The organism is Streptomyces sp. NPDC048825, assembly GCF_043198355.1.
In the GTDB taxonomy this organism is placed as follows: domain Bacteria; phylum Actinomycetota; class Actinomycetes; order Streptomycetales; family Streptomycetaceae; genus Streptomyces; species Streptomyces xiangluensis.
The window spans coordinates 170,843-228,513 of record NZ_JBICUR010000016.1 but is presented as its reverse complement, the minus strand read 5'-3'; the positions used below and the strand labels follow the sequence as shown (position 1 = coordinate 228,513).

At 69.3% G+C, this 57,671-nt stretch carries 46 protein-coding genes, 1 pseudogene and 1 riboswitch (2 of these 48 running past the window's edge); of the genes and pseudogenes, 18 read left to right on the top strand and 29 right to left on the bottom strand.

Features of this window, described 5'->3' with window-relative positions; translation table 11 throughout:
* From ACGFNK_RS33530 to ACGFNK_RS33510, 5 genes are all read left to right on the top strand, one after another.
* Positions 1–593, top strand: the 3' portion of a protein-coding gene (locus ACGFNK_RS33530; protein ID WP_393421922.1) for a class I SAM-dependent methyltransferase. It extends 196 nt beyond the left edge of the window; only the last 593 of its 789 coding nucleotides appear in the window; the start codon falls outside the window, past its left edge; it ends in the stop codon at positions 591–593.
* Between the two features lie 117 nt (positions 594–710).
* The gene (locus ACGFNK_RS33525) at positions 711–1,196 is read left to right on the top strand and encodes a hypothetical protein (RefSeq protein ID WP_393421920.1); all 486 of its coding nucleotides are present in this window, start codon (positions 711–713) and stop codon (positions 1,194–1,196) included.
* 188 nt (positions 1,197–1,384) lie between these two features.
* Positions 1,385–2,104, top strand: coding sequence for a Crp/Fnr family transcriptional regulator (locus ACGFNK_RS33520; RefSeq protein WP_393421918.1), 720 nt, complete (start codon positions 1,385–1,387; stop codon positions 2,102–2,104).
* A gap of 88 nt (positions 2,105–2,192) precedes the next feature.
* Positions 2,193–2,783 carry a redoxin family protein gene (locus ACGFNK_RS33515; protein WP_393421916.1) on the top strand — a complete coding sequence of 197 codons (591 nt, stop codon included), beginning with the start codon at positions 2,193–2,195 and terminating at the stop codon, positions 2,781–2,783.
* Between the two features lie 7 nt (positions 2,784–2,790).
* The gene (locus tag ACGFNK_RS33510) at positions 2,791–3,654 is read left to right on the top strand and encodes a cytochrome c biogenesis CcdA family protein (protein WP_393421914.1); all 864 of its coding nucleotides are present in this window, start codon (positions 2,791–2,793) and stop codon (positions 3,652–3,654) included.
* 244 nt (positions 3,655–3,898) lie between these two features.
* On the opposite strand, the gene ACGFNK_RS33505 is transcribed toward ACGFNK_RS33510, so the two are convergent.
* The 7 genes from ACGFNK_RS33505 to ACGFNK_RS33475 all read right to left on the bottom strand — a co-directional run bounded on the left by ACGFNK_RS33505 (position 3,899) and on the right by ACGFNK_RS33475 (position 13,508).
* Complete coding sequence (locus ACGFNK_RS33505) at positions 3,899–4,420, bottom strand: hypothetical protein (protein ID WP_393421912.1); 522 nt, start codon at positions 4,418–4,420, stop codon at positions 3,899–3,901.
* A 96-nt stretch (positions 4,421–4,516) separates the two neighbouring features.
* Positions 4,517–5,230 carry a hypothetical protein gene (locus ACGFNK_RS33500; protein ID WP_393421910.1) on the bottom strand — a complete coding sequence of 238 codons (714 nt, stop codon included), beginning with the start codon at positions 5,228–5,230 and terminating at the stop codon, positions 4,517–4,519.
* A 126-nt stretch (positions 5,231–5,356) separates the two neighbouring features.
* Positions 5,357–7,342, bottom strand: coding sequence for a beta-galactosidase (locus tag ACGFNK_RS33495; RefSeq protein WP_393421908.1), 1,986 nt, complete (start codon positions 7,340–7,342; stop codon positions 5,357–5,359).
* Positions 7,342–9,567: a 1,4-beta-glucanase gene (locus ACGFNK_RS33490; RefSeq protein ID WP_393421906.1), complete on the bottom strand. Its 2,226-nt coding sequence runs from the start codon at positions 9,565–9,567 to the stop codon at positions 7,342–7,344. The genes ACGFNK_RS33495 and ACGFNK_RS33490 overlap by 1 nt, the downstream gene beginning before the upstream one ends.
* Before the next feature lie 227 nt (positions 9,568–9,794).
* A complete protein-coding gene (locus ACGFNK_RS33485) occupies positions 9,795–10,748 on the bottom strand; it encodes a carbohydrate ABC transporter permease (protein ID WP_393421904.1) in 954 nt (317 codons plus the stop codon).
* Positions 10,745–11,806 carry an ABC transporter permease gene (locus ACGFNK_RS33480; RefSeq protein WP_393421902.1) on the bottom strand — a complete coding sequence of 354 codons (1,062 nt, stop codon included), beginning with the start codon at positions 11,804–11,806 and terminating at the stop codon, positions 10,745–10,747. The genes ACGFNK_RS33485 and ACGFNK_RS33480 overlap by 4 nt, the downstream gene beginning before the upstream one ends.
* A gap of 25 nt (positions 11,807–11,831) precedes the next feature.
* Positions 11,832–13,508, bottom strand: coding sequence for an extracellular solute-binding protein (locus ACGFNK_RS33475; protein WP_393421900.1), 1,677 nt, complete (start codon positions 13,506–13,508; stop codon positions 11,832–11,834).
* Between the two features lie 364 nt (positions 13,509–13,872).
* Between ACGFNK_RS33475 and ACGFNK_RS33470 the strand changes: the two genes are divergently transcribed.
* Complete coding sequence (locus ACGFNK_RS33470; protein WP_393421898.1) at positions 13,873–16,731, top strand: glycoside hydrolase family 3 C-terminal domain-containing protein; 2,859 nt, start codon at positions 13,873–13,875, stop codon at positions 16,729–16,731.
* A gap of 204 nt (positions 16,732–16,935) precedes the next feature.
* On the opposite strand, the gene ACGFNK_RS33465 is transcribed toward ACGFNK_RS33470, so the two are convergent.
* From ACGFNK_RS33465 to ACGFNK_RS33455, 3 genes are all read right to left on the bottom strand, one after another.
* On the bottom strand, positions 16,936–18,399 hold the full coding sequence (locus tag ACGFNK_RS33465; RefSeq protein ID WP_393421896.1) for an aldehyde dehydrogenase family protein: 1,464 nt from the start codon (positions 18,397–18,399) through the stop codon (positions 16,936–16,938).
* 463 nt (positions 18,400–18,862) lie between these two features.
* Positions 18,863–20,548: a PucR family transcriptional regulator gene (locus tag ACGFNK_RS33460; protein ID WP_393421894.1), complete on the bottom strand. Its 1,686-nt coding sequence runs from the start codon at positions 20,546–20,548 to the stop codon at positions 18,863–18,865.
* A 168-nt stretch (positions 20,549–20,716) separates the two neighbouring features.
* Complete coding sequence (locus tag ACGFNK_RS33455) at positions 20,717–22,828, bottom strand: ATP-binding protein (RefSeq protein ID WP_393421892.1); 2,112 nt, start codon at positions 22,826–22,828, stop codon at positions 20,717–20,719.
* 287 nt (positions 22,829–23,115) lie between these two features.
* Between ACGFNK_RS33455 and gabT the strand changes: the two genes are divergently transcribed.
* Both gabT and ACGFNK_RS33445 read left to right on the top strand, forming a co-directional pair.
* Complete coding sequence (gene gabT / locus ACGFNK_RS33450; protein ID WP_393421890.1) at positions 23,116–24,465, top strand: 4-aminobutyrate--2-oxoglutarate transaminase; 1,350 nt, start codon at positions 23,116–23,118, stop codon at positions 24,463–24,465.
* A gap of 376 nt (positions 24,466–24,841) precedes the next feature.
* Positions 24,842–25,447 carry a phosphatase PAP2 family protein gene (locus ACGFNK_RS33445; protein WP_393421888.1) on the top strand — a complete coding sequence of 202 codons (606 nt, stop codon included), beginning with the start codon at positions 24,842–24,844 and terminating at the stop codon, positions 25,445–25,447.
* A gap of 11 nt (positions 25,448–25,458) precedes the next feature.
* On the opposite strand, the gene ACGFNK_RS33440 is transcribed toward ACGFNK_RS33445, so the two are convergent.
* The 6 genes from ACGFNK_RS33440 to ACGFNK_RS33415 form a co-directional block, all read right to left on the bottom strand.
* On the bottom strand, positions 25,459–26,862 hold the full coding sequence (locus tag ACGFNK_RS33440) for an NAD(P)/FAD-dependent oxidoreductase (RefSeq protein ID WP_393421886.1): 1,404 nt from the start codon (positions 26,860–26,862) through the stop codon (positions 25,459–25,461).
* Positions 26,859–27,659, bottom strand: a complete 801-nt coding sequence (locus ACGFNK_RS33435; RefSeq protein WP_393421884.1) for an ABC transporter permease — start codon at positions 27,657–27,659, stop codon at positions 26,859–26,861. The genes ACGFNK_RS33440 and ACGFNK_RS33435 overlap by 4 nt, the downstream gene beginning before the upstream one ends.
* Complete coding sequence (locus ACGFNK_RS33430) at positions 27,660–28,586, bottom strand: ABC transporter permease (protein WP_393421882.1); 927 nt, start codon at positions 28,584–28,586, stop codon at positions 27,660–27,662.
* Positions 28,583–29,746: an ABC transporter ATP-binding protein gene (locus ACGFNK_RS33425; RefSeq protein ID WP_386342073.1), complete on the bottom strand. Its 1,164-nt coding sequence runs from the start codon at positions 29,744–29,746 to the stop codon at positions 28,583–28,585. Before ACGFNK_RS33425 ends, ACGFNK_RS33430 begins: the two co-directional genes overlap by 4 nt.
* Positions 29,747–29,751: 5 nt before the next feature.
* Positions 29,752–30,945, bottom strand: coding sequence for a spermidine/putrescine ABC transporter substrate-binding protein (locus tag ACGFNK_RS33420; RefSeq protein ID WP_393421880.1), 1,194 nt, complete (start codon positions 30,943–30,945; stop codon positions 29,752–29,754).
* 362 nt (positions 30,946–31,307) lie between these two features.
* Positions 31,308–31,964: a DUF4190 domain-containing protein gene (locus ACGFNK_RS33415; protein WP_393421878.1), complete on the bottom strand. Its 657-nt coding sequence runs from the start codon at positions 31,962–31,964 to the stop codon at positions 31,308–31,310.
* A 345-nt stretch (positions 31,965–32,309) separates the two neighbouring features.
* Here ACGFNK_RS33415 and ACGFNK_RS33410 point away from each other — a divergent pair.
* Positions 32,310–33,499, top strand: a pseudogene (locus tag ACGFNK_RS33410) (adenosine deaminase).
* A gap of 18 nt (positions 33,500–33,517) precedes the next feature.
* Positions 33,518–34,216: a glycerophosphodiester phosphodiesterase gene (locus tag ACGFNK_RS33405; protein ID WP_393421876.1), complete on the top strand. Its 699-nt coding sequence runs from the start codon at positions 33,518–33,520 to the stop codon at positions 34,214–34,216.
* Here ACGFNK_RS33405 and ACGFNK_RS33400 read toward each other — a convergent pair.
* The gene (locus tag ACGFNK_RS33400; protein ID WP_393421874.1) at positions 34,213–35,859 is read right to left on the bottom strand and encodes an RNA polymerase sigma factor; all 1,647 of its coding nucleotides are present in this window, start codon (positions 35,857–35,859) and stop codon (positions 34,213–34,215) included. The two genes, ACGFNK_RS33405 and ACGFNK_RS33400, sit on opposite strands and share 4 nt — an antisense overlap.
* Before the next feature lie 23 nt (positions 35,860–35,882).
* Positions 35,883–37,166 carry an alginate lyase family protein gene (locus tag ACGFNK_RS33395; protein ID WP_393421872.1) on the bottom strand — a complete coding sequence of 428 codons (1,284 nt, stop codon included), beginning with the start codon at positions 37,164–37,166 and terminating at the stop codon, positions 35,883–35,885.
* Positions 37,167–37,442: 276 nt separating this feature from the next.
* Between ACGFNK_RS33395 and ACGFNK_RS33390 the strand changes: the two genes are divergently transcribed.
* Complete coding sequence (locus ACGFNK_RS33390; RefSeq protein ID WP_393421870.1) at positions 37,443–38,591, top strand: serine hydrolase domain-containing protein; 1,149 nt, start codon at positions 37,443–37,445, stop codon at positions 38,589–38,591.
* Between the two features lie 67 nt (positions 38,592–38,658).
* On the opposite strand, the gene ACGFNK_RS33385 is transcribed toward ACGFNK_RS33390, so the two are convergent.
* Entirely contained in the window at positions 38,659–40,095 is a 1,437-nt protein-coding gene (locus ACGFNK_RS33385; RefSeq protein WP_388683505.1) for a gamma-aminobutyraldehyde dehydrogenase, read from the bottom strand.
* Positions 40,096–40,258: 163 nt separating this feature from the next.
* Between ACGFNK_RS33385 and ACGFNK_RS33380 the strand changes: the two genes are divergently transcribed.
* From ACGFNK_RS33380 to ACGFNK_RS33355, 6 genes are all read left to right on the top strand, one after another.
* Positions 40,259–40,780 (top strand): Lrp/AsnC family transcriptional regulator, encoded by a 522-nt coding sequence (locus ACGFNK_RS33380; protein WP_393421868.1) that lies wholly within the window; start codon positions 40,259–40,261, stop codon positions 40,778–40,780.
* Positions 40,765–42,144 (top strand): aspartate aminotransferase family protein, encoded by a 1,380-nt coding sequence (locus ACGFNK_RS33375; protein WP_393421866.1) that lies wholly within the window; start codon positions 40,765–40,767, stop codon positions 42,142–42,144. Before ACGFNK_RS33380 ends, ACGFNK_RS33375 begins: the two co-directional genes overlap by 16 nt.
* A 257-nt stretch (positions 42,145–42,401) precedes the next feature.
* Positions 42,402–43,145 carry an ABC transporter ATP-binding protein gene (locus tag ACGFNK_RS33370; protein ID WP_393421863.1) on the top strand — a complete coding sequence of 248 codons (744 nt, stop codon included), beginning with the start codon at positions 42,402–42,404 and terminating at the stop codon, positions 43,143–43,145.
* The gene (locus ACGFNK_RS33365; RefSeq protein WP_393421860.1) at positions 43,127–44,377 is read left to right on the top strand and encodes a hypothetical protein; all 1,251 of its coding nucleotides are present in this window, start codon (positions 43,127–43,129) and stop codon (positions 44,375–44,377) included. The genes ACGFNK_RS33370 and ACGFNK_RS33365 overlap by 19 nt, the downstream gene beginning before the upstream one ends.
* Positions 44,378–44,480: 103 nt before the next feature.
* Positions 44,481–44,888 carry a VOC family protein gene (locus ACGFNK_RS33360; RefSeq protein ID WP_393421857.1) on the top strand — a complete coding sequence of 136 codons (408 nt, stop codon included), beginning with the start codon at positions 44,481–44,483 and terminating at the stop codon, positions 44,886–44,888.
* 48 nt (positions 44,889–44,936) lie between these two features.
* Positions 44,937–46,070 (top strand): LOG family protein, encoded by a 1,134-nt coding sequence (locus ACGFNK_RS33355; RefSeq protein WP_393421854.1) that lies wholly within the window; start codon positions 44,937–44,939, stop codon positions 46,068–46,070.
* Positions 46,071–46,102: 32 nt separating this feature from the next.
* Here the strand turns inward: ACGFNK_RS33355 and ACGFNK_RS33350 are convergent, their stop codons facing one another.
* The 10 genes from ACGFNK_RS33350 to rpsB all read right to left on the bottom strand — a co-directional run bounded on the left by ACGFNK_RS33350 (position 46,103) and on the right by rpsB (position 57,141).
* A complete protein-coding gene (locus ACGFNK_RS33350) occupies positions 46,103–46,906 on the bottom strand; it encodes a maleylpyruvate isomerase family mycothiol-dependent enzyme (RefSeq protein WP_393421851.1) in 804 nt (267 codons plus the stop codon).
* Between the two features lie 10 nt (positions 46,907–46,916).
* The gene (locus tag ACGFNK_RS33345; RefSeq protein ID WP_393421961.1) at positions 46,917–47,960 is read right to left on the bottom strand and encodes an ABC transporter ATP-binding protein; all 1,044 of its coding nucleotides are present in this window, start codon (positions 47,958–47,960) and stop codon (positions 46,917–46,919) included.
* Between the two features lie 44 nt (positions 47,961–48,004).
* Positions 48,005–49,687 (bottom strand): ABC transporter permease, encoded by a 1,683-nt coding sequence (locus tag ACGFNK_RS33340; protein ID WP_393421849.1) that lies wholly within the window; start codon positions 49,685–49,687, stop codon positions 48,005–48,007.
* The gene (locus tag ACGFNK_RS33335) at positions 49,663–50,748 is read right to left on the bottom strand and encodes a thiamine ABC transporter substrate binding subunit (protein ID WP_393421847.1); all 1,086 of its coding nucleotides are present in this window, start codon (positions 50,746–50,748) and stop codon (positions 49,663–49,665) included. Before ACGFNK_RS33335 ends, ACGFNK_RS33340 begins: the two co-directional genes overlap by 25 nt.
* A 93-nt stretch (positions 50,749–50,841) precedes the next feature.
* A riboswitch (TPP riboswitch) is annotated at positions 50,842–50,946 on the bottom strand.
* A 97-nt stretch (positions 50,947–51,043) separates the two neighbouring features.
* Positions 51,044–52,150, bottom strand: a complete 1,107-nt coding sequence (rlmN, locus tag ACGFNK_RS33330) for a 23S rRNA (adenine(2503)-C(2))-methyltransferase RlmN (protein WP_386346515.1) — start codon at positions 52,148–52,150, stop codon at positions 51,044–51,046.
* A 226-nt stretch (positions 52,151–52,376) separates the two neighbouring features.
* Positions 52,377–53,381: a phosphatidate cytidylyltransferase gene (locus ACGFNK_RS33325; RefSeq protein WP_393421844.1), complete on the bottom strand. Its 1,005-nt coding sequence runs from the start codon at positions 53,379–53,381 to the stop codon at positions 52,377–52,379.
* Positions 53,382–53,509: 128 nt separating this feature from the next.
* Positions 53,510–54,067: a ribosome recycling factor gene (gene frr, locus ACGFNK_RS33320; protein WP_033321128.1), complete on the bottom strand. Its 558-nt coding sequence runs from the start codon at positions 54,065–54,067 to the stop codon at positions 53,510–53,512.
* Positions 54,068–54,222: 155 nt separating this feature from the next.
* On the bottom strand, positions 54,223–54,993 hold the full coding sequence (gene pyrH / locus ACGFNK_RS33315; RefSeq protein WP_328768351.1) for a UMP kinase: 771 nt from the start codon (positions 54,991–54,993) through the stop codon (positions 54,223–54,225).
* Between the two features lie 188 nt (positions 54,994–55,181).
* Entirely contained in the window at positions 55,182–56,018 is an 837-nt protein-coding gene (gene tsf, locus ACGFNK_RS33310; protein ID WP_393421840.1) for a translation elongation factor Ts, read from the bottom strand.
* Between the two features lie 190 nt (positions 56,019–56,208).
* The gene (gene rpsB, locus ACGFNK_RS33305) at positions 56,209–57,141 is read right to left on the bottom strand and encodes a 30S ribosomal protein S2 (protein WP_393421839.1); all 933 of its coding nucleotides are present in this window, start codon (positions 57,139–57,141) and stop codon (positions 56,209–56,211) included.
* 279 nt (positions 57,142–57,420) lie between these two features.
* On the opposite strand from rpsB, the gene ACGFNK_RS33300 reads away from it, so the two are divergent.
* A protein-coding gene (locus ACGFNK_RS33300; RefSeq protein WP_393421836.1) for a M23 family metallopeptidase crosses the window boundary here: on the top strand, positions 57,421–57,671 show its start. Its footprint extends 421 nt past the window's final position; 251 of the gene's 672 nt are visible here — the first part of the coding sequence; the start codon lies at positions 57,421–57,423; the stop codon falls past the right edge of the window.

Genomic DNA, 57,671 nt, shown 5'->3' with positions numbered 1-57,671 from the left:
GCGCCTACGGGGTGCAGGCGGACGGCGTCGACTACGCGCCGGCCAACACGGCCCTCGCGCAAGGTGCCGCCGAGGCCGCCGCCCTGGCCGACCGGGCCGTTTTCACCACCGGCGACGCCGAGCACCTGCCCTACGACGACGGGGTCTTCGACGCCGTGGTGTGCGAGTGCGCCCTGTGCACCTTCCCCGACAAGGCCCGGGCCGCCGCCGAGTTCGCCCGCGTCCTTCGGCCCGGCGGACGCCTCGGCCTCACCGACGTCACCGCCGATCCCGACCGGCTCCCGCCCGAACTGCGCGGGCTCAGTGCCCGCATCGCCTGTGTGGCCGACGCCCGCCCCCTGGACGAATACGCCGAGATTCTTGCCGCGGCCGGGCTGCGCACCCAGGTCACCGAGCGGCACGACGAGGCGATGCTCCGCATGATCGACCAGATCCAGGCGCGGCTGGACCTGCTGCGCATCACCGCTCCTGCCCGCCTCGCCGACGCCGGCGTCGACCTGGACGCGGCCCCGGCCCTCCTGGACGCGGCCCGCGCCGCCGTCGCGGAAGGCGTGCTCGGCTACGCCCTGCTGACCGCAGTGAAGTGGCCCTGAGGTCCCAGCGATCTGCCCCCGGGTACGTAAGCGCCCTCACATACCTGCATGTGTCCTGCGGCCTAGCGTCGGCGACGAGAGCGGAGAAGACACCCCGCGCAAAGGAGGACGATCACCATGGCAACCACCGTGCAGGCATCCCCGAAGACCGTAGCGATCCCGGTCCATGCCGTCTGGGGCGCCGCGGCCGGACTGGTCGGCGGCATCGGGATGGGCATCTGGATGTCGGTGTCCCGGCCGATGATGGACACCGCCATGATCACCATGGTCGCCGGTCTCCTCGGCTCCACCAACGCCTTCGCCGGATGGCTGATCCACCTTGCGATCGCGCTGTTCGCCGGCATCACCTTCGGCGCACTGCTCGGCCCCTTCGCCCAGCGCATCGCCCCCGCCGTCGTCCTCGGCCTGGCCTACGGCGCGGTGTGGTGGAGCGTCGGCGCATTGTGGATCATGCCCGCCAACATGGGCATGCCCGTCTTCGAATGGAACGACGTCACCTCCTCCAGCCTCGGCGCCCACCTCGTGTTCGGGCTGCTCGCCGGAGGGACCTTCGCCTGCATCGCCCAGGCGATGGGCAAGCGCACCGACCAGGCCCGAGGATGAGCCCTGCAACGCCCGCGTCAACACCCGGCCCCGGCACTCCATGGCCGGGGGCCGCGCCACGCCGGATATCCATCGACGCTGACGCGTTGCCCTACTGTCTGGCCGAGGGCGCCGCTGCGCTGGCCAGCCCGGCGTGGGGCGCCGCACCCCCGCCGTGGGCCCCGGGACGACGCGAGGAGACGCACACCATGGCCGACGCCGCAGCAGGCGACGAGGAAGCTGAGCGGACCTGGTGCCTGGCCGAGGTCGACATCTTCTGCGACCTTTCCGAGCAGGAGATGGAAGCCATCGCCCATGCGGCGCCGATGAAGACGTACCACGCGGGCGAGATCCTCTACTCGCCCACCCAGCCGTCCGAGGTGCTGTTCATCCTCAAAAAGGGCCGAGTCCGCGTCTTCCGGGTCTCCGCCGACGGCCGGGCCCTGACCACCGCGATCATCGCCCCGGGCACCATCTTCGGCGAAATGGTCCTGCTCGGACAGCACATGTACGACAACTACGCCGAAGCCCTCGACGACACCGTCGTGTGCGTGATGAGCCGCTCGGACGTCAACCGGCTGCTACTGACTGACGCCCGCATCGCCGCGCGGATCACTGCGATCCTGGGCCGGCGCCTGGCCGACCTCGAACAGCGCCTGTCCGACAGCGTGTTCAAAACCGTCGCCCAACGCATCGCCACCACACTGACCACCCTGACCAGCGCCCAGCCCCCGGCGGGCCCGCTGCGGCCGGTCGGACGTCACCCGCAGATCGCCCTCACTCACGAACAGCTCGCTGCCCTCGCCGGCACCTCCCGCGAGACCTGCACCAAGGTGCTGCGCGACTACGCCGACCACGGCCTGCTCCGCCTGGCCCGCGGGCGTATCACCGTCCTCGACCCCGAACGGCTCAAGGACGCCGCGGGCTGAAGTCACCAATCCGTAAGGCTCCGGCCTGCTGCCCGCACGAGCCGCCACGACTAGCCTCGCCATCGGTCCCGACCCACAGGAGTCCTCCTTGCGCGCCCGCACCCTCCTCCCGGCTGCCCTCGCTGCAGCCCTCCTCGCTCTGACCGGATGCGGATCGAGCGAAGGTTCCGCGTCCGTCGGCGACGCGGGTGACTCCCCGTCGAAGGCGTCGTCCCCCGCCAAGTCGCCCGGCGGCTCCGACGAGGGCGGTGGTGGGGCGGAGGGCAGGAAGGTACCCGAGGCGTTGACCTTCACCGCCACCACGGTGGATGGCAATCCGTTCGACGCGAAGACGCTCGCGGGCAAGCCCACGGTGCTGTGGTTCTGGGCACCGTGGTGCCCCACGTGCAAGGGACAGGCCGCCGAGACCGCGAAGGTCGCCGCCGACTACCAGGGCAAGGCGAACGTCGTCGGCGTAGCGGGTCTGGACAAGAACGCCGCAATGCGCGCCTTCGTCTCCGACACGGGCACCGGCTCCTTCTCGCACCTGTCCGACGAGACGGGCCGGGTGTGGAAGCGGTTCGGGATCACCCAGCAGAGCTACTACGTGCTCCTCGACCGGACCGGAAAGACCGTCTACGAGGGTGTGCTCCCCGGCGGCAAGGGGCTGGCGGACAAGGTCGCCGCCCTCACCGGCTGAACCCGCCATGGCCGACCTTCCTCTCGCCCTCGCGCTCGGCGCCGGGATGCTCGCCGCCGTCAACCCGTGCGGCTTCGCCCTGCTGCCCGCCTACCTCTCCCTGCTCGTCCTGGGCGACGACAGCCCGAGCCGCACCGTCGCCGTCGGCCGGGCACTCACCGCCACCGCGGCGATGACGGCTGGCTTCGCCGCCTTCTTCGGCGTCTTCGGACTCGTCGTCCAGCCCGCCGCCGGCCAGGTCCAGCAGCACCTGCCCTGGTTCACCATCGCCTTCGGCCTGCTCATCACCACTGCCGGAGCATGGCTCCTCGCCGGCCGCCAACTGCCCACCCTCGCCCCGAAACTCCGCCGCGCCCCCACCGTCACGCGCTCTGTGCCCTCGATGGCCCTGTTCGGCATGGCGTACGCCACCGCCTCCCTCGGCTGCACCATCGCCCCGTTCCTCGCCATCGTCGTCTCCGCCTTCCGCAGCGGCTCCACCGCAGAGGGCGTTGCTCTGTTCGCGGTCTACGCCGCCGGGATGGGCCTGATCGTCGGCGCCGCCTCACTGACCGTCGCCCTCACCCGCACCACCGCCGTCCCCCGGCTGCGCCGCCTCGGCGCGATCGCCCCCCGGCTCGGCGGCGGCCTGCTCCTCCTGGTCGGCGCGTATGTCGCCTACTACGGCTGGTACGAGATCCGCGTCCAGCGCGACCCTGCCACCACCGACCCTGTCATCGACGCGGCGGCCGGCATCCAGCGAGCCGTTGCCGACGCCCTGGACACCGCCGGTCCAACCGTGATCGCCGTGTCCTTTGGGATTCTGCTCCTCGCGGCACTGCTGGTCCGGCGCTGCAGGCGCACACGCCCGCGCACCGGCTTCCAAGCGTGATCAGGGACCTTCCGACACACACCGCTCGACAGACGACTTGACTCGGGAATCACCCAGCATCGCGATCCCGCATGGTCGCCGTACGGGTCTCGCCAGGCTCGGTGGGCCGGATCCCGCCGTGGCCGGCGTGGCAGCTTCACCGTGCCCTCGGGGTGGGCGGCGCTGAGGCCACCGGCGGTTGCCGGTGGCCGATTGACCGGCTGAGCGGGCCGGGTCCGCATCCCGGCGGAGCCGGCCCGTGCCGTCAATGCCGACGATCGAGTGGGCGGTGTCGACTGCTGTCCATCGGTTGATGAGCAGGTGAGGGTTGCCGGTCACCGGCCACCGGCGGTGGCGCTCGCGGACCCAGTCGGAAGCGCAGCGGTAGTGAATTCGTCCAGGTAGACGATGTGCCGCTGTCCACGGCGCCTACCACGAACCGCTCGCGGGACAGGTCAAGGTCCGTGAGCAGCAGACGGCGGAGGTCGGTGCCGTTGAGCACATGGACGCAGACCAGCACCATCACGAAGCGCTGGAGGGCGCCCTGCGCGTGGCTGAGGACACCCGCCAGCCTGTCCGAGGGCACGGAGGGAGGGTTCCTGTTGATCCCGGCGAAGACGAGGCCACGGGCGGGATCCCGGAAGATCACCCGCTCCTGCCGCAGTGCCCGGAAGACGTTCCGCAGGACGATGTGGATCGATCGGGCGGGCGTCCCCTTGCGGCTGGCGATCGCCGTCTTCACGTCGTCGCGGCCGCTCTCGCGGAGGCTCTCGACACCGTCCTTCACCCATCCCTCAAGGAGAGGTCGACCGGGCCTGACGGCACGGGTCGGCTCCGCCGGGAAGCAGAGCCGGCCCGCTCGGCCGGTCAGTCGGCCGCTGGGTCAACTGCTGCTGACAGTCAGGTTGTTGGTGCGGAAGTCCAGACCGCCGGACGACGAGGTGATCTCGAAGCCGAACTGGACGTCACCGATGGTCTCGTTGCCCATCCAGCCCTTGGTGTCCTTGATCCACTTCAGGATCGGCAGGATCTGCACGGTGCCGGAATTGGAGTCCGAGGTGCGCAGGAACGAGAAGACCTCGTTGGCGCCGTTGTTGCCCTTGTAGACGGTCCAGGTGTGGCCGCCGAGGGTGACGTTGCCCTGCGAGGTGCCCAGCGGGCCAACGGCTCCGTTGTAGTTCACCCAGAGCATGATCTCGTAGTCGTAGTCGGTGTCCCAGATGTCGTACGAGGAGTTGTACGCGCCCGAGGAGGGGACCGTGACGTTGTAGCTGCTGCTGAGCGAACCGAGCGAGGTGATCGACTTGTTGATCACCTTCTTGGAGTTGGGGTAGGACTTGATGCCGCCGGTGTTGGGGTGGTTGGCCCAGGCACCCCAGTTGGTGCCGGAGTTGGCCCAGACGCACTGGCTGCCGGCGCCGGAGCCCCAGATGTTGTTGTAGAGGGTGTAGCCGTTGAGGCTGGTATTGCCCCACTGGTCGCAGGAGTTCCAGACGGCGGCCGAGGCCGGCGCGGAGGCGAGGCCGATGGTGGCGCCGAGTGCGAGTGCGGGGGCGATGAGGGCCTTGGCGACCCTCTTGCGTGTGCGTGTTGCCATGGCTGTCCCTTCCATGGGTGGGGGAAATGCTGTGGAACTACCGCGGCTCCAGGAGGAGGCCACGGTCTTCTCCCGCGCGCGGGGAGAACGGTCGCGCGCTCGGGAGGAAGTCCTGGGATCGGGTGTTCACGGCGCGAGCACCGCCGCTCCGTAGCGCGCCAACTCCACGCAGCCGGTGACCTGTTCGCCGGTGAGGACGTCCCGGTGCGTGCCCGGCAGCTCCACGGTGACCGTCTCGCGCCCGTGGTTTAACACGAAGAGCAGCTCGCCCCGGCGGACGGCCTCGACCTGCGCGGGGAGGCCGTCAAGGGGCGGCCGGACCCCCGTACCGGCCGCCACATCCGCCAACAGGTCGCGCAGCGCGGGCGGTTCGGGCAGCGTGGAGAGGTACCAGGTGCGCCCCTTGCGCAGCAGCGCGGGCAAGCCGTCCAACTCACCGCCCTTGTACGGGACGACAAGATCGACGTCGCTCGCCGCCTCGAGTTCCTCGGACCACAACGTCCCGCGGAAACCGTCACATTCGACGCTCTCGCCCGCATCGAGCGGCCACCACTCGTGCAGCGTGCGGATCCCGAAGAGCTCCCGCAGCCGCGCGTCCATGCCGCCCGACCGCACCCGGTCGTCCTCGTCCGCGACACCGGTCAGGAATCCGCAGACGAGGGTGCCCCCGGCTCGTACGTACGACAGGAGATTGTCGATCGCGCCGTCCGTGAGCAGGTACAACTGCGGGACGACAACGAGCTTGTACGGGGACAGGTCGTGCTCGGGATGGGCGAAGTCGGTGGTGAGGTGGGCCTCCCACAGGGCGCGATGCCAGGCGCGTACGATCTGCGGATAGTCGACCTCGGAGGACAGGCGGCCGTCCTGTGCGCCCGCCCACCAGGCGTTCCACTCGTGCAGGATCGCGACGTCGGACTCTATGTGGCTGTCAGTCACTTCGGGTCCGAGGGCGGCGAGTTCGGCTCCGAGCCGCTTGACCTCCTGATACGTACGGCCCTCCTCCCCTGCGTGGCTGACCATCCCCGAGTGGAACTTCTCCGCGCCCTGCCGGGACTGCCGCCACTGGAAGTAGCAGACGGCGTCGGCGCCGCGGGCGACGGCCTGGAGGGACCAGAGGCGGTTGAGGCCGCGCGGCTTGGGGTGGTTGACGCCCCGCCAGTTGACGGGACCGGCAGCCTGCTCCATGAGCATCCACGGGCGGCCGCGGGCCTGGGAGCGCGTCAGGTCCTGGATGAGGGCGCCGTTCTGGGCGCCGAAGGGGTCGCGCGGGTCCGGGTACATGTCGACGGAGACGAGGTCCTCCTCCTCGGCCCACCTCCAGGCGTCCTGCCCCACCCACATCGGCATGAAGTTGGTGGTCACCGGGATGTGCGGGGTGTGCCGGCGGACGATGTCGCGCTCGGCGACGTAGCACTCCAGGAGCATGTCGGAGGTGTAGCGCTTGAAGTCCAGTACCTGTGTGGGGTTCTTGAGGTAGTGGGCGTGGCGGGGCGGGAGGACCTCGTCCCAGTCGCCGTAGCCCTGGCTCCAGAAGGCCGTTCCCCAGGCGGTGTTGAGTGCGTCGAGCGTGCCGTACTTGTCCTTGAGCCAGCGGCGGAAGGTGGCGGCGGCCTCGTCGCCCCAGTCGTAGGTGCAGTACTCGTTGTTGATGTGCCACATCGTGAGGGCGGGGTGGCTGCCGTAACGGGCAGCCAGGTCCTCGGTGATGGCGGCGGCGTAGCGGCGATAGGTGGCGCTGGAGTGCGAGAAGTGCTGGCGGCCGCCCCACCATTCGGTGCGGCCGTCCTCGTCGTGGGGCAGGGTGTCGGGGTGCAGACGGCCCATCCAGGGTGGGGGTGACGAGGTGGGGGTCGCGAGGACGACGCCGATGCCGTTGTCGTGCATGAGGTCCATCAGCCGGTCGAGCCAGCCGAACTCCCTTGCCCCGGGCCGGGGTTCGAGCTTCGCCCAGGAGAAGACGCCGAGGGTGACGGAGTTGACTCCGGCCGCCTTCATGAGGCGTACGTCCTCGTGCCAGGTCTCCTCGGGCCACTGCTCGGGGTTGTAGTCGCCGCCGAAGAGGATGCGGCCGCGGGTGGCGTCGGCGAGGCTCGGCCCCTGTTGCGGGGACATCAGGCCGGGTCCCCGTACTGGATGCCGCGCCCGTTGGTGGCGACATAGACGCGGCCGTGGACGCGCGGGTCGCCGGTGATCGTCTCGCCGGTCCAGCCCCACTGGTGGGCGTCGTCGTTGATACGGACCCAGCTCCTGGCCCCGTCGTCGGAGCGGAGGACGCCGGTGACGGCCCCCGTCCCGGTCGCGCCGACCTGGTAGATCGCGGGGTATCCGGCGCCGGCGGCGGCCTTGCCGAAGCCGAGGCAGTGGGAGGACCGGCAGCTCGTGACCTTCGAGAAGGCGGCACCTCCGTCGGTGGACCGGAAGAGACCGTTCTCCTTCGCGGAAATCCACAGGTCACCGGAGCGACCCGGGGCCGCCACCACCTTGAACTGGCTGTCGCCGGAGGGCAGTCCAGTCTCATGGGCCGTGAAGGAACGGCCACTGTCAGTGCTGGCGTATAGCGTTCCTGTGTCGGTGTCGTATGCGTAGAAGAGCGTCGGGTCGGCCGGGTCGGCGACCGGCGTGGCGCCCTTCGGGAAGGAGGAGACCTCGGACCAGGTCGCGCCGTTGTCGGTGGAGCGGTGGGCTGCGTACTTCGTGCCGTCCCAGTGCACGAAGGACCACAGCAGCGTACTGCCGTCGGCGCTGGTGGCGATCGGCCCCGGTGCGCTCTTGGCGATGTCCGGCTGGGCCTTGAAGGGCGCCCACGTCCGGCCGCCGTCGTTCGAGTACGCGCCGTTGCCGTTGTCGCCCCAGCCCGCCCGGACGACGTACGACGGCTTGGCCGCGGCCTGCGCGAGTCCCGTCGCCGACCCGAACACGGGGTTCGCCGCCATGCCGCGCGACGGAGACGCCGTGAGCCGCTCGTGGTACATCACGCCGATGTCCCCGAGCCCGCTCAGCAGGTGTGCCTCCCCGACCGGGGGCGAGATCAGCTGGCGCACGGACGTCTCCTCCAGGCCGCGGATCTGCGGCGCCCAGCGCTTGAGGTCGCGGGTGCCGTAGAGGGTCGCGCCGGTCCCGTACACGATGTGCTTCGAGTCGTACGGGTCCAGGGCGAGCGCCTGGATCCACCAGCCGAACTTCGGCTTGTCACCGCCCCAGTTGAGGAAGGGAGTCTCGGATACGTCGAACACGGCAGCGTCCTTGAGGGATGTCCAGGTACGGCCGCCGTCGGTGGAGCGGAACAGTGTGTCGATGGCCGCCCAGCGGTTGTTGGTGGACACGACGACGGTGCCCGGGCGGCGGGCGTCGACGGCGACTCCGCCGTAGGCGAAGTTGTCCGCCGAGCCGTCTTCCGTGGTGCCGCCGGGCTTCACGGGGGTCACCTCGGTCCACTTGCCGGTGGCGGTGCGCAGCTTGTGCACGCTGCCGTCGGACTGCCCGTTGGGGCCGGGAGCATCGGCGTACGTCACGTACAGCTCGCGCGTGTGCCTGTCGTACGCGGCCCGGATCGGGACCTTGGCAAACGCGCCGGACGGCTGCCCGGGCACGGCCTCCCACGTCGTGCCGTCGGCGGTGCGGTACAGGTTCGCCGTGCCGGACGTGCCGTCACCGTCACCCCAGCCGGCGTAGACGGAACGCCCGGCCGCGACGAGGAAGGTGACTCCCTGTCCGGAGGCGTTCGCCTTCGCCGGGAAGTCGGTCACGGCTGCCCAAGTGGCGCCCCGGTCGGTCGACTTGAGCAGGCCGTCGTGCCGGGTGCCCAGCCACAGGGTGTCGCTGTCGCGCGGGTCGACGAGGAGGCGTTCACCGGTACCGCGCCCGTCCTCGTTGGCACCGAGCTTCACGGTCAGATCGGTACGGGACCAGGTGGCGCCGCGGTCGTCGGAGCGCAGGACGGCGCCGTTGCCGGCCCAGGGCTGGGCATAGGTACCGAGGGCGAGGTACACCCGGTTGGGGCGCGCGGGGTCGACCGCCATCGCCTCCACGCCGAGGAGGTTCCAGTCGTCCCAGCCGAGGTGATCGGTGAGCGGCGTCCAGCGGGCGGCCCGGTCGTCCCAGCGGTAGGCGCCGCCGATGTCCGTACGGGCGTAGGCGAGGCCGCGTACGGAGGGGTGGAAGAGCACACCGGTGATGAAGCCGGTGCCACCGATGACGACGTTGCGCCAGCGGTAGGGGGGCGCGTCAGCCGGCGATTGGGCGGGAGCTGCCTGTGCCAGGGGGCCGACGGCGGAGAGCGCGGCGGCAGCGGCAGTCCCGGCGAGGACGACGCGTCTGCTCGGGCGGGGCGTGCGCATGACATACCTCGTTCTTGGGGGTGTGAAGGGCGTGGGGCGCCCTGTTCAAAGTCGGGGTTCGGGGAGCGCCCCTTCAGGGGCGCGTGGCTGTGACATTTGCGGCTCCGCCGCGTGGGCGCGACCAGCCACGAACGGCCCGCAGTTCACAACGGACTCGGCAGCCCCCGGCTCGCCCCGCGGATCGGCGCGGCGGGTTCAGGAGCCGGAGGAAAGCGGGCTGACCGGAGTCAGCCTTTGACCGCGCCGGTCAGCATGCCCTTCTTGAAGTGCCGCTGGACGAAGGGCGAAAGCACAGCCACCGGAATGAGAGCCAGCACCATCACAGCCATCTGAAGAGCAAGAGCGGACAGCTCACCGGTGTTGACCTGGGCCGAAAGCCCAACCGGCCGTTCCTGCTTCTGGACCAGCTGGATCATGACGTTCTGCAGCGGCATCATGTCCTGGTCGGTCAGATAGATCGACGCGTTGAACCAGGCGCTCCAGTAGCCCACCGCGTAGAAGAGCGCGATCACCGCGAGGACCGCGCGCGACAGCGGCATCACGATCTTCCACAGGATGCGCCAGTCGCCGGCCCCGTCGATCCGGGCGCTGTCGATCAGTTCCTGGGAGATGCCCATGAAGAACGCCCGCAGGACAAGGATGTTGAAGACGCTCACAGCGCTGGGGAGGATCAGCGCCAGGTAGGTGTCGGTCAGTCCGAGCCCCTGCACCAGCAAGTACGTCGGGATCAGGCCCGCGCCGAAGAACATGGTGGCCAGCAGCGTCATCAGGATCCACCGGTGACCGAGCGAGCCGCTGCGTGAGAGACCGTAGGCGCACAGCACCGACACGGCCATGCTGAACAGCGTGCCGACCAGGGTCACTCCGACGCTGACCAGTGCGGCACGCTGGACCTGTCCGCCGCTGAGGAGCTCCTGGTAGGCGACGAAGGTGATGCCCTTGGGGATCACCACCAGACCGCCGGCCTCGTCGATGGTCTTCTTCGTCTGGAGGCTGGTGACGATGACGATCCACAGCGGGAAGAGGATCACCAGGCAGGCGAGGCTCAGGACGAGACCCTTGCCCGCCACCCCGGCCTTGGACGGCTCCTCCTCCCAGACCGGGCGGGGCGGTGCCGCCCAGGTGCTCGGCTTCTTCGCCACCGGCTTCTCGTCGGCGGGCTTGTCGAGGACAGCGCTCACTTCTTGTACACCCCCTGCTCACCCATGAGATGGGCGACCTTGTTGGCAGTCAGCACCAGTGCCAGGCCGACGAAGCCCTTGATGAGGCCTGCGGCGGCGGCATAGCTGAAGTCCTGGTTGCGGATGCCGTTCCACCACACATAGGTGTCGAGCACATCGGAGGCGGCGACGCCCACCGCCTGCCGTTGGAGCAGCAGTTGCTCGAAGCCGACGGTGAGGGCGTCGCCGACGCGCAGTACCAGAAGCAGAGCGATCACCGGGCGCAGGGCGGGCAGCGTGATGTGCCACATGCGCCGCCAGCGTCCGGCCCCGTCCATGGCGGCAGCCTCGTACAGGTCGTTGGAGACGGAGGACAGCGCGGCGAGGAAGACGATGATGCCCCAGCCCGCGTCCTTCCAGACCATCTCGAGCGTGACCAGGTACTTGAAGGTCTCCGGGTTGGTCATCAGGTCGAAGCCCTCGTAGCCGTGCTGGCGGAGGGTCTGCGCGATGATGCCCGCGCCGCCGAAGATCTGCATGAAGACGGTGACGACGAGGACCCAGGAGAAGAAGTGCGGCAGGTACATGATCGCCTGGGCGAGAGCCCGTACCCGGGGCCTGACCACGCTGTTGATGAGGAGCGCGAGCAGGATCGGGATCGGGAAGAACAGGATCAGTTGCAGGAAGAACAGCACGAACGTGTTCTGCACCGCGTGCCAGAAGGCCGAGTCCGCGAAGATCCGCTCGAACTGCTCGAAGCCGATCCAGGGGCTTTGGAAGATGGCGACGAAGCCATTCTCGCTGATGTACGGGTCGTAGTCCTGGAAGGCGACCACGTTGCCGAGGATCGGTACGTAGTTGAAGACCAGGAGCAGCAGCACCGCCGGCAAGGTCATCAGGATCAGCGTGCGGTCGCGCTTGAACCGGAGCCGGACGCTCAGCTTCCCGCGGCGCTTGCCCTCCCGTGACGGGAAGCGGGACCGGGACCGGGAGCGGCGTCCGACGCCGTCGGACGTCGGCGGATCCTCCGCGGGGGTCTTTGCCTCGGCTCTGGACCGGGGCACCGTGCTGTGGGACACGGCCTTCTCCTCGCCTCAGCCCGGGTCAGTTCGCCGACCCGTTGTCGTCGAGCAGCTTCTTGTACCAGTCGCGCAGGTCGTCGCCGCCCTTGTTCTTCCAGTCGGCGACCGCCTGCTGTACATCGCTGATCTTCTTGCGGCCGCGCACCACGTCGTCCTCGAGCTGCTCGAAGTCGTCGGCGAGGTTGGCCCAGCGGTTGGGCTCGGTGACGGTCAGGCCGAAGAAGGAGGACTTCTTGGTGAAGGCGCCCATCCGCTGCTGCCACTCGACGATGCCCTTGGTGACCTCGGGGAAGTCGGGGTAGGCGACGTACGGGGCGGGGTTGCCGGTGTAGTCGTAGGCGCCGTTGATCTCGTTGACGCCCTGGGTCGTCTTGACCGGCAGGCCGTCCTTCATGTCGTAGTCCGTGCCCTCGACGCCGTAGGCGGTGAGCATGAACTCCTTGGTGCCGTAGGGCGCCGCGCAGAAGTTGCAGAGGGCCAGGAAGTCCTTGATCTGCGCCTCGGTCGCCTTCTTGCTGACGAAGGTGAAGATGTTGGCGGGCTGGCCCGCCCACAGCGTCGGGTCGCCGCCGTCCGGACCGAAGAAGTCGAACGCGCCCATCTCGAAGTCCGAGTTCTGGGTGGCCTGTTCGGCGGTCTTGCCCCACCAGTCGGAGATGTTGTTGTTGTAGACCAGCACCTCGCCGGCGGTGAAGCGGTTTCCCGAGTTGCCGCCGTCCTTGCCGCTGACCGCGTCCGGGTGGACCACCTTGGCCGCGTAGAGCTTGCGCGTCCACTCCAGGGCTTCGAGGTACTCCTCGGTCTCGACGCGGTTGATCAGCTTGCCGCCGTCCATGTTCCACCACAGCGCCTTGTCGCTGCCCGACAGGCATCCGAAGATGTGGAACGCCGACCACTTCATGTCGTCGCAGGCCCACAGCTTCGACTTCGCGTCGGTCGCTTCCTTGGCCCAGGACAGGAACTCGTCGGGGCTGGTGGGGACGCTGTAGCCCTTCTCCTTGAACAGGTCCCTGCGGTACATGGGCGCGATGTCGGTGACGTTCGGGGCGGGGAACGGGATCGCCCGCAGCTGACCGCCGAAGATGCCGCGCTGCCAGGCCTCGGTGGGGACGGCCGCGAGGTTCGGGTAGTCCTTGACCTTGTCGCCGGACAGGTACGGGCCGAGGTCCGCGAACTTGGCGTTGATGGCGCTGGGTATCCGGCCCATCAGGTTCCAGCCCGGCACGGTGACCACGTCGGGGATGTTGCTGCCGGCCAGGACCGCGCCGAGCTTCTGGTCGTAGGTGACGCCGTCCTGGTTCTGCCAGGTGACCTCGACGCCGATGGCCTCGTTCATGGCCTTGTAGTACGGGTTGCCGTTCTTCGGCGGGGTGCCGAAGAACGGCGACAAGATCGTGAGTTTGCCGCCGCTGCCCATCTTCTTGGCCACCGACGTCTTCAGCTCGGCCGTGGGGATCGCCTTGGTGAAACCCGCCGCCGAGCCGTTCTTCGCCGGGATGTCGGGGGCCACCACATTCGACGCCACGTACGCCGGGAGGATCTTCGCGGCGTCCTTCCCCGACGTGGTGCCGTCCTTGCGGCCCTCCTGCGAGCCGCCGCAGGCGGACAGCAGCGGCATGCCTCCGGCCACCGCGGCAGCGGCGACCGCCGTGGAGGCGAGGAAGCTTCTCCGGCTGGGGACGGAGGTGTTCGGCGTCATTGCGTCAACCCTTCATGGCGCACACCAGGACACCCGGCGGTAGGGCCGTCGGCTGTGGTGTCTTGAGTGGAACTGGCTGAGCTGAAGCGGACCTCGGAGGAATGTGACCGCAGGTGCGGCCTGTTCGACGAGTCGAAGCGCTTCGATGTTGCTGCGAGGTTAAGTGAACGCCCGAGGGTGCACAAGAGTCGTTCCCAACATTCCTCCGCGGTGCAAAGGACTGAACCTGTCTGGTCTGGGCCTTGAAACGCCAAAGAGGATGCGGAGATGTTGCCTCGGGATGTCTTGACACCCACCCTCCTGTCGAATGAGCATCGAAGCGCTTCGAAAGCTCTCCATCTCTCCTCCACAAAGGGATGCCCGCGTGACCGCACAAACGCCGCCTTTCCGCGACTCGCAGCTGCCGTTCGCGAAGCGCGTCGACGATCTCCTGTCGCGGCTCACCGTGGCCGAACGCATCGCGCTGCTGCACCAGTTCGCGCCCGCGGTGGAGCGGCTCGGCATCGCCGCGTTCCGCACCGGCCAGGAGGCGCTGCACGGCGTGGCCTGGATGGGCCCGGCGACCGTGTTCCCGCAGGCGGTGGGCCTCGGCGCGACCTGGAACGAGGAGCTCGTACGCCGCGTCGGCGAGGCCGTCTCCACCGAGGCCCGCGCGATGCGCGCCCGCGACGACCGCGTGGGCCTCAACGTCTGGGCGCCCACGGTCAACCTCCTGCGCCACCCCCTCTGGGGCCGCAACGAGGAGGGCTACTCCGAGGACCCGAAACTGACCTCGGCGATCGCGGCGGCGTACACCCGCGGCCTGCGCGGCGACCACCCGGCGTACTGGCGCACCGCTCCCGTCCTCAAGCACTGGCTCGCACACAACAACGAGACGAAGCGCGACATCACGTCGTCGTCCGTCCGCCCCCGCGTCCTGCTCGAGTACGACCTGCGTGCCTTCCGCGCGAGTGTCGAGGCGGGCACGGTGGCCGGCGTGATGCCCGCGTACAACCTGGTCAACGGCCGCCCCAACCACGTGTCGCCGTATCTGCGCGAGCACCTGCGCACCTGGACGGACCAGGAACTCCTGGTCTGTTCGGACGCGGGCGCGCCCTCCAACCTGGTCGACTCCGAGCACTACTTCGACACGCACGAGGAGGCGACGGCCGCCGCCCTGCGCGCCGGCGTGGACAGCTTCACGGACCACGGCACGGACAGCTCGAAGATCACCGAACGCGTCCAGGGTGCCCTGGACCAGGGCTTGTTGACCGAGGCGGACATCGACGCGGCGGTCCGCCGACAGCTCGCGGTCCGCTTCCGGCTCGGCGAGTTCGACCCGCATCTGGACCCGTACGCGGACACCAAGCACTTCGACACTCCCGCCCACCGCGTTCTCGCCCAGGAGGCCGCGGAACAGGCGATCGTCCTCCTCAAGAACGACGACCTGCTGCCCCTCGCCGAAGGCACCCGCATCGCCGTGGTCGGCCTCCTCGCCGACGAGTGCAAGCTCGACTGGTACAGCGGCACACTCATCCACCGCTCCACACCCCTGGAGGGCCTGTACGAGCGCTTCGGCGCCGAGCACGTCGACTTCGCCGAGGGCGTGGACCGGGTCCGTCTGAAGACCTCGGCCGGTACGTACCTGAGCGTGCCCCCGGCCGACGACGTGACCGACGAAGCCCGCGGCGCCGAGGGCGCGCTGGACCCGGCCCTCCTCGCGGGCCGAACCGACCTGCCCCCGTTGACCACCGACGTCACCGGTACGGACCTCGCGCTGATCGACTGGGGCGAGGGCGTCCTCACCCTCCGCGCACCCGACGGCCGCTACCTCTCCGTAGCCGACGACGGCTGCGTACGCGCGTCGGCGGACCAGCCCGGCGGCTGGGTCGTCCAGGAGACATTCCGCCTGGAACCCAGTGATTCCCACGCGAACGGGCACCTCCTGAAGCACGTAGGAACGGGTCGGTACGTCTCTGTCACCGCCGATGGCGCAAAGGTTGCCGCCGAGGACCCGCGGGACGCCGAGATCTTCGAGCTGATCGTCACGGAGCGTGGCGAGGACGCGGTGACCCGGGCCGCCGCGACCGCGGACGTGGTGGTCGTGGTCGCGGGCAACGACCCGCACATCAACGGCCGCGAGACGGAGGACCGCACGACCCTCCACCTCCCCCAGCACCAAGAGCGCCTGCTGCGGGCAGCCCGTGCCGCGAACCCGAACACGGCCCTGGCCCTCGTCTCCGCCTACCCGTACGCGGTGGATCCCGAGGACATCCCCGCCCTGCTGTGGACGGCCCACGGCGGCCAGGCGGCCGGCACCGCTCTGGCCCGTGTCCTGGCGGGCGACGTCTCCCCGGCCGGCCGCCTCCCGCAGACCTGGTACGCCTCCGACACGGACCTCCCCGGCCTCCTCGACTACGACGTGATCGGCAGCCGCCAGACGTACCTCTACTTCGAGGGCACCCCGCTCTTCCCGTTCGGGCATGGCCTGTCGTATGCGTCCTTCGCCTACGACGGACTCCGAGTCGAGCTGGGCGAAAGTGAATTGAAGGTCTCGTTCACTGTCACCAACACAAGTGGGGTGGCAGCCGACGAAGTCGCCCAGCTCTACACGCGCGCCGTGAACCCCTCGGTCCCGCGCCCCCGCCGCGAACTGGCGGCACACCGCCGGTTCCACCTGCCCCCCGGCGCCTCCACCGAGCTCTCCTTCGAACTCCCCCTGACCGCTTTCGAGTTCTGGGATGTGGCACACGGCGAGTGGCGGCTGGAGCCGGGAGCGTACGAGGTGCTCGTGGGCGCATCCAGCGAGGACTTCCGGCTGCGCCGGACGATCGAACTGGACGGCACCCCCACCCTCCCTCGCCCGATCCTGGAACTCGGCCTGGACGCCGCCGACTTCGACGAGCAGCGGGGTGCCGAGATCGTCGACCGTACGAAGGTCTCGGGCGACGCGGTGACACCGGCGGCCGCGGGTGAAGGTGAGGGTGAGGCCGAACTGGTCTTCCGGGCCTGCGACTTCGGCGGCGGTACGACCTTGGTCTCCGTCGAGGCCGCGGGCGAGGGCTCGGTCGAACTGGCACTGGCGGGTGACCAGGTGCTCGCGCGGCTGGACATTCCGGCGACGACAGGTCCGTACGACTACACGACCGTGACCGGACCGGTGACGCACGTGGCCGAGGTCCACGACCTGCACATCAGACTGCGCGGCCGGATTCGGCTCGCGCGTGTCGGCTTCTCCGGTTGAGGGTCCGGACCAGGCCGACGCATGGGGAGGGCCCGGCACCGGAAGGCATCGGTGCCGGGCCCCTTCATCCCGGGATACGACTCGAGACTACATGAAAACGATTGTCAGAAGCTAGGGCGGCTGAGTTGTTCCTGAGACTGAGGCCTGGGCTGGCACTGAGGCCTGGCTAGAGGCTGAGGCCTGGGTTAGAGGTTGAGTCCTGGCCTAGAGGCTGAGCCCGGTCAGCACGATGACCCGTTCGTAGGTGTAGTCGTCCATCGCGAACTTCACGCCCTCGCGCCCGACTCCGGACTGCTTCACTCCGCCGTACGGCATCTGGTCGGCGCGATACGAGGGGACGTCTCCGATGATCACGCCGCCGACCTCCAGCGCACGGTGCGCGCGGAAGGCGGTCTGCAGGTCGTGGGTGAACACCCCTGCCTGGAGGCCGTACTTGGAATCGTTGACGGCGGCGAAGGCGGCGGCCTCCCCCTCCACCTTCTGGAGGGTAAGGACGGGCCCGAAGACCTCCTCGCAGTACAGGGTGACGTCGGCCGGCACCTCGGCGAGAACCGTCGGCGCGTACGAGGCCCCGTCGCGTTTGCCTCCGGTCAGCAGCCTGGCCCCCGCCTCGACCGCTTCGTCGACCCACGCCTCCACGCGCTTGGCGGCATCCTCGCTGACCAGCGGGCCGACGTCGGTCGCGTCGTCGGCGGGGTCTCCGGTCACCTGGGCCTCGACGGCGGCGACGATACGCGGCACCAACCGGTCGTAGACAGAGGCGTCGGCGATCACTCGCTGGACGGAGATGCAGGACTGGCCGCCCTGGTAGTTGGAGAAGGTGGCGATACGGGTTGCCGCCCAGTCCAGGTCCTCGTCACGGGCGTAGTCGGCCAGGACTACGGCCGCGCCGTTTCCGCCCAGTTCCAGGGTGCAGTGCTTGCGCGGCACCGAGTCCATGATCGAGTAGCCGACCTTCTCGGAGCCGGTGAACGAGATGACGGGCAGGCGCTCGTCCTGTACGAGGGCGGGCATGCGGTCGTTGGCGACGGGGAGGACGCTCCACGCTCCGGCGGGGAGTTCGCTGCCGGCTTCGCTTTCGGCTTCGGCGAGCAGTTCGCCGATCATCAGACCTGAGAGCGGGGTCGCGGGGGCTGGCTTCAGGATGATCGGGACGCCGGCGGCGATGGCTGGGGCGATCTTGTGGGCACAGAGGTTGAGGGGGAAGTTGAAGGGTGCGATGCCGAGGACGGCGCCTTTGGGGAAGCGGCGTGTGATGGCGAGCCGTCCTTGTCCGCCGGGATCGCTGTCGAGGCGCTGGGCCTCTCCGCCGTTGAAACGGCGCGCCTCCTCGGCCGCGAGCCGGAACACGGAGACGGCTCGGCCGACTTCTCCGCGGGCCCACTTGAGCGGCTTTCCGTTCTCGGCGGAGATGAGGCGGGCGATCTCCTCGGTTCGCTCTCGGAGGCGGCGGGAGACGTGGTCGAGGACGGCGGCGCGGATGTGGGCCGGGGTGGCGGCGAACTCGTCGCGGGCGCCGTGCGCGGCGGCGACGGCTTCGTCGACCTGTGCGTCGCTCGGCACGCTCACGGTGCCGACGACGTGGCCGTCCCAGGGGGACGTGACCTCGAACGTGGTGTCACCTGTGGCCTGGCGGCCGGCGAGCCAGAAGGCGTGCGTGTCTTTCATGGGGGTCCGGCCCTTCGGATTGGCGTGGTGTTGGACGTGGTCCACGGTAGGCCTGCCGGCCGGGGGCGGGGGCTTGTCCGGGTTGTACCACTCGCCGCACTTGGTGCTCCAGTTTGGCGAGTGCGGGTTGTGTGTGGTTGCTCGCGCCCCGCGGCGGAGCCGCTGATGTCACAGCCCCGCGCCCCTGGGTGCGTGGGTGGGTCGGGGTGTCCCCTCCCGCCGGTAGGAGGCGCTGCGGGTAGTTGGGGGTGCGGGCTTCTTCTGGGGCGCGGGGAGTCGCAGGCTTTTTGTCTTTAGGGGCGCGGGGAACTGCGCGACAAGCCACCACGCACCCGCAGCCGCGACACGACCTGTCACCCCCACCCCCTGGCGGGGGGGCCTGGGGCGCAGCCCCGGTTTCGGAAAGGGGCGGGCCTGGGGAAGAAAACCCTCCCACCCGAGCCCCCGCCCACCCGCACCCCAACTAACCGCCGGACGCGGACGTCTTCAGAGCCAGCCAAAGCTCCATCCGCGTATCCGGATCGTCCAGTGACCGCCCCAGGATCTCCTCCACCCGCCGCATCCGGTACCGCAACGTATGCCGATGCACCCCAAGATCCGCCGCAGCCGCATCCCACTGCCCGTGCCGCGACAACCAGGCCCGCAGGGAGGCCACCAAGTCCCCCCGCCCCGTCGCATCATGCTCATGCAGCGCACGCAACAAGCCGTCCGCAAACGCCCGCACGGCGTCATCCGCGAGCAACGGCACCACAGACCCGGCGGCCAGTTCCTCGTGCTCGACCAGCACCCGCCCCCGCCTCCGGGCAACGGACAGCGCCTGTTCGGCCTGCTTATAGGCAGCCGCGGCGGCAATGGGTCCGGCAGGAGCCGACAGTCCGACCACCAGCTCGTCCTCGTCCACGCCCTGCTCCACCGCACCCCGATCGGCCATCAGCGCCTCCGCGTACTGGGCGCAGGACGCAACCACCGCACCCCCGTCCGCGGCCAGGACCACCAGCCGCTCCCCATCGGGCACGACCAGCACGGCCTCCCCCGACCGAGCAGCCGCGGCCTCGACAACCTCCGCGAACCCACCCACCGGGTCGCCCCCGGCTTCGGCTGCCATCGCATCAGCTCCCGGAGCCGAGGGAGAAGTTGAAGCCGACGTCGAGAGCAGGCCCCCGCCCACGCCCCGGCCCCGCGTACCCGGCGCAGCCCCGGACTCCGCCAGGATCACGCGATACGGAGCATCGAGCAGTTCCCCGTACAGATCTCCGGCGGCGGCCCGCGCATGGTCCGGCTGCCCCGCCAGCAGCATGCGCAGCACGGCCGCCCCGATCCGCTGCTCCGCGGCATACAACGACCGCGACCGCTCCGTCGTGAGCGTCAGCAGAGCGATCGCGGAATGCACGGCGTACCTCTCGGCCGTACCCAGTGCCGAGGCGGTGCCCACGGCCAGCGCCCCCAGAGGCCGCCGCCCCGTCCCCAACGAGTGCAGCTCGACGCGGTCCTCGTCCTCGCCGTCCTCGGAGGACCCTCCGACGACGGAACTGGCGGGCACGGGCCGCTCCCACAGCCGTTCCACGTCGGCGGTGAGCAGAGCCGCCCGCCGCTCCGCCCAGTCGGGTGCCGTCGCGACGACGGCACCGGTCGCGTCGTACAGGGCGGCCCAGCCGTCGATCTGTGAGGCGAGCGCTGCCAGCAGGCCCTCGGGTCCTTGGCTCAATGCCCGCTTGGTCAGCTCGCGTTGGGCGGCGAAGCCGGCGGTCACGGCGCGGTACTGATCGGCGGCGATCGCGGCGGAGACGGCTTTGCTGATGGCGAGGAAGGGGGTACGCCGGGGGACTTCGAGGAGGGGCAGACTCTCGCTCTCCGCGGCGTCGACCAGCGCCTTCGGAACCTCCTCGTAGTGGACCCCGACAGCGAACCCGAGCCCCGCGACTCCCGCCCCCGCGAGCCGCTTCACATAGCGCCGCATGGCTTCGGGGTCCTCCGCGTCCAGCTGGAGCGCGGTGATCAGGAGCAGCTCTCCGCCCTCCATGTACGGGACGGGGTCGGCGAGTTCGCTGGCGTGGGCCCAGCGGACGGGCCGTTCCAGGTGTTCCTCGCCCGCGCGCACGGTGAGTTTGAGCGCCGAGTGCTGGACGAGCGAGGCGAGCGTCGGGGGCATGGGACCTTCAGGTCTTCCTGGCCAGGCCTTCACCGGAGCGGCGGAAGTGCAGTGAGTGGCGGAGGGTGTGATCTTTTGGCCGTCACGTATGAACGACCTGTGCCGATTCTGCCTCACTGTACGGTGACCGCGTCACCTTATGTCCAGATGTCCTGCCACCTGTCGGACTCAGCCGCGAAGATCCACCAGCAAGGGCGGCGCATGCTCCCCGCGCACACTCGTGAGCGACAGCACCGCATGCCCCGGCGGAACGGCATGCGCCAGCTCGGACGCGGACCACCGCTCACGTTCGACCTGGCGGACGGTGACTGCCCGGGCGGTGGGCGCACGTCCCGTGATCACTCGGCGCAGCGCGTGGGCCGTCTTGCCGAGCGGGGTCTCGGCGATGATCTGCCGGTCGGTGACGTCCGTCGCCTCGGTCCACTCCTTGCCCCACACCTCGGCGAAGTCCTGCCCGTCCCAGGGCGTGAGCCCGGACAACGCCACCCGGCAGCCGATCGCCCCGAGCAACGGCGACCTGAGCGGCCGCGGCGCATCGTCGAGCGTACGCAGGGTCATGACCACCCCGGCGTTGGCGGACCGCAGCCGCTGCACTCCTCGTACCGCCTCGGGGGTGATGACCCCCGTCGCGTCGTCCAGCACCAGACACGCGAACAACGACCGGTCCTCGCGCACCGCCACACTCGCCGTGAACTGCGCGAGCACCAGCCGGGCCAGGATCCGCGAGGCGTCGGCGTGCCCGCGTTCGGGCAGATCGATGCGCACCCGCACCGGGTGGTCCAGGGCGCGCAGGGAGAAGGGCTGGGACTGACCGGACGTATCGAAGAACCCGGCGAAGGCGGGCCGGTCCAGCAGCGCCACTCGATCGGCCAGCGCTCCGCCGACATCGCCCGGATGCCCCAACTGCCGCTCTCGTGCGTCGAGTTCGCGCAGCAGCGACTCCTGTCCGGCCTCTGTGAGCGCCTTGCGCAGCGCGCCGAGCGGGCCGGGCGCGCCATCGAGAAGCTGCCGCAGTTCGGGCACGGAAGGGAAGCGCCCGTGGACGGCGCGATACGGCCCGAGCAGCTGGGCGAGCACGGTGGTGGACCGGCGGCTGTCTCCGCCGGGGTGCGGATCGGTGAGGTCGCCGACCAGTGCCTCGGCGAGGACGGCCGCCGCCTCGTCGGGGTCGGTGGTGCCGCCGTACAGGTCGAGGTCGTAGACGGACTCGGGGTTTCCGACCCGTACGACGACGTCGTACGCATCCACCGGCCCGAGCCCCGCGCCCGCGGCCCCGACCACGACGACGGCGGCCCGCCCGGCGAGCGCGTGCAGGCACAGCGACTCGGCGAGCGGCCGGACGACACCGTCGGTCTTGCCGGATCCGGCGGGGCCGACGGCGAGCAGGGAGGTGCCGAGGAGTTCCGGACCGAGGCCGAGTCCGGTGCCGCGGTAGGCGTACGGATTGCGCGCGTCGTCGGCGGTCGTACCGAGCCGGACCTGCCCGGTGACGAGGTCGTGCTGGGCGAGTCGCCCAGGAAGATCCCGCTTGCCGGAAGGATGCAGACAGGCGGCGGCGCCGTCCTTGAGCACGGCGCCGGTGAAGGTGGCGAGACTGTGCCGCCCGCTGCGTACGCCCTGCCAGGCGCGGGTGATGCGCGCTTGGTCGACGTCGCGCATCAGCCCGGAGCGGGCCTCGGCGGCGAGCCGTTCGGCGGCGTCGGTGGCTCCGGCGTCGCGGAGCCCGGGCCACTCGGCGGGGTCCCGCTGCGGTGGCGGCGCGACGGGCCGCTCCCGCTGCCGTCGCAGGCGCGAGGTCACGAACCGGCGCCATACCTCGCCCCACCGACCGAGACGCCCGACGCTGACCATGATCATCAGGGCCACGACGGTGTACCAGGTATAGCTGAGAACCACGCGACTGTACGAGCCAGGCCCTGCCCAGGAGTCGGGAATCATCGCGTAGAGAGGCACCAGCCACCAGCCGCCCAGGTAGCCGTTCCACAGCAGCGACCAGATCAGCCATCCCACGAGAAAGGCGATCAACGCGCCGCTGAGCAACTGCCGGTTGGAGACGGCCTCCGGCTCCTCGTCCGGCCGCGGCCGGTGCCCGAACCGCCACACCCCCGGCGCCGCCTCTGGCCGGGGCGCCCGCAGCCAGGCCAGAAAGGCTGAGCCGTCCGGCATCGGCGGCGCGCCCGGCGCCTGCGCGGGCCGTGGCGGTACCTGAGGCGGCCCCGCCGGGCGCGGCACACGATCGGCGTGTGTGCCCCGTGCGTCCTGCGTGCCGTCGCTGTCCATCGCCCTTGTCCCCTGACCAGCCGTTCGATCCACCATCAGCGAGCCAATCTAATGCCCCCGCAGGGGGAGTTCACCGCTTACCGGGCCGGGCCGGGGCTTGACTCCTCGTCCACCGCCATGTCCACCACGGACAACCCGACAGGCCAACAGCGCCCACATGGAGCATGCCCACTCCCCACCCCCGGCCCTAGCCTGCGAGGAAAGAAGGAGAAAGAAGCGGACTGTCCGAAAAGACCCCGCCGCACAGCCCTCGCCAGACCCCGCCGCAAGACCCCAGGGAGCCCCCCATGAGCGCACTTCCGCAGGAGCGCCGCGTGATCACCGCCATCCCCGGCCCGAAGTCGCAGGAGTTGCAGGCCCGCCGTACCGCCGCGGTCGCGGCCGGTGTGGGGTCCGTGCTGCCCGTGTTCGCCGCGCGCGCGGACGGCGGGATCATCGAGGACGTCGACGGGAACCGGCTGATCGACTTCGGCTCCGGAATCGCCGTGACCGGCGTCGGTGCGAGCGCCGAGGCCGTTGTACGCCGGGCATCCGCGCAGCTCGCCGACTTCACCCACACCTGTTTCATGGTCACGCCGTACGAGGGCTATGTGGCCGTCGCCGAGGCACTGGCCGAGCTGACCCCCGGCGACCACGCCAAGAAGTCGGCCCTCTTCAACTCGGGCGCCGAGGCCGTCGAGAACGCCGTGAAGATCGCCCGCGCCTACACCAAGCGCCAGGCCGTCGTCGTCTTCGACCACGGCTATCACGGGCGTACGAATCTGACGATGGCGCTGACTTCGAAGAACATGCCGTACAAGCAGGGCTTCGGCCCCTTCGCTCCGGAGATCTACCGCATGCCGATGGCGTACGGCTACCGCTGGCCGACTGGCCCCGAGAACTGCGGCCCCGAGGCCGCCGCGCAGGCCATCGACCAGATCAGCAAGCAGGTGGGCGCTCAGAACGTGGCCGCGATCGTCATCGAGCCGCTCCTCGGCGAGGGCGGCTTCATCGAGCCGGCGAAGGGCTTCCTGCCGGCGCTCAGCAGGTTCGCGCGGGACAACGGAATCGTCTTCGTCGCGGACGAAATCCAGTCAGGGTTCTGCCGCACCGGTCAGTGGTTCGCCTGTGAGGACGAGGGCATCGTCCCCGACCTGATCACCACGGCGAAGGGCATCGCGGGCGGTCTGCCGCTGGCCGCCGTCACGGGCCGCGCCGAGATCATGGACGCCGCGCACGTGGGCGGCCTGGGCGGCACCTACGGCGGCAACCCCGTCGCCTGCGCGGGCGCCCTCGGCTCGATCGAGACGATGAAGGAGCTCGACCTGAGCGCCATGGCGCGGCACATCGAGACGGTCATGAAGGCGCGTCTGGGTGCCATGCAGGAGAAGTACGACATCATCGGCGACATCCGCGGACGCGGCGCCATGCTGGCCATCGAGCTCGTCAAGACTGATTCTCCTGAAAGCGTGGCCGCCAAGGAGCCGAACCCGGAGGCCACCGCCGCGCTCGCCAAGGCCTGCCACCAGGAGGGCCTGCTGGTCCTGACCTGCGGGACCTACGGCAACGTGCTGCGCTTCCTGCCGCCCATGGTCATCGGCGAGGATCTGCTGAACGAGGGTCTCGACATCCTGGAGCAGGCATTCGCCCGCATCTGACCCGCATCTGAGCAGGAGTTCTCCCATCCGGTTCCGCTGTGAGGCGGCAAGAAGCACGGCATGTGAAGAACGTGTGCGAGGTGCATGGCGGGAGGCGAATCGGCCTGTCGGACTCCGATTCCCTGTCGTAAGTTCTACCCAGATGAGAGATACACCCCGCCCACAGGGGACTGTGGGCGATACAGGGTCGGGGCCTCCCCAGCTTCGCCCTGGTCGTGCCCTCGCGCACACTACTGGAGCTTCCGGCTCCGGAGGGTCTCCTCACCGATCGGACAGTCGCTCGCCCCAAACCCCCCGGGGCGTGCGACGACCCGGTCTTTACGGCCGCCTCGGAACTACCCCCCCTGTTCCGGGGCGGCCGACCTTTTCTCTGGCGGTGCTGGCCCCTCTGGCCCTGCTCTTCGCGTTCCTCACCTGGCAGGTCGCCGTCGACAGCCCGCTGCGCCGCGCCGACGAGCGCCTCGGGCGGGCGATCGCGGACGGCCCGCCGCCGGACGGCTTCGCCGAACTCCTCGCGGATCTCGGCAATTTCGCGGTAGCGGTCCCGGTCCTGGTCGTGACGCTCGCGTACGTGGCCTGGCGCGCGCATGGCGCCGGTACGCCCCGCTGGTGGCTGCCGGCGCTCGCGGCCCTGGTCACCATGGCAGCCGTACCCGCGCTGGTCGTCCCGCTGAAGGAGGCCGTGGGGCGCACAGGTCCGCCCGGCGGGGCGGGCGACGGCTACTACCCCTCGGGCCACACGGCGACGGCCGCCGTCGCCTACGGAGCGGCTGTCCTGCTTCTGCTGCCCTGGCTGCGCGGCTCGTACGTCCGTCGTGAACTCGCCATCGGCTGCCTGGTATTGGTCGTCGCGGTCGGATTCGGTCTGGTCCGGCGCGGCTACCACTGGCCGCTGGATGTGGTGGCGAGTCTGGTTCTGAGCGCGATGCTCCTGATCGCACTCAGGGGGTTCCTGAACTCCCGCAGCTTTCGGCGCCGCTAGAAGCCCATGCCTCAGCTGTCGAAGCCGAGGCCCAGTCTGTCCAGCGTCTTCAGCCACAGATTGCGCCGGCCGCCGTGCGCGTCCGCCCGTGCCAGCGACCACTTGGTGAGGGCGATGCCGGTCCAGGCGAAGGGCTCCGGCGGGAAGGGGAGCGGCTTCTCGCGGACCATGGCCAGGGATGTACGTTCCGTGCGCTCCCCCGCCAGCAGGTCGAGCATCACGTCCGCGCCGAAGCGGGTCGCCCCGACGCCGAGTCCCGTGTAGCCCGCCGCGTACGCGACCCGCCCCTGATGTGCCGTACCGAAGAAGGCGGAGAAGCGGGAGCAGGTGTCGATCGCGCCGCCCCACGCGTGGGTGAAGCGGACGCCCTCCAGCTGAGGGAAACAGGCGAAGAAGTGCCTGGCCAGCTTGGAGTACGTCTCCGGGCGGTCGTCGTACTCGGCGCGGACCCGGCCGCCGTACGGATAGACCGCGTCGTAGCCGCCCCACAGGACACGGTTGTCGGCCGACAGCCGGAAGTAGTGGAACTGGTTGGCGCTGTCGCCGAGGCCCTGGCGGTTCTTCCAGCTGAGGGAGGCGCGTTGGGTGTCGGTGAGCGGCTCGGTCATCAGGGCGTAGTCGTAGACCGGGACGGTGTACGAGCGGACGCGTCGGACCAGGTTGGGGAAGACGTTCGTGCCGAGGGCGACGTGGCGGGCGCGGACGATGCCGTACGGAGTGCGTACGGCCATACCTGCGCCGTGTGCCTTCAGGGCGAGCGCGGGAGTGTGCTCGTACACGCGGACGCCCAGCTCGACGCAGGCGCGTTTGAGGCCCCAGGCGAGTCTGGCGGGGTTCAGGAGCGCTACGCCGTGGCGGTCGTGGAGGCCGGCGAGGAATGTCGGTGAGTCGACTTGTTGCCGTACGGCGTCGGCGTCCAGGTACTCGATGCCGTCCTCGAGTCCGTGGCGCTCCAACTCCCCGTACCAGTCACGGAGTTCGGCGGCCTGGTATGGCTCAGTGGCGACATCGATCTCGCCGCTGCGCTCGAAGTCGCAGTCGAGGGAGTAGCGGGCGACGGTGGCCTCGATCGCGTCGAGGTTGCGCGCTCCCAGCTCCTGGAGGGTGTGGATCTCATCCGGCCAGCGGCCGAGGCCGTTGGCCAGTCCGTGCGTGAGCGAGGCGGCGCAGAAGCCGCCGTTGCGTCCGGAGGCGGCCCAGCCCGCCTCGCGGGCTTCGACGAGCACGACGTCCCGCTGCGGGTCGCGTTCCTTGGCGAGCAGCGCGGTCCACATTCCGCTGTAGCCGCCGCCGACGACGAGTAGATCGCAGGTCTCGGCGGTGGTGAGGGCGGGCTCAGGGTGTGGCTTTCGGGGGTCGTCCAGCCAGTAGGAGACCGGCTGGGCTTCAGAGAGTGACTTTGTCCAAGGGGTCATGCCTTTTGCCTGTTCCGGCGACCGCTGATGACCATTCCGGCCAGCACGATCAGTACGGCGACGATGAACATGCCCGTACCGATGACATTGATCTGGACCGGTGTGCCGCGTTGCGCCGAGCCCCACACGAACATGGGGAAGGTGACGGTCGCGCCGGCGTTGAAATTGGTGATGATGAAATCGTCGAAGGAGAGCGCGAAGGCGAGCAGCGCGCCCGCGACGATGCCGGGGGCCGCGATGGGCAGGGTGACCCGGAGGAAGGTCTGGAGCGGCCCGGCGTACAGGTCGCGCGCGGCTTCCTCCAGCTTCGGGTCCATCGACATGACGCGCGCCTTGACGGCTGTCACTACGAAGCTGAGGCAGAACATGATGTGGGCGATCAGGACTGTCCAGAAACCCAGCTGAGCCCCCATGTTGAGGAAAAGGGTCAGCAGGGAGGCGGCCATCACTACCTCGGGCATCGCCATGGGAAGGAAGATCAGCGAGTTCACGGCGCCGCGCGCACGGAAGCGGTAACGGACCAGCGCGAAGGCGATCAGCGTGCCGAGCACTGTGGCGCCGAGCGTCGCCCAGGCCGCGATCTGCAGGCTGAGCGCGAGCGAACCGCACAGATCGGCGACCCCGCACGGATCGGTCCACGCCTCCGTGGAGAACTGCTGCCACTCGTAATTGAAGCGGCCCTTCGGGTTGTTGAAGGAGAAGACCGTGACGACGGCGTTCGGCAGGAGCAGATATCCGAGCGTCAACAGGCCCGCGATGACGACGAGATGGCGCTTGAGCCAGCCTACGAGGGACATTTAGACCAGATCCTCCGTCCCCGACTTGCGGATGTAGAGCGTGACGATGACGAGGATCGCGGCCATGAGGATGAACGAAAGAGCCGCGGCCGTCGGATAGTCGAGAACACGCAGGAACTGGCCCTGGATCACGTTTCCGACCATGCGGGTGTCCGTGGAGCCGAGCAGATCGGCATTGACGTAATCACCGCTGGCGGGGATGAACGTGAGGAGCGTGCCGGAGACGACACCCGGCATGGACAGCGGGAAGGTCACCTTGCGGAAGGTCGTGAACGGCTTGGCGTACAGGTCGTTCGCCGCCTCGTGGAGGCGTCCGTCGATGCGCTCGAGCGAGGTGTAGAGCGGCAGGATCATGAACGGCAGGAAGTTGTACGTGAGTCCGCAGACCACCGCGAGCGGCGTGGCAAGGACGCGGTCACCGGCCGTGATGCCGAGCCAGCTCGTGACATCGAGCAGGTGCAGCGAGTTGAGGGCGCCGACGACCGGGCCGCCGTCCGCGAGGATCGTCTTCCAGGCGAGCGTACGGATCAGGAAGCTGGTGAAGAACGGCGCGATGACCAGGATCAGGATGAGATTGCGCCAGCGGCCCGCGCGGAACGCGATCAGATACGCGAGCGGGTAGCCGAGCAGCAGACACAGGACGGTGGCGGTGCCGGCGTAGAGCACCGAGCGCAGGAACTGCGGCCAGTAGTCGGACACCGCGTCCCAGTAGGTCGCGAAGTGCCAGGTGACCTTGTAGCCCTCCTCCAGGGAGCCCGTCTGCACGGACGTGGAGGCCTGGTAGACCATCGGCAGTGCGAAGAAGAGCAGCAGCCAGAGGATGCCGGGCAGGAGCAGCCAGTACGGGGTGAGGCGGCCTCTTCTGCGCGGGGGCTTCTTCTGAGGGGCTGGGGCGAGAGGCGGTGGCGCCTCGGTGAGGGTCGTCATGCCGAGGCCTCTTCCGAGACCGTCTCCACGCCCGCGACACCCGCGTCGATGGATTGCGTCGCGTCGAGGCCGAAGGTGTGCGCCGGGCTCCAGTGCAGGACGACGTCGGTGCCGGGGACGAGCCGGGCGTCGCGGTCGATGTTCTGGGCGTAGACCTCGAACTCGGGGCAGACGGGGCTGTCGATGACGTACTGCGTGGAGACGCCGATGAAACTGGTGTCGGCGATCGTCCCGGTGATGCGGTTGCGGCCATCGGGGATCGAGCCCGCGTCGTCGGCGTGCGTGAGGGAGATCTTCTCGGGGCGGATGCCGACGAGGACCTTGCCGCCTGTCGTGGTGGGCGCCGAACAGCGCGCGGCCGGCAGGGACAGCTTGCCACCGCCCGCCCTGAGCACGATCTCGTCGCCGCTCGTCGTGTCGACCTCGGCCTCGATGAGATTCGAGGTGCCGAGGAAGTTGGCGACGAAGGTCGTATTGGGGTTCTCGTAGAGGTCGGCGGGCGAGCCGAGCTGCTCGACCCGGCCCGCGTTCATCACGGCGACCGTGTCGGCCATCGTCATGGCCTCCTCCTGGTCGTGCGTGACGTGGATGAAGGTGATGCCGACCTCGGTCTGGATGCGTTTGAGTTCGAGCTGCATCTGGCGGCGCAGCTTGAGGTCGAGGGCGCCGAGGGGTTCGTCGAGGAGCAGCACCTTGGGGTGGTTGATCAGCGCGCGGGCGACGGCGACGCGCTGCTGCTGGCCGCCGGAGAGCTGGTGCGGTTTCTTGCGGGCCTGCTCGCCGAGTTGGACGAGCTCCAGCATCTCCTCGACCTGCTTCTTCACCGACTTGACGCCGCGCCGGCGCAGACCGAAGGCGACGTTCTCGAAGATGTCGAGGTGCGGGAAGAGGGCGTACGACTGGAAGACGGTGTTCACCGGCCGCTTGTACGGCGGCAGGTTCGTCACGTCCTGGTCGCCGAGTGCGACGGTGCCCGACGTGGGTTCCTCCAGGCCGGCGATCATCCGCAGGGTGGTGGTCTTGCCGCAGCCCGACGCCCCGAGGAGGGCGAAGAACGATCCCTGGGGGACGGTCAGGTCGAGGGGGTGCACGGCGGTGAAGGAGCCGTACGTCTTGCTGATTCCGGAGAGGCGGACATCGCCGCTGGTGTCGTTCGTCATGGTGGTCACGCCCCTGTGAGCTTTGCGAACTTCTCTTCGTAGGCCGTCTCTTCCTTGGTGCTCAGTGAGCGGAAGGAGCGCGACTTGGCGGCCATGGCCGCGTCGGGAATGATCAGCGGGTTGTTCGCCGCGTCCTCGTCGATCTTCGCGAGTTCGGCTTTCACACCGTTCACAGGACACACGTAGTTGATGTACGCGGCGAGCTGGGCGGCCGGGCCGGGCTCGTAGTAGTAGTCGATGAGCCGTTCGGCGTTGGTCTTGTGGCGGGCCTTGCTCGGGACCAGCAGGTTGTCCGTCGATGTCACGTATCCGCTGTCCGGGATGAGGAAGTCGACGTCCGGGCTGTCGGCCTTGAGCTGAACGACGTCACCGGCCCAGGCGAGGCAGGCCGCGAAGTCGCCCTTGGTGAGGTCGGCCGTGTAATCGTTGCCGGTGAAGCGGCGGATCTGCCCTTTGTCGACGGCCTTCTGGAGGCGGGCGATCGCCGCGTCGTAGTCGTCGTCGGTGAACTTCGCCGGGTCCTTGCCCATGTCGAGCAGCGTCATGCCGATGCTGTCGCGCATCTCCGACAGGAAGCCGACGCGTCCCTTGAGCCTGGGGTTGTCGAGCATGTCGGAGACGGACTTCACCTCGACGCCGTCGAGTGCCTTCTTGTTGTACGCGATGACCGTGGAGATGCCGGTCCAGGGATAGGAGTACGCGCGTCCCGGGTCCCAGTCGGGGTTGCGGAACTGCTGGGAGAGGTTGGCGTAGGCGTGCGGCAGGTTGGACGGGTCCAGTTTCTGGACCCACCCGAAGCGGATGAGCCGGGCGGCCAGCCAGTCGGTGACGCAGATGAGGTCGCGGCCGGTGTCCTGGCCTGCGGCCAGCTGTGGCTTGATCTTGCCGAAGAACTCGACGTTGTCGTTGATGTCCTCGGTGTACTTGACCTTGATGCCGGTGCGCTTGGCAAACGCGTCGAGGGTGGGGTGACGCTTCTCGCTGTCGTCGACATCCATGTACTCGGTCCAGTTGGAGAAGCTGATCCGCTTCTCCTTGGCCGAGTGGTCGTCGGAGTCGACCCCTGCGGTGTTCTTCGCCGCCGGGATGCCGCAGGCGCTCAGCGTCGCGGCACCGCCGAGGGCGAGGGCGCCGCCGGTGGTGACGCGCAGTAGCGAGCGGCGGCTGAGGGAGGCCCGGCCGTTTCGTTGGTGGTCCATGTCGATCTCCTCCGCCGTCGCGATCCCCTCCGGGGTGGGGTGGCGTGGCTGCAGCTCGATTTGAAGGCTGATCCTGACAGAGGGGGACCTGTCCAACAAGTGATTCCGTTGTTTCCATTTGATTAAGCGACGGAATCTGTTGATCAGCTGACGGCTCCGGGAGCGCCCCTCTTAGGGGCGCGGGGCTGTATCAATTTGCGGCTCCGCCGCGCGGGCGCGACAAGCCACAACGAACCCGCAGCCGAGACACGACGTGTCGCCCCCACCCCCTTTTGGGGGTCTGGGGGCGCAGCCCCCCGTTTCGGGAAGGGGTGGGGCTGGGGAAAAGCACCCTCCCACCCACACCGGCGGGGGCCCTGGCGTCAGGCGACGAAGGACGTGTTGAATCCGTCGTCGCCCGGGTTCGAGTAGTCGGACTCGCTGTCGGAGAGCAGCCCGGGAGCGATGATGAGCAGCACGAGCATGGTCACGCCCAGCGCCATGCCCGCGACACCGCAGATGATCCCGGCCAGCGCCTGGCCGGCGTTGGTGGCCTCACCGCGCCGCGCCTTGCCGCGCCCGATCGCACCGAAGATCACCGCGAGAATGCCCAGGATGATGGCCACCGGCCAGAGGCAGAAACCAACCGCCGAGACGATCCCCAGCACCAGCGCCGTCGTGCCCATCCCGTTGCTCGGCGCCATCGGCATCCCGGGCCAGCCGTAACCGGGACCGCCGCCGGGGGTGGCCGGGTAGTAGGGCCGGCCCTGGTAGCCGTAGCCATATCCATAGGGCGCCTGGCCCGGCCCCTCCGGGGAGATGGGAGGCGGAGGAACGGGTTCGCCGGGGCCGCCGCCCGGGGCAGCGAAGGGATTGCCGGACGGATTCGACGGACTCGGGGGCGCACCGTCCGGGCCCCCGTACGAATTGCCGTAGGCAGACGCACCCGGCGGAGCCACAGGATTGGCCCAGGGCTGGGCACCCGGCGAAGGCGGCGTACCCGTGCCCGGTATCGAGGTGACCGTCGGCTGGTCATGCACAGAAGGCGAGCCGGACCCGCCCCGCTGCCCGGAGCCCCCGGCACCGTCGGGCGCAACGGACGCCCCCGCTCCCGGACCTGAACCCGCGCTCGGTCGCGACGCAGCCGCGTCAGGCGCACCCCACGGATTCGGCTCAGCGCCCGCCTTGTCCAGAGAAACCCCCGGCTGGGGAGCCGCATCCTGCGGACCAGGGCTCGCGGCTCCGGCCGCCGGAGTCCGCTGTTCGGGCGGAGCCCATGGGTTCGGGTCGCCGTTCCCCGGCGTACCCGGCGGCTGCGCGGCGTCGGACATGCGCGGAGTCCCCTCTGTCGTACGTTCCGTCATGCTACGGCCGGACCACGGGCCATGGCCCCGGCCTACGATGATCCCCGCACCATCCCGCACCACCGATCAGCCGATCACCCGCGCCCGCCGGACACAGGCAGGGCGCCGTTCCCGGGGAGGAACCCGTGACCGACCACCGCGACCCGAGCGTCCCGCCCGCCGTGCCCACCGGGCCCGTTCCGCGCGACCTGCACAACTTCATCGCCGGGCTGCCCAAGGCCGAACTCCACGTGCACCACGTCGGCTCCGCCTCCCCCCGTATCGTCTCCGAACTGGCCGCCCGTCACCCCGACTCCAAGGTGCCGACCGATCCCGAGGCGCTCGTCGACTACTTCACGTTCACGGACTTCGCCCACTTCATCGAGGTGTACCTGTCCGTCGTGGACCTCATCCGCACCCCCGAGGACGTACACCTGCTCACGTACGAGATCGCCCGCGACATGGGGCGGCAGCAGATCCGGTACGCCGAGCTGACCGTCACGCCGTTCTCCTCGACCCGTCGCGGCATCGACGAGGGCGCGTTCATGGACGCGATCGAGGACGCCCGCAAGGCAGCCGAGGCCGACTTCGGGACCGTACTGCGCTGGTGCTTCGACATTCCGGGAGAGGCGGGCCTCGAGGCCGCCGAGGAAACCACCCGGCTCGCCACCACGGACAAGCTCCGGCCGGAGGGCCTTGTCTCGTTCGGGCTCGGCGGACCCGAAGTCGGCGTGGCCCGGCCGCAGTTCAAGCCGTATTTCGACCGCGCGATCGCGGCCGGGTTGCGTTCCGTGCCGCATGCGGGTGAGACGACCGGGCCGGGTACCGTCTGGGACGCACTGACCGAGCTGCGCGCCGAGCGCATCGGACACGGCACGAGCTCCGCCGAGGACCCGAAGCTGCTCGCGCACCTCGCCGAGCACCGCATCGCCCTGGAGGTCTGCCCGACCTCCAACGTCGCCACGCGCGCGGTCCGGGCGCTCGACGAGCACCCGATCAAGGAGTTCGTACGGGCCGGGGTGCTCGTGACGATCAACTCCGACGATCCGCCGATGTTCGGCACGGACCTCAACAACGAGTACGCGGTGGCCGCCCGCCTCCTTGACCTCGATGAACAGGGGCTCGCCGCGCTCGCCAAGAGCGCCGTCGAGGCCTCGTTCCTCGACCCGGCCGGCAAGGCGGGGCTGGCCGGGGAGATCGACACCTACACCGGGGCATGGCTCGCGAACTGAAGCCAGCACAATGGGCCCATGCGCACCGTGACTGCCGTGGCCCATCGCGGCGACCCCTACCGCGTCCGCGAGAACACGATCGACTCGCTGCGTTCCGCGCTCCAACGGGGCGCGGACGCCGTCGAGTTCGATGTCCGGCTGACCCGCGACGATGTGCCGGTGCTGCTGCACGACGCGACGCTGAAGCGGCTGTGGGAACACGACCGGCCGCTGCTCTCGCTCTCCGCGGACGAGGTGCACGGACTCACCTTCGGTGGCGTTCCCACCCTGGAGGAGGCCCTGAAGGCGACCGGCCACGGCCGCTTCATGGTCGACCTGCCGGGCACCGCGAACCCCCGGGCCGTACGCCGGATCGTCGACGTCATCCGCGATCTCGGCGCCGACGAGCGCGTGTACTACAGCGCCGGCGCCGAGACCATGCTCGCCGTCCGCGCGGCCGACCCCGCCGCGGAGATCGCCCTCACCTGGACCACCCTGGCGCCGCCGCGCCCCATCCTCCTGGAAGCCATACGCCCCCGCTGGCTCAACTACCGCTTCAGCCTGGTGGACCGCGACATCGCCGCCCGCGTCCACCGCGACGGCTACCTCCTGTCGGCCTGGACCCCCGACACCCGCCGCTCCATGCGCCGCCTCCTCGACGCGGGAGCCGACTCGATCACGACGAACCGCATCGACACGCTGTGCTCACTGCGCCAGGTGCCGTCAGAAGCCCCCTAGGTCGTCACTCGGGAGCGCTGTGGCACCGTCGCCGGGTCGGTGGGCCTCGAGCGGGTGACGTACTGAGGCACCGGAGCGGTGTCCTTGCCGTTGTCGCGGGTGAGGCCGTAGCGGATGGCGCCCTGTTCAGGGCCGGTCGTGATGTCCTTGTTCACCGCTTCCCAGTCCGTCGGGAAGACGGCCAGGCCGTAGGAGGCGCCGCGCTCGTTGACATTGAGGGTGACGGTGCCGTCGACGTAGAAGAACTCGTTCTGCCACATCTGCTGGGTGCCCTCCGGCAGGACGGTGAAGCCGATGTCCGGGCTGCCCATTCCGGTGGCATAGCCGGGCCGGGTGCCACCGGCGTCGTCCATTCGTCGGCCGCCGCCGGACGCGACGTGGAAGATCTTGCCCCGCAGGCCCGTCCAGGTCGGCATGACCAGGCCGCCGGGCCGGTCGTGCGGGGAGATCTGCCAGCGCACCAGTACGTAGCCCTGGCCGCTGAGCGTCACGCTCTCGCCGCGGTGCTGCATCACGGCCCGCCCGCCACCGGTGCTGGTGATGCCGGACTCGGGCCGGCGCGGCAGCTCGGCGGGACGCGCGTTCGGGTCGGGTGCCTGGTCGACGGTGTCGACGACCGTGCCGTAGAGGCTGGCCCTCCTCGTGGGTGAGGGGGTGGGCGTCGGCGTGGGCGACGGTCTCGGGCGGACCGTGCTCGCCGCCGTGGGGGCCGCGACGCGGGGGCGCGGCTCGTCCGGCGGCTGCGTGACGACGTAGGCGCCGCCCGCGACCATCGTCGCCCCGGCCGTCATGGCCACCGCCGGCTTGGTGAAAGCGCCGACGATCTTGGCGGACCAGCCGACGGTCGTGGCGGCCGTCGTCGCGGCGACCGCCGTCTTGCCGCCGAAGACCAGCGAGAGCGTGAAGCCGACCGGGACGGGGACGAGCGCGAGCCCGACCAGCAGGCGTTCGGCCGGTACGACCTTCTCGCGGCGCCCGGAACAGTGGAGGCAGTCCCGTATGTGCCGGGCCAGCCGCTTGCGCCACACCGAGTCGGGCTGCCCGTCCCAGCGGGCGGTGACCTCGCGCAGATCAGGGCAGGACGAGTCGAGCGCCCGCACGATGCCCCGCGCGGTCTCCAGGCGGGCCTTCATCCGCTGGACGCGCACGGCGGTGTGCTGCCGGCTGATGCCGAGGGCCGACGCCAGCTCGCGCCGGGTGAGCTCGCCCGCGACCTCCAGCCACCACAGCGAGAGGAGCTGCCGGTCCTCGTCGTCGAGCCAGCGCACCGCCTCCGCGACCTCGCGTCGCTGCCCCTCCAACTGAAGTCGCAGTACGGTCAGTTCGGCGAAGTCGGCGGCGTCGTGCGCGGCGTTCTCGGCCAGCGACTCGGACGTACGGCGCCGTGCCCGGTCCCGTATCTGCCGCATCGCTATGGCGACCAGCCAGGAGCGGAAACTGTCCGGATCGCGCAGCGAGCCGAGGTTGTCCACGGCCCGGAGCATGGTCTCCTGCACGACGTCGTCGACGTCCGCGTGACCGTTGAGTGCTCGGCCGACGATGTTGTAGACCAGCGGCAGCCAGCCCTTGACCAGCTCGTCGAGCGCGCGCCGGTCACCGGCCTGCGCTGCCGCGATGATCGTACGCCACTGCCGACCGTCCACGTACGTCCCTTCCCGCACATGTGTCACTTGCTGTAGAGGAGCGTCCCGAAGCCCAGTTGGTCGAAGCCGCCACTGTTGGCTCCGTAGTCTCCTCCGCCTCCTTCGGCACGTACTTTCTCAGCCATCGCCGTGACATGGGGGACTGAGATTCGGCGGCGCCGGGCGTAGTGGTTGTGCAAGAGCTCCCAAACCGGGCGAATCTGGCCCCGGCCTATGTTGGAGATCACGGCCTGCTCGCGGCGGTCGCCCCGCGTCCCGGTGCCCCAGGTGTACTGGGTGAAGGGGACATCTCCACCCAGGTTGTACTTGGCGACGTACTCGGCGGCCTTCATCAGGCGGTTGTTGTCGTGGCCGTAGAAGTCGACGCCCTGGTTCCACGCCATCTCGCAGACCGAGCCCATCAGACCGATGCCCATCACGGTGTGGCCCTGGTCGCGGCCGGACTCCTGCCACTGGGCCAGGCCCTGGTCCTCGTACACGAAGGGGACGGCGTGCTTGATGGAGCCGTTGCCCTCGCCGTTCTTGAAGTACTCCACGGCCTGGTCGAACTTGGCGGTGTCGTCGCACAGGATGCCGATCGCCATGATGGCGGCGATGTTGCAGAGGTCCCAGTTCGCCCAGTAGTTGGTGATGAAGGCGCCGTTGTGGCGCTTCAGGAAGTCGTCGCTCAGCGGGTAGAAGACGTTGAGCAGCATCTTCTTGAAGCGGGACAGGTCGAAGCCAGGGTAGTCGCGCACGAGTTCGGCGGCGTTCGCGAACTGGTAGCCGTAGATGCCGGACGCCAGGAACCGGTCGGAGTTCCCGGTGAGCGTGGTGAACGTGGCCGACCAGGCGTTGAGGATCGCGACGGCCGCCTCGGCGTTCTCCTTCGTGCCGGCGATCTTCCAGCGCAGGGCGTTCTGGTAGGCGGCGTGGATGTCGTTGAAGAGGATGCCGTAGTTCTGGCCCGCGCCGCCACGGATGATCGTGTCCCGAGCGTTGGGCTTCCAGGTGCTCGCGGAATGCCGGTTGGCGATCAGCCGCTGCCAGCCCGCCAGCCAGGGCTCCGCCTTTGCGGCGACGCGCGTCTTGGCGCGGTTGAGGTCGCCGGCGTTGTGCAGCAGCCCGGGGTGCGCGAAGGCCGCTTCGGGGGCGGCGGTACTGGAGGTGCTGGGCGACGAGGCGGGCGTACCGGTCTGCGCGGCACCGGCCGAGTCGCGGCCACTCAGCGAGACCGCCATGCCGCCCACCGCGCCGCCGGCGGCCACGCCTCCGGCGATCTTGACCATGTCGCGACGGCTTATGCGGTGCCTGTTGTGCTCTGCCATGAAGAGCTCCTGTACGACAACGAGTCTGGGCCGCGGCTTGTTGGTGTCAGGTGGGACTTGTGTGCCGCGTGTGTACAGGAGACGGAGGAAATCTCTCCGCGATAACAATTTTTCACGGATACGACCGAGGGCCTTAAGGGATGCCCCTGACAACACCCTTGACCGGCACGTCAGTTGACTGGGGGTCGGGCCAGGGGCGGTGCCCTCCGCCGTGATGATCCGCTCGGGATGCGTACGCGCTGAGGATGAAGATCCACCACCTCGAGGAGTCGCCTGATGCATGCCCGTGTCCGTACCGCCTGTGCCGCTCTCGTCGTCCTGGGCCTCGCAGCCGGGCCCCTGGCGGGGGCCGCTGCCGCCTCCCCCGCCACAACGGTCGTGCGGACGGCCGACGGCCCCAACGCCGAAGCCCTGCGTGCCGCGATCGCCGACCTGCCGGACAAGAACGCGACGGCCGCGCTCGTACGGGTCGGTGGCACGGGCGGCAGTTGGCACGGCAGCGCCGGAGTACGCGACCTCACCACCGGTCGTGCGGCCCTGGAACACGGACGCTTCCGGGCCGGCTCCACGACCAAGGTGGTCACGGCGGCCGTCGTGCTCCAGCTCGCGGCCGAGGGGGAGGTGGACCTGGACGGGCACGTCCAGACGTACCTTCCCGGCCTGCTCTCGGACGACTTCGACCCCATTACCGTACGGCAGTTGCTGACCTTCACCAGTGGCCTGCAACCGGGCATCTCACTGGGCGACGCAGACGGTGAGGGCTTCGAGAACCGCTACAAGACGTTGACGCCCGAGGAGGTCGTGGCCTCGTCCGTCACCAAGGGGCCCGCGTTCGATCCGGGCCGGCGGCAGGCGTACGGCAACATCGACTACACCGTGCTCGGCATGCTCATCGAGAAGGTCACGGACGACTCGTACGAACACCAGGCGGCCATACGAATCTTCAAGCCGCTCGGCATGCAGCACACATCATTCCCCTGCGGATCCGACCCCCGCATCCACGGCCCCCACAACCGCGGCTACCAGAAACTCACCGACGGCCGCCTCGTGGACGCCACGGAGTGGAACATGTCTGACCGCTGGGCGGCAGGCGACATGATCTCCACGACGGCGGACCTGGAACGCCTGCTCCTCGGCCTGTTCCGCGGAAAGGTAGTCCCACAGCCCTTGTTGAAGAAGGAGATGCTCACTCTGCCGAAGGTCGAGGAGGGCGAGCCGACCATGAGCGCGGGTCTGCAGTACTACAGCAAGGATGGCCTCATCCTCTGGCTCAAGTCCGGCTCCCGCCCCGGCTACCGCACGGTGATCGCCACGACCCCCGACCTCTCCCGCACCCTCGTCCACTCGATCAACGCGACCGACGCGAAGGCCGTGGCCATGAACCCGGTGGAGGAGCGGATCCTCCGCGCCGCCTTCGGGTTCTGAGCACGAAAGTGCGGGCCTGCTCTGTCCTCTGTCCAGGGCGGGCCCGCACCATCCGGTCCGTCGTGGGTCAGCCCAGCGACGTCATCACGTGCTTGATCCGCGTGTAGTCATCGAAGCCGTACGACGACAGGTCCTTGCCGTAACCCGACTTCTTGAAGCCGCCGTGCGGCATCTCGGCGACCAGCGGGATGTGCGTGTTGATCCATACGCAGCCGAAGTCCAGGGACTTGGACATGCGCATCGCGCGCGCGTGGTCCTTCGTCCAGACGGAGGAGGCGAGGGCGTACTCGACGTCGTTGGCCCACTCGACGGCCTGGGCCTCGTCCGTGAAGGACTGGACGGTGATGACCGGCCCGAAGACCTCCTTCTGGATGATCTCGTCGTCCTGCTTGAGGCCGGAGACGACGGTCGGGGCGTAGAAGAAGCCCTTGTCGCCGACGCGCTTGCCGCCGGTCTCCACGCGCGCGTGGGCGGGCAGCCGCTCGATGAAGCCGCTGACCTGCTTGAGCTGGTTCGGGTTGTTCAGCGGCCCGTACAGCACGTCCTCGTCGTCCGGCTGCCCCGTCTTCGTGTCGGCGGCGGCCTTGGCGAGCGCGGCCACGAACTCGTCGTGGATGGACTCCTGGACGAGGACGCGGGTCGCGGCCGTGCAGTCCTGGCCCGCATTGAAGAAGCCCGCGACCGAGATGTCCTCGACGGCCTTGGCGATGTCGGTGTCCTCGAAGACGACGACCGGCGCCTTGCCGCCCAGCTCCAGATGAACCCGCTTGACGTCCTTGGAGGCGGACTCGGCGACCTGCATGCCGGCCCGTACGGAACCGGTGATCGAAGCCATCGCCGGGGTCGGGTGCTCGACCATCAGACGGCCGGTGTCACGGTCGCCGCAGATGACGTTGAAGACGCCCTTCGGCACGACCGAGCCGATGATGTCGGCGATCAGGAGGGTCGAGGCCGGGGTGGTGTCGGACGGCTTCAGCACCACCGTGTTGCCCGCGGCGAGCGCCGGGGCGAACTTCCATACGGCCATCATCATCGGGTAGTTCCAGGGCGCGACCTGCGCGCAGACGCCGACGGGCTCGCGGCGGATGATGGAGGTCATGCCGTCCATGTACTCCCCGGCCGCGCGGCCCTCGAGCATCCGGGCGGCACCCGCGAAGAAGCGGATCTGGTCGACCATGGGCGGGATCTCTTCGGACCGGGTCAGCCCGATCGGCTTGCCGGTGTTCTGGACCTCCGCGGCGATGAGTTCCTCGGCCCGCTCCTCGAAAGCGTCCGCGATCTTGAGAAGGGCCTTCTGACGCTCGGCCGGGACCAGGTCCCGCCAGGCCGGGAAGGCCGCGGCCGCGGCGGCCATCGCGGCGTCGACGTCCGCCTGCCCGGACAGCGGCGCGGTGGCGTACGCCTCGCCCGTCGCGGGGTTGACCACCTCGGTCGTCCGTCCATCGGCGGCATCGCGGAACTCTCCGTCGATGTAGTTGCGCAGACGACGCAGCTCAGTGCTCACTGCCGGCCCTCCTGTCAGGTGTCCAGTCCTTGAGACACCCACCCTAGTCCGACGCTCCACGTTTTCAACACCCCCGATCAGCCCAAAGCTGCGAAATCCGCAACTGTCACCCCTGTAAACAACGGATTTCATCGATCATCTCTTGCGGAACTGCTGAGGTCTCATGCACAGTGAGCACGTGGTCAGTCGCAGCGCAGAGCCAAAGGGCTCCCGAGAAATCCGGTCGGGGAACACCGCTCCCCCGCTGGACGACGTCTCGCTCGCCATCATCGAGCAGCTCCAGGAAGACGGCCGGAGGCCGTACGCGGCGATCGGCAAGGCCGTCGGCCTCTCGGAGGCGGCCGTCCGCCAGCGCGTCCAGAAGCTGCTCGACCAGGGCGTGATGCAGATCGTCGCCGTCACGGACCCACTCACCGTGGGTTTCCGCAGGCAGGCGATGGTCGGCATCAATGTCGAGGGCGACACCGAGACCGTGGCCGACGCGCTGAGCGACATGCCGGAAGTCGAGTACGTGGTGATGACCGCCGGCTCCTTCGACCTCCTCGCCGAGATCGTCTGCGAGGACGACGACCACCTTCTGGACGTCATCAACAAACGCATCCGGGCCCTGTCCGGCGTGCGCTCCACCGAGAGCTTCGTCTACCTGAAGCTCAAGAAGCAGACCTACATGTGGGGGACCCGATAGCCGTGAGCAAGGACCTCAGCAAAGTCGCGTACGACCACCTGTGGATGCACTTCACCCGCATGTCCTCGTACGAGAACGCGCCCGTCCCCACCATCGTCCGGGGCGAGGGCACCTACATCTACGACGACCAGGGCAAGCGCTACCTCGACGGTCTCGCGGGGCTGTTCGTGGTCCAGGCCGGACACGGCCGGGTGGAGCTGGCCGAGACCGCCTCCAAGCAGGCCCAGGAGCTGGCCTTCTTCCCGGTCTGGTCGTACGCCCACCCCAAGGCGATCGAGCTGGCCGAGCGCCTCGCCGGCCATGCCCCCGGCGATCTGAACAAGGTCTTCTTCACCACGGGCGGCGGCGAGGCGGTCGAGACCGCCTGGAAGCTCGCCAAGCAGTACTTCAAGCTCCAGGGCAAGCCGACCAAGTACAAGGTCATCTCGCGTGCGGTCGCCTACCACGGCACCCCGCAGGGCGCCCTGTCCATCACCGGCCTGCCCGCCCTGAAGGCCCCCTTCGAGCCACTGGTCCCCGGCGCCCACAAGGTCCCGAACACCAACATCTACCGCGCCCCGATCCACGGCGACGACCCGGAGGCCTTCGGCCGCTGGGCCGCCGACCAGATCGAGCAGCAGATCCTCTTCGAGGGCCCGGAGACCATCGCGGCCGTCTTCCTGGAGCCGGTGCAGAACGCGGGCGGCTGCTTCCCGCCGCCGCCCGGCTACTTCCAGCGGGTACGCGAGATCTGCGACCAGTACGACGTGCTGCTCGTCTCCGACGAGGTCATCTGCGCCTTCGGCCGGCTCGGCACGATGTTCGCCTGCGACAAGTTCGGATACGTCCCGGACATGATCACCTGCGCCAAGGGCATGACCTCGGGCTACTCCCCCATAGGCGCCTGCATCGTCTCGGACCGCGTCGCCGAGCCGTTCTACAAGGGCGACAACACCTTCCTGCACGGCTACACCTTCGGCGGTCACCCCGTGTCGGCCGCGGTGGGCCTCGCCAACCTCGACCTGTTCGAACGCGAGAAGCTCAACCAGCACGTGCTCGACAACGAGAGCGCGTTCCTGACGACCCTGCAGAAGCTGCACGACCTGCCGATCGTCGGAGACGTCCGCGGCAACGGCTTCTTCTACGGCATCGAGCTGGTGAAGGACAAGGCCACCAAGGAGAGCTTCACGGACGAGGAGTCGGAGCGCGTGCTCTACGGCTTCGTCTCCAAGAAGCTCTTCGAGTACGGCCTGTACTGCCGCGCCGACGACCGCGGTGACCCGGTCGTGCAGCTCGCGCCGCCGCTGATCTCGGACCAGTCGACGTTCGACGAGATCGAGTCGATCGTCCGCCAGGTGCTGACGGAGGCTTGGACCCAGCTCTGAGCAGCCCCAGCTGCTAGCCCACCTCCGTTCTTCCACATGCTCTGATCTTCCGCATGGATGATCAACACCGGCCCCGGTGCCGCCCGTTCGAGTGAGAATGGGCGGCACCGGGGCCGCGTACGTCCGGCCTCCCGGCCCCGACTCCCTAGCGTGCCCAGTGACCGATCGGCTCCGCCTTCGTTCCCCCGGACGGGGGGACTTCCTCCCAGTCCGGGGGGATTCCGCGGCATTTCTGATCCGAACCGAGGTGTACGCCCATGGTGGCTCCGCCGGACAACGACGTGCTCTGGGCACGTGCTCTGCATGTCAAGCACAACGGCTCCCCCGCGCTGAGCGGCGTCTCGCTCGGGGTTCGCGTGGGCGAGATCCTCGCCGTCGGCGGCCCGCGCGGCAGCGGCAAGACCACGCTGCTGAGGTGCCTGTCCGGACAACTCCTGCCGCAGCAGGGGGAGGTCTGGTTCAACAGCACGCCCGTGCACACCATGGGTCCGCACACCCGCGAACGCCTGCGCCGCGACCGCTTCGGCTGGATCGACCCGGCGCCCGTCCTGGTGCCCGAGCTGAACGCCTGGGAGAACGCCGCGCTGCCGCTGATGCTGCGCGGTGCAGGGCGCCGCCAGGCCAAGGCCACCGCCCTGGAGTGGCTGGAGCGCCTCGACATCGGCAGTTGTGCCCGTCGGCGCCCGTACGCCCTGCTCCAGGCCGAGCGCCAGCGCGTCGCCATCGCTCGCGCGCTGGTCCCGGCGCCCACCGTGCTCTTCGCCGACGAGCCGACCGCGCCACTGCACCGCGTCGACCGTGCCAATGTCCTGCGTACGCTCACGACGGCGGCCCGTTCGCACGGCATCACGGTCGTGCTGGCCACGCACGACGCGGACACCGCGGCCCTCGCCGACCGCAGGGTGTCGCTGCTCGACGGGCGGCGCGTGAACACCGTCCATCTGCCCGAGGCCACCGAGCCCGAGTCGGAAGGCCGGGCCGCGTGCTCGCTCTCCGCCTAGCCCGGGGCGCCCGGCCCGCCGTGCAACTGCGCCGATTCCTGGTCGCGGTGGCTTCGGCGGGCACGGGCTTCCTGCTCCTGTGCACCCTGGGGTTCGCGATGGGGCACTCGCACGATTCGTCGGGCGCGGTCATCCGGCTCGCGTGGTGTCTCGCGCCGCTCGCCGCCACCGTGCAGTTTGCGGTGGCGGTGGCCCGTACCGACCCGGCCACCCGTCCCCGCCCCGGACTCTTCGCCATCGGCCTGGGACCGGGCCGGCTGATGCTGCTCGCGGCGATCTCCACCGCGGTGTCCTGCACGCTCGGTTCGCTGGTCGCGCTGCTCTGCGTGCTCCATCTGCGCGGCGATCTGAGCGGTCTGCCCTTCGACGGCGAGGCCGCCGAACTGCTCGCCGGGAACCAGCCGTTGCCCCTCGCGGCCACGATCACGCTGCTCGCGCTGGTGCCGATCGCCGCGTCGCTTGCGAGCGCGCTGTCCCTGCGCCCACGTGGAGGCAGGAAGTCCGGCGCCCGTACGACCTACGGTACCGGCACACAGGCAGGCATCACCGAAGCCAACGGCTCCGCGCTCAGCGACGCCCACCCCGACGACCCCGGCCCGCCGGTGCACCCGTATCCCGCTCCCACCGCCACTCCCACCGGCCTGCCCTGGGGCGTGGCGGTGCTCGCGGCCGGCCTCGCCGTCGAGACGTACGCGAGTCGCGGCGGCCCCGCGTCCGGTCCCGGCCTGCCCGGCCTTCAGGCGGGCGGCTCCGCCGGTGTGCTCCTCGGCTGGGCACTCACCACGCTGGGCCTGGCGATGGCGGGCCCCGCGCTGACCCACCTGAGCGGCCGGCTGCTCCAGGCGGTGCGGCCGGGCGCGTTGCGGCTGCTGGCCGGGCGCATCCTCATGGAGGAGGCGGGGCGCATCGGCCGACCGCTCGGTGTGGTGTGCGCGGTGACATCGGGGGCGTACGCCATGGCCGCGCTGTATACCGACGCCCGCCCCGAGATCGGGCCGCTCACCGTGCTGGGCGTGCTGCTTGTGGCGGGCTGCGCCGTCGGGACGCTGCTGACGGCCGCGGTCGAGGCCAGGCAGGACCGTACCGACACCACGGCGGCACTGCTCGGGCTCGGCGCGCCCGCCACACTGCTGCGCGGCGCCGCCGCACTCCGCGCGGGCGCGCTGCTCGCCGTCCTCGGCCCGCTGACCTGGGCGATCGCAGGGCTGGCGGCAGTGCCGCTGACCGACTGATCCCCTGTACGAAAAAAGTACGCGCCGGCCGATGAGTTTTCCGCGAGGATCTGGTCCAACCCTGCGAACAACACTTCACCGCGCAAAAGGGGAGAGACCGCACATGTACCAGCAGATGATCTTCGTGAACCTCGCCGTGAACCACATCGACGCCTCGAAGAAGTTCTTCACCGAGCTCGGCTACGAGATCAACAAGCAGTTCTCCGACGAGAACTGCGCGAGTATCGTCATCAGCGACACGATCGTCGCGATGATCATGACGAAGCAGCGCTACGCGGACTTCACGAAAAAGGAGATCGCGGACTCGACGAAGACCAGCGAGGTGCTGCTGTGTCTGAGCGCCGAGAGCCGCGAGAAGGTCGACGAGCTGGTCGACAAGGCCGTCGCCGCGGGCGGCACGGAGACCCGCGAGCCCCAGGACTACGGCCAGATGTACGGCCGCTCCTTCGACGACCCGGACGGCCACACCTGGGAGATCATGTGGATGGACCCGGCGGCCGTCGAGGGCTGAGGTCCAGGCGCAACGCGTTGCTTACGCGGCCACTCCTAGCATGGGCGGGTGCAGACTATGCCCGCCCATGCGGCCCACCACCAAGACAACGAGATCGAGACCCTCGAAGAGTTCGACGCGATCGTCTCCGCTCGTGGCACTCTCGCCGGATTCCGCGTCCAGGCCGTTGATCTGACGGACCGTACAAGGGAGTTACTCACCACCGACACCGCAGGCGCCGTATTCCTCGGCTGCCCGATGCGGGAGGAGGCGGCGGCGAAGGTCCGCGCCGCCGGCGCACTGGTCTTCCCGCCCGTCCCGGACCTGCCCTTCGACCCGTACCGCGGTCATGTCTACACGCCCGGCGAGCTGTTCGCCTCACTCGACAAGGGCTACGAGCAGACGCCGGACGCCCTCGCCTACGCCTGGTTCCAGCAGACCAAGGCCGACGGCGACGTCTACGCGTCGATGCTGCGCTCCGTCCACGACGACTCCGTCTCCGACGCCCTGGACGAACTCCTGCGCGGGACACGGGTGGTGGGCGTGATGGGCGGCCACGCGATGGCCCGCGGCACCCAGGCGTACGAGCGCGCCGCGCGGCTCGGGCGCGCGCTGGCACAGGCCGGTTTCACGGTGGCGACGGGCGGCGGCCCGGGAGCCATGGAGGCGGCGAACCTGGGCGCGTACGCGGCGCCGTACGACGACGCGATGCTGGAGGATGCCTGCCAACTCCTGGGCAAGGCGTCGTCGTTCATGCCCTCGATCACCGATTGGGCGCGATGCGCGTTCGAGGTGCGCGAGCGCTGGCCGAAGGGCAACCACTCGGTCGGGATCCCCACCTGGTTCTACGGCCATGAGCCGCCGAACGCCTTCGCCTCCCACATCGCCAAGTACTTCGCCAACGCCACCCGCGAGGACGGCCTGCTGGCCCGCTCGAACGCGGGCGTCGTCTTCCTGCCGGGCGCCGCCGGGACCGTACAGGAGGTCTTCGACAACGCGACGCCGAATTACTACGAGTCGCGCGGCGAGCCCACCCCCATGGTCCTGGTCGACCGCGTCCACTGGACGGAGCGGCTGCCGGTCTGGCCCCTGCTCCAGTCGCTGGCCAGGAACCGCTCGATGGAGCCGCGGATCGCCCTCGTGGACCACGTCGAGGAGGCACCGGAGGCATTGGTCCGGCTGGCTCGGACAACCGTCGGCTGAAGCCAAGGGCGGGCCAGGGCGGGCCACATCTGTCATTCGAACGTGGCCCGCTCCAGCCAGAACCCCAGCAGCCCCGGTTCGCCCAGGACCTCCAACTGCCCGCCGTCCAGCGGAAGCCGGCGGTAGAAGGCGAGCAGCACCTCGGTGAGCGGCCCGCGCAGCGCGACCGTCGCCTTCTCGTGGCCGCGGCGCCAGGTCACACCGTCCTCCGTGAGCACGATGAACCACTCGGCGTTCAACTCGGCCGGGGTGTCGGTCGCGTGGAGGTGGATGCTGCGGCCAGGCCCGCGCAGCTCACTCGCCGCGTCCTCCGGCATCGCCCGCTGCGCGTACTGGACGATCTGCAGCCACTCGTCGATCGCGTCGGCGGCCAGCTCGGGCGCGACCTCGTAGCGCGCACTCGCCGCGATCGCCGCGTCCGCCCGGTGGATCACCGTCTCCAGCGTCATTCGCCGCGCCCAGAAACCGGCCGTCCGCTCCCAGGACCAGGTCCAGACCGCGGCGTCGGGCCCGGCGGCGCGCAGGGTCGCGGCGGCTTTCTCGGCACCCTCGGCCAGCCAGGCGTCGAGGGCGGCGGGATCGTCTTCCTCGAGCCCCGCCAAGCCGGACACCCGCGATTCCGGGACCTCCTCGGTCGCCCTTGTACGCACGATGTGCTCGGCCCAGCGGTGTGCGCCGCCCACGTGCACGGCAAGTTCCCGCAGCGTCCAGTCCGGACAGGTCGGGACGGTCACGGCGAGATCGGCGCCGTTCAAGTGCTTCCTCAACAGCTCGGTCTGCGCGACGATTTCATCGCAGTAGCGGTCATGTCCGAGGCCGGCTCCGAGTAGCGTCATGCACGGAAGCCTAGGTCTCCGTGTCCTGGTCCAGCACGACAATTTCCGCCGAGTCGAAGGTCACCCCGACCTCGTCCCCGGGCTCCGGCGCATCCCGCAGCGCGCACGCCGCCTCCAGGCGCGGCGCGCCCTTCGGCTGCAGATGTACGGAGACATGGGTGCCGCGGAACGTGCGCGCCGCGACCGTGCAGCGCAGCCCCTCCGCCGGCGGCACGAGCCGTACGCCCGCGGGCCTGATCAGCAGCGGAACCTCGCCCTGGGGGGCACCGTCGGGCACCGGAACCTTGCCCCACGGCGTGTCCGCGGCCTCCCCGCTGACGCTCGCGCCGGCCACATTCTCGAAGCCGAGGAAGCGGGCGACGAACTCGTCCGCCGGCCGCTGCCACACCTCAAGTGGCGTACCGGACTGGGCGATCCGCCCGTCTCGCATCACCACGACCCGGTCGGCGAGCGCGAACGCCTCGCCCTGGTCGTGAGTGACCGCGAGCACGGTGGTGCCCAACTCGCCGAAGAGTTCCCGGAGTTCGACGACGAGCCGCTCGCGCAGGGAGCGGTCGAGCTGGCCGAGCGGTTCGTCGAGCATGAGCAGCCGGGGGCGCGGAGCGAGCGCCCGAGCGAGCGCGACACGCTGCTGCTCGCCTCCGGAGAGGGAGGCGATGGCCCTGGACGCGGCTCCCGGCAAGCCGACGAGCTCCAGCAACTCCCGTACTCGTACGTCTTGTTGTGCCTTCGACGCGCCGTGCATCCGCAAGCCGAAGGCCACGTTGCCGCCCACATCGCGCTGTGGGAAGAGCTGGTGGTCCTGGAACATCAGGCCGACGCCCCGCTTGTGCGCGGGGACCCCGCCGAGGTCCTGGCCGTCCAGGAACACCCGCCCGGAGTCGAGGTGTTGCAGACCCGCGACGACTCGCAGCAGCGTCGACTTGCCGCTGCCGCTGGGCCCGAGCACGCACACGATCTCGTGCTCGGCGACGTCGAGGCCGACGGCGTCGAGGGCGGGTCGCCTCCCGAACCGTACGGTCGCTTCATCGAGCGTGAGCATCGATTCCTGCATGAGCTTCGCGTCCCGCTTGTGGACCGCATCGCGCTTGAGCATCGTCAGAACTCCCCCGTCCGGTCGGTGCGGATGCGTTCGAGCAGGAGCAGCGCCACCGCGCACACCACCATCAAGATCGTCGAAAGGGCCATCGCCTGACCGTAGTTGAGCTCGCCCGCGCGCCCGAGGAGCCGGGCCACGGCGACCGGCAGCGTCGGGTTGTCCGGCCGCGCGATGAAGACGGTCGCGCCGAACTCGCCGAGCGAGACGGCGAAGGCGAACCCGGCCGCGATCAGCAGGGCCCGCCGCACCATCGGCAGATCGACCTCCCGCCAAACCCGCCACGGCGAGGCCCCGAGCACGGCCGCCGCCTCACGCAGCCGCACGTCCACGGCCCTCAGGACGGGCAGCATGGTGCGTACGACGAAGGGGACGCCGACCAGCGCCTGGGCGAGGGGCACCAGGATCCAACTGCTTCTCAGGTCCAGCGGCGGCTCGTCGAGCGCGATCAGGAATCCGAAGCCGACGGTCACCGCGGAAACGCCGAGCGGGAGCATGAGCAGCGCGTCGAAGCCCCGCACGAAACGGCCTGCGTCCCGGCGGGTGAGCGCGGCGGCCGCGAGACCGCCGATCAGCAGGGCGAGGGCGGTGGCGGCGCAGGCGTACTGCAGTGAATTGCCGACGGCCTCGATGGGCGGGACGAGGAAGACGCCGCTCTCGTCATCGGTCAACGCCTTGTAGTACGCGAATCCGGGCGCGTCCAGCGAGCGTTGGACCAGCACGGCCAGTGGCAGAACGAGCAGTACGGCGGCGGTGCCGAGGACGGCGGCGAGCAGCGTCCACTGCCCGGCGCCACGCGGCCGTCGCGCGGTCACGGAGGCGTCGACCAGGCGCAGGGCCGTCTCTCGGCGGCGTACCGTCCATGCGTGGACCGCGAGGATCGCCCCCACCGCCACGAACTGGATCATGGTGAGCACTGCAGCCGTGGGGAGGTCGAAGATCTCCGAGGTCTGCCGGTAGATCTCGACTTCGAGCGTGGCGAAGGTGGGACCGCCCAGGATCTGCACCACACCGAAGGAGGTGAAGGTGAAGAGGAAGACCATCAGCGCCGCGGCGGCCACGGCGGGGCTCAGCGCGGGGAGCGTGACCTTGCGCCAGGCCGCGAACCGTGAGGCGCCGAGCACCCGCGCGGCCTCCTCCTGACGTGGGTCGAGTTGCGACCAGAGGCCGCCGACGGTGCGTACGACGACGGCGTAGTTGAAGAAGACGTGCGCGAGCAGGATGGCCCAAACGGTGGTGTCGAGGCGGACGCCCCACAGTTCGTCGAGCAGACCGCCCCGGCCGACCAGGGCGAGGAACGCCGACCCGACGACGACGGTCGGCAGGACGAACGGGACGGTGACGACCGCGCGCAGGATCTGCTTGCCCGGAAAGTCGAAGCGCGCGAAGACATACGCGCCGGGGAGCGCGATGAGCAGCGTGAGCGCCGTGGAGACGAACGCCTGCCAGGTGGTGAACCACAGCACATGCCGGATGTCGGGCTGGGCGACGACATCGGTGATCCGGCCGAAGTGCCAGACCCCGTCGGCCTCGAGGCCGCGCGCGACGATCGCGGCGACGGGGTAGGCGAAGAAGAGCGCGAAGAACACGACGGGCACGACCAGCAGGGCGAGCCGCGCCACGCTCTTTCCGGGAGCCGGTGCCTTGGGGCGTCCGGCCCTTACTTCAGTACGAGCGACGTCCATGACTTAACCCACTGGTCACGGTTCTTGGCGATGTCCTTGGGCGCCATGACCTCGGAGTCCTCCGCCGGGGCGCCGTACTTCGTGAACTCCTCGGGGATCTGCGCGTCCTCGCGCATCGGGTACACGAACATGTTGAGCGGCATGTCGGCCTGGAACTTCATCGAGATGAGGAAGTCGATGAGGGCCTTGCCGCCCTTGGCGTTCTTGGCGTTGCTGAGCAGTCCCGCGTACTCGATCTGCCGGAAGCAGGTGCCGTAGGCGACGCCGGTCGGTGCGGTGTCCGGCTTGGGGTCGGCGAAGACGACCTCGGCGGGCGGAGAGGAGGCGTAGGAGACGACGAGCGGCCGGTCCCCCTTCGCCTTCTTGCCGCCGGCGGACCCGGAGAACTCCTCGTTGTAGGCCTGCTCCCAGCCGTCGACGACCTTCACGCCGTTGGCCTTGAGCTTCGTCCAGTAGTCCTGCCAGCCGTCGTCGCCGTATTTTGCGGCGGTGCCCAGCAGGAAGCCGAGGCCGGGCGAGGAGGTGGAGGCGTTCTCGGTGACGAGGAGGTCCTTGTACTCGGGCTTGACGAGGTCGTCGAAGGACTCCGGCGGGGTCAGGTCGTTCTCTTCGAAGTAGGCCTTGTCGTAGTTGACGCAGATGTCGCCGAAGTCGATGGGCGTGACCCGCTTCTTCTGCTGGTCGATCCGGTACTCCGGGGGCAGCAGATCGGAGTCCTTGGCCTCGTACCCCTGGAACAGGTCGTTGTCGAACGCCCGGGACAGCAGGGTGTTGTCGACGCCGAAGAGGACATCGCCCTGCGGGTTGTCCTTGGTGAGGATCGCCTTGTTGAGGGCCTGGCCTGCGTCCCCGTCCTTGAGGACCTTCACCTGGTAGCCGGACTGCTTCTCGAAGTCGCTGATCACGCTCTTGGACGCCGCCCACGAGTCATGGCTGACGAGGGTGACGGTCTTGGACTCCGAGGCCCCTTCCCCGTCCCCGGAGTCGGACGACGTGCAAGCGGACAGCGTGACCAGACCGAGCCCGACGGCCACGGCCACGAACTTCTTGGTGGTGCTCACTGGGATCCCTCCTGGGGATGACCAGAAGAGACGCGGCCCTGCCCGGCACTCTCGGAGAACTCCCGAGGCTCCCGGGCAGGGCGCAACAGCTGGCTCGAGTGAAGACCGAACTTCCTACCCAGAATGACCTGGGCGAGGTTCAGAGGGTCTGCGGCCGTGCCGCACTCTCAGCGCTGTGGCGCTCCCCTGTCGGATTTTGCAGGTATGAAGGTGTGTACGGAGGTCAGAGTACCGCCTGATCCGCCCGTGCCCACCGCTCGGCGGACGCTGTGATCAGCCCGTGCCCTGACTCCCGTCAGCGCTCGGTGGCCGCGAGCTGTCCGCACGCCCCGTCGATCTCCTGGCCACGGGTGTCCCGGACGGTGACCGGCACCCCGTGCGCGGCGATCGCCTCGATGAACGCCTTCTCGTCCTCGGGCCGGGAGGCGGTCCACTTGGAGCCGGGCGTCGGGTTCAGCGGGATCAGGTTGACGTGCACGGGCTTGCCCTTGAGCAGCCGGCCGAGCCGGTCGCCGCGCCACGCCTGGTCGTTGATGTCCCGGATCAACGCGTACTCGATGGACAGCCGGCGCCCGGACCTGGCCGCGTACTCCCATCCGGCGTCGAGGACTTCCCGCACCTTCCAGCGCGTGTTGACGGGTACGAGGGTGTCGCGCAGTTCGTCGTCCGGCGCATGCAGCGAGATCGCGAGCCGACACTTGAAGCCCTCGTCGGCGAACCTGTGGATGGCGGGGACCAGTCCGACGGTCGATACGGTGATGCCGCGCTGCGACAGCCCGAGGCCGTCCGGCTCGGGGTCGGTGAGCGCCCGTATCGCCCCGACGACGCGCTTGTAGTTGGCGAGGGGCTCGCCCATGCCCATGAAGACGATGTTGCTGAGCCGCGCCGGCCCACCGGGGATCTCGCCGTCCCTGAGAGCCCGCATGCCGTCGACGATCTGGTGCACGATCTCGGCGGTCGACAGATTCCGGTCGAGCCCGGCCTGTCCGGTGGCGCAGAAGGGGCAGTTCATGCCGCAGCCCGCCTGCGAGCTGATGCACATGGTGACCCGGTCCGGGTAGCGCATCAGCACGGACTCCACGAGCGTCCCGTCGAACAGCCGCCACAGGGTCTTGCGGGTGGTGTCCTGGTCGGTCGACAGATGCCGCACGACCGTCATCAGCTCGGGAAGCAGCGCCTCCTGAAGCTTGGCGCGCGAACCGGCGGGGATGTCGGTCCACTGCTCCGGGTCGTGCGCGTATCTCGCGAAGTAGTGCTGCGAGAGCTGCTTGGCGCGAAACGGCTTCTCACCGATCGCTGCAGCGGCTTCCTTGCGCTCGGCGGGCGAGAGATCGGCAAGGTGCCGCGGCGGCTTCTTGGCTCCGCGGGGGGCGACGAAAACGAGTTCTCCGGGCTTAGGCATGGCCATACAAGTGTCGCAGACATACGAAGAGGGGCCCGCCACCTGTGGACAACGAGCCCCTCGCGTATGAACGTGCAGGTCAGTGGCGATGCACAAAGGTCACCCGGAGCCGACGAAGATCACCATCAGCAGCCACACCACCGGCGCTGTCGGCAGCAGCGAATCCAGTCGGTCCATGCTGTGTCGACTTGCCGCTACCGCGGCGCGGCGCCGTGCCCCTCTTACCTCAGCCGGACCCCACGAAGAGGACGAGCAAGAGCCAGACCACTGGCGCCGTAGGTAGCAGCGAATCCAGTCGGTCCATGATCCCGCCGTGCCCCGGAAGCAGCGTCCCCATGTCCTTGATGCCCAGGTCCCGCTTGATCATGGACTCGCCGAGGTCTCCGAGGGTGGCGGTGACCGCGACCGCGAAGCCCATCAGCAGGCCCTGCCACCAGGTGCCGTCCTCGATCAGGAACTGCATGAACAGGGCGCCCGCCGCCATGGCGAAGGTGACCGCGCCGAGCAGGCCCTCGCGGGTCTTGCCGGGGCTGATGCGCGGAGCGAGCTTGTGCTTGCCGAAGCGCCAGCCGATGGCGTAGGCGCCCGTGTCACTTACCACGGCCAGCGCCAGGAATGTGAGGACCCGCCACGCGCCGTCGTCGGCGGTGAGCATCATCGCCACGAACGTGGCCAGGAACGGGATGTAGAAGGCCGCGAAGACGCCCGCTGTGACGTCCTTGAGGTAGCCCTCGGGTGGTTCCGTCATGCGCCAGACGAGGACGGCGAGAGCGGTGAGCGCCATCGCCACCCAGGCGCCCTCGGCCCCCCGCACGTATCCGGCGACGACCATCGCCGCGCCGCCGAGCGCGAGCGGCACGAGGGGCGCCTTGATGCTCTTGCGCTCCTGGAGCCGCGAGGTCAGCTCCCACAGGCCGACCACGACGGCGACCGCTATGACGCCGACGAAGACGGCCTTGACGACGAACAGGGACACGACGATCACCGCACCGAGCGCGACGCCGACCCCTATGGCAGCACCCAGGTCGCGGCCCGCGTTCTTCTTCTGCGGTGCGGACGCCGGCTGTGGGGCGCTGGACATGGGCTCCTGCGGCTGGGGCTGGGGCTGGTGGTGCGACGGAGCCCGGTGCGGCGGCGTCTCGTCGCGGAACAGGGGGCCACCCGCCAAAGCGGCCCCCCGGTCGTCATCCTGGTCTCCGCCATGCGCGGGTACGTCGGGCACGATGGGCATGGGGCGAGTCTGCTGGGCGTTGTGCGCGTCGTACGCGGGACCCGCCGGGGCAGCGCCCTGGGCAGGCCCCTGGTCGGGCGGCCCCCAGTACCCGGCTTGTGGCGGCGCCCCCCAGGAAGAGTCGTTCATCAGACCTCGAGCAGCTCTGATTCCTTGTGCTTGAGCAGCTCGTCCACCTGAGCGACGTACTTCGCGGTGGTGTCGTCGAGCTCCTTCTCCGCACGGCGGCCCTCGTCCTCGCCGACCTCGCCATCCTTGATCATCTTGTCGATGGCGTCCTTGGCCTTGCGGCGGACGGATCGGATCGAGACCTTGGCGTCCTCACCCTTGGTCTTGGCGACCTTGATGTAGTCCCTGCGGCGCTCCTCGGTCAGCTCGGGGAACACCACCCGAATGATATTGCCGTCGTTGCTCGGGTTGACGCCCAGGTCGGAGTCGCGGATCGCCTGCTCAATGTTGCGCAGCGCGCTCTTGTCGAACGGGGTCACCACTGCCATACGCGGTTCCGGCACCGAGAACGAGGCCAGCTGGTTGATCGGCGTCAGTGCGCCGTAGTAGTCGGCCACGATCTTGTTGAACATCGCCGGGTGCGCACGACCGGTGCGGATCGCGGCGAAGTCCTCCTTGGCGACCACGACGGCCTTCTCCATCTTCTCCTCGGCCTCGAGGAGGGTCTCTTCGATCACCACTTGCTCCTGCGTGTCTTGAGTAGGCCCGGCAGCTGTTCCTGGTCGGGGTCGGCAGCCGGCTGCGTCGCGTCTTATTACTGCACGGTTCCCGACCGGCAGGACATTGTCCATCCCCCGGTCAGGGTCCGTCCTCCTGGCAGGGACTGCCCCTGTCAGGCCCGGCTGCCCTGATCACCCACGAGAGTGCCGATCTTCTCACCCTTGACGGCGCGGGCGATATTGCCCTCCGCCAGAAGCTCGAAGACCAGGATGGGCAGCTTGTTGTCCCGGCAGAGCGTGATGGCTGTCATGTCGGCGACCTTCAGGTCGCGGGTGATGACCTCGCCGTAGCTGAGCGAGTCGAACTTGACGGCCTCGGAGTTGGTCTTCGGGTCGGAGTCGTAGACCCCGTCCACACCGTTCTTGCCCATCAGCAGGGCTTCGGCGTCGATCTCCAGGGCGCGCTGGGCGGCGGTGGTGTCGGTGGAGAAGTACGGCATGCCCATACCGGCGCCGAAGATGACCACGCGGCCCTTCTCCAGGTGGCGTACGGCACGCAGCGGGATGTACGGCTCCGCGACCTGCCCCATGGTGATGGCGGTCTGCACACGCGAGTCGATGCCCTCCTTCTCGAGGAAGTCCTGAAGGGCGAGGCAGTTCATGACCGTACCGAGCATGCCCATGTAGTCGGAGCGGGCCCGGTCCATGCCGCGCTGCTGCAACTCGGCACCGCGGAAGAAGTTGCCGCCGCCGATGACGACGGCGATCTGAGCACCGCCGCGGACAACGGCGGCCACCTCGCGGGCGATTTTGTGCACCACGTCGGGGTCGACGCCCAGTCCCCCGCCACCGGCGAACGCCTCACCGGAAAGCTTCAGCAGAAAGCGCCCCGCGCCTTTGCCGTGATCGCTCTTGTCGTCCTTGTCGGCCTTGGTGGTGGTCATGGAGATCTCGCCTCTTTTACGTGTCGCACATGCGAAGAAGGCCATTGCCGGTGGGGTGTTCTCATCCCATGCGCGGCAATGGCCTCCTCGTCAGATCTGCTGTCGTCCGTCACGCACGCGCGCGTGCCCACGTGCGAGGACGACTGCTGTCGACCCTAGCGGGCTCTCGCGTGGATCGCGGCACGGACTCAGATGCCGACCTTGATGCGCACGAAGCGCTTCAGGGTGACACCGGCCTCGTCCAGGACCTTCTGGACGGACTTCTTCTGGTCGAGCGCGTACGGCTGGCCGAGGAGCGTGGCGTCCTTGAAGAAGGCGTTGACGCGGCCCTCGACGATCTTCGGCAGGGCGGCCTCGGGCTTGCCCTCGGCACGCGTGGTCTCCTCGGCGACCCGGCGCTCGCTCTCGATGACCTCGGCCGGAACGTCCTCGCGGGAGAGGTACTTGGGCGCGAAGGCGGCGATGTGCTGGGCGATGCCCTTGGCGGTCTCGGCGTCCGGCTTGTCCAGCTCGACGAGGACACCGATCTGCGGGGGCAGGTCGGGCATGGTGCGGTGCATGTACGCGGTGACGTACTCGCCGGAGAACTGGGCGAAGCGGTCCAGGACGATCTTCTCGCCCAGGTTGGCGTTGGCCTCGTCGACGTACGCCTGAACCGTCTTGCCGGTCTCGATCTCGGAGGCGAGCAGCGCCTCGAGGTCGGCCGGGGAGGTGGCGGCGACGTGCGCGGCGAGCGCGTTCGCGGCGGCCTGGAACTTCTCGCCCTTGGCGACGAAGTCCGTCTCACACTTCAGCTCGACGAGGACACCGGAGGTGTTGTCGTCGGCGATCAGGGAGACGACGGCGCCGTTCTCGGCGGAGCGGCCCTCGCGCTTGGCGACGCCCTTCTGGCCCTTGATGCGCAGGGCCTCAACGGCCTTGTCGACGTTGCCGTCGGCCTCGTCGAGCGCCTTCTTGCAGTCCATCATGCCGGCGCCGGTGAGCTCGCGGAGCTTCTTGACGTCGGCGGCGGTGTAGTTCGCCATGATCAGTGAATCTCTTCTCGGAGTTCGAAGTCTCGAAGTCGGCGTCCGCCGCTGATCGGGCGGGCGTCCACCGAAGATCTACGGTCTACGGGTGAACGGCGGACGGCGCGCTGGCGCCGCCCGCCGTCACTTGAGCCGTGACGCTGGAGTCAGGCCCGCGACGCGGAGGTCAAGGCCTGCGACGCCGGGGTCAGGCCTGCTCGGCCTCGGCCGGCTTCTCGGCCTCGGCGGCGGGGGCCTCAGCAGCAACCTCGGCGGGGGCTTCGGCAGCAGCCTCGGCGGGGGCCTCAGCAGGAGCCTCAGCGGGGGCCGCCGCCTCGGTGGTGGCGGTGGCCTCCTCGGCCTTCTTCTCGCCACCCTCGAGCAGGTCGCGCTCCCACTCGGCGAGAGGCTCGCCGGCGGCCTTCTCACCCTTGGCCTCGGCGGCGGCACCGGAGCGGGCGATGAGGCCCTCGGCGACGGCGTCGGCGATCACACGGGTGAGCAGGGTGACGGAGCGGATCGCGTCGTCGTTGCCCGGGATCTTGTAGTCGACCTCGTCGGGGTCGCAGTTGGTGTCGAGGATGGCGACGACCGGGATGTTGAGCTTCCGGGCCTCGCCGACCGCGATGTGCTCCTTCTTGGTGTCCACGATCCAGACGGCGCTGGGCACCTTCTGCATCTCGCGGATACCGCCGAGGGTCTTCTCCAGCTTGGCCTTCTCGCGGGAGAGGACCAGCAGCTCCTTCTTGGTGAGGCCGGAGGCGGCCACGTCCTCGAAGTCGATCTGCTCGAGCTCCTTCAGGCGCTGCAGGCGCTTGTAGACGGTCGAGAAGTTGGTGAGCATGCCGCCCAGCCAGCGCTGGTTGACGTAGGGCATGCCGACGCGGGTGGCCTGCTCGGCGATGGCCTCCTGCGCCTGCTTCTTCGTGCCGACGAACATGACCGTGCCGCCGTGGGCGACGGTCTCCTTGACGAACTCGTAGGCGCGGTCGATGTACGACAGCGACTGGAGCAGGTCGATGATGTAGATGCCGTTGCGCTCCGTGAAGATGAATCGCTTCATCTTCGGGTTCCAACGACGGGTCTGGTGACCGAAGTGGACGCCGCTTTCCAGCAGCTCCCGCATCGTGACGACGGCCATGGCCGTACTCCTTGGTGTTCTCGGTTGTGCCGCGCGTGCCGGACGGCACGCGCGCCTGACGCCCGCGATGCGCCTGCCACTAGGGACCGAGGGGCGCTGACACCGGCTTTTGGTGGCCCGATGTCGGGGCGTGCGAAGTCGACCCGGTGACCCGGATCGCCACCAGAAGTGTACGGGACCCGCGAGGCACCGGGTGACGCCGCTGTCCACAACCGGCCGGTACTCCACAGATCCTGGCCATGATCCACTTTTCCCCGCGGATCGCGGGAGCGTTCTCGCATGCGAGCAGATCGATGTCGACGAGTTCGACGATGTCAGCGGTGTCTTCGTACGGGGCTGGCCTTGCTGTTGGGCCTGACGGTGATCGCCCTCGGCATCGCCTTACCCGCGGCCGGGGCATCAGCCCCCGGAGGCGCGGACGGTCCGCCACCCCCGGAAGCCGATGGCTCGTCGGTCCCGGCGGTTCCGGAAGCCGATGCCCCGGTCAGGGCTGTCGGCCGCGCCTGGCCGGTGGGAGTACGCCCGCCGGT

What these genes read in the sequence shown, in the direction of transcription:
- ACGFNK_RS33350 (WP_393421851.1), bottom strand. Translation starts at nt 46,906, where the DNA reads ATGACGCTACTCGGAGCCGGCCTCGGACATGACCGCTACTGCGATGAA.
- pyrH (WP_328768351.1), bottom strand. Translation starts at nt 54,993, where the DNA reads ATGACCACCACCAAGGCCGACAAGGACGACAAGAGCGATCACGGCAAA.
- ACGFNK_RS33455 (WP_393421892.1), bottom strand. Translation starts at nt 22,828, where the DNA reads ATGGACAGCGACGGCACGCAGGACGCACGGGGCACACACGCCGATCGT.
- ACGFNK_RS33440 (WP_393421886.1), bottom strand. Translation starts at nt 26,862, where the DNA reads ATGACCCCTTGGACAAAGTCACTCTCTGAAGCCCAGCCGGTCTCCTAC.
- ACGFNK_RS33390 (WP_393421870.1), top strand. Translation starts at nt 37,443, where the DNA reads ATGCATGCCCGTGTCCGTACCGCCTGTGCCGCTCTCGTCGTCCTGGGC.
- ACGFNK_RS33405 (WP_393421876.1), top strand. Translation starts at nt 33,518, where the DNA reads ATGCGCACCGTGACTGCCGTGGCCCATCGCGGCGACCCCTACCGCGTC.
- ACGFNK_RS33340 (WP_393421849.1), bottom strand. Translation starts at nt 49,687, where the DNA reads ATGGACGTCGCTCGTACTGAAGTAAGGGCCGGACGCCCCAAGGCACCG.
- ACGFNK_RS33500 (WP_393421910.1), bottom strand. Translation starts at nt 5,230, where the DNA reads ATGGCAACACGCACACGCAAGAGGGTCGCCAAGGCCCTCATCGCCCCC.
- tsf (WP_393421840.1), bottom strand. Translation starts at nt 56,018, where the DNA reads ATGGCGAACTACACCGCCGCCGACGTCAAGAAGCTCCGCGAGCTCACC.
- gabT (WP_393421890.1), top strand. Translation starts at nt 23,116, where the DNA reads ATGAGCGCACTTCCGCAGGAGCGCCGCGTGATCACCGCCATCCCCGGC.
- ACGFNK_RS33380 (WP_393421868.1), top strand. Translation starts at nt 40,259, where the DNA reads ATGCACAGTGAGCACGTGGTCAGTCGCAGCGCAGAGCCAAAGGGCTCC.
- ACGFNK_RS33435 (WP_393421884.1), bottom strand. Translation starts at nt 27,659, where the DNA reads ATGTCCCTCGTAGGCTGGCTCAAGCGCCATCTCGTCGTCATCGCGGGC.
- ACGFNK_RS33475 (WP_393421900.1), bottom strand. Translation starts at nt 13,508, where the DNA reads ATGACGCCGAACACCTCCGTCCCCAGCCGGAGAAGCTTCCTCGCCTCC.
- ACGFNK_RS33370 (WP_393421863.1), top strand. Translation starts at nt 42,402, where the DNA reads ATGGTGGCTCCGCCGGACAACGACGTGCTCTGGGCACGTGCTCTGCAT.
- ACGFNK_RS33510 (WP_393421914.1), top strand. Translation starts at nt 2,791, where the DNA reads ATGGCCGACCTTCCTCTCGCCCTCGCGCTCGGCGCCGGGATGCTCGCC.
- ACGFNK_RS33490 (WP_393421906.1), bottom strand. Translation starts at nt 9,567, where the DNA reads ATGCGCACGCCCCGCCCGAGCAGACGCGTCGTCCTCGCCGGGACTGCC.
- ACGFNK_RS33525 (WP_393421920.1), top strand. Translation starts at nt 711, where the DNA reads ATGGCAACCACCGTGCAGGCATCCCCGAAGACCGTAGCGATCCCGGTC.
- ACGFNK_RS33425 (WP_386342073.1), bottom strand. Translation starts at nt 29,746, where the DNA reads ATGACGAACGACACCAGCGGCGATGTCCGCCTCTCCGGAATCAGCAAG.
- ACGFNK_RS33495 (WP_393421908.1), bottom strand. Translation starts at nt 7,342, where the DNA reads ATGTCCCCGCAACAGGGGCCGAGCCTCGCCGACGCCACCCGCGGCCGC.
- ACGFNK_RS33325 (WP_393421844.1), bottom strand. Translation starts at nt 53,381, where the DNA reads ATGCCCATCGTGCCCGACGTACCCGCGCATGGCGGAGACCAGGATGAC.
- ACGFNK_RS33345 (WP_393421961.1), bottom strand. Translation starts at nt 47,960, where the DNA reads ATGCAGGAATCGATGCTCACGCTCGATGAAGCGACCGTACGGTTCGGG.
- ACGFNK_RS33420 (WP_393421880.1), bottom strand. Translation starts at nt 30,945, where the DNA reads ATGGACCACCAACGAAACGGCCGGGCCTCCCTCAGCCGCCGCTCGCTA.
- ACGFNK_RS33360 (WP_393421857.1), top strand. Translation starts at nt 44,481, where the DNA reads ATGTACCAGCAGATGATCTTCGTGAACCTCGCCGTGAACCACATCGAC.
- rpsB (WP_393421839.1), bottom strand. Translation starts at nt 57,141, where the DNA reads ATGGCCGTCGTCACGATGCGGGAGCTGCTGGAAAGCGGCGTCCACTTC.
- ACGFNK_RS33520 (WP_393421918.1), top strand. Translation starts at nt 1,385, where the DNA reads ATGGCCGACGCCGCAGCAGGCGACGAGGAAGCTGAGCGGACCTGGTGC.
- ACGFNK_RS33465 (WP_393421896.1), bottom strand. Translation starts at nt 18,399, where the DNA reads ATGAAAGACACGCACGCCTTCTGGCTCGCCGGCCGCCAGGCCACAGGT.
- ACGFNK_RS33460 (WP_393421894.1), bottom strand. Translation starts at nt 20,548, where the DNA reads ATGCCCCCGACGCTCGCCTCGCTCGTCCAGCACTCGGCGCTCAAACTC.
- ACGFNK_RS33395 (WP_393421872.1), bottom strand. Translation starts at nt 37,166, where the DNA reads ATGGCAGAGCACAACAGGCACCGCATAAGCCGTCGCGACATGGTCAAG.
- ACGFNK_RS33430 (WP_393421882.1), bottom strand. Translation starts at nt 28,586, where the DNA reads ATGACGACCCTCACCGAGGCGCCACCGCCTCTCGCCCCAGCCCCTCAG.
- rlmN (WP_386346515.1), bottom strand. Translation starts at nt 52,150, where the DNA reads ATGCCTAAGCCCGGAGAACTCGTTTTCGTCGCCCCCCGCGGAGCCAAG.